Origin of the sequence: Bradyrhizobium sp. AUGA SZCCT0158, assembly GCF_018130065.1 — a bacterium.
In the GTDB taxonomy this organism is placed as follows: domain Bacteria; phylum Pseudomonadota; class Alphaproteobacteria; order Rhizobiales; family Xanthobacteraceae; genus Bradyrhizobium.
The window spans coordinates 225,698-283,368 of the sequence record NZ_JAFCME010000009.1 but is presented as its reverse complement, the minus strand read 5'-3'; the positions used below and the strand labels follow the sequence as shown (position 1 = coordinate 283,368).

The window sequence follows — 57,671 nt, the reverse complement described above, 5'->3', positions numbered from 1 at the left end:
TCGCGCTCGAATACGACATTCGAAAACACCTCCGCCTCAACACCGAACTGACGTCTGCGCGCTGGGATGAGAACAAGCGGCGCTGGATTTCGACGCTGAAGACGGCTGACGGAGAGGAGATCTTTGAATCGACGACCCTTGTCAGCGCGATCGGCCAGCTCAACGACCCATCGCCCGCGCATTTCAAGGGCGAGGAAGATTTCAAAGGGCAGACGCTGCATTCAGCGCTATGGTCGGACGAAATCAAGCTCGACGGCAAGCATGTCGCTGTCATCGGGACCGGCGCCACCGCGATGCAACTGGTGCCGTCGATCGCCGACCGGGTGGCATCGCTGACCGTCTATCAACGGACCGCGCAATGGGCGCGGCCGGTCGCAGGCTATTCCGACCCGATCAGCGACGGTGCGCAATGGCTGCTCGCCCACCTGCCGTTCTATGTGCAGTGGTACCGCTTCAACATGTTCTGGCGCTACGGCGACGGCCTGCTGCCGTTCCTGCGCAAGGATCCGAACTGGCCGCATCCCGAGCGCGCCGTAAACAAGGGCAACGACCGCCACCGCGAGGAGTTGACGGATTTTATCCTGTCCGAACTGAAGGACCGTCCCGACCTGATTGAAAAATGCGTGCCAACTTATCCGCCCTACGGCAAGCGCATCCTGCTCGACAACAACTGGTTCAAGACGCTGACAAAACCGAATGTCGAACTGGTCACCGACAGCATCGACCATTTCGCAGCCGACGGCATTGTCGCGTCGGACGGCAAATCGCGCCCCGCCGACATCATCGTAATCTCGACCGGCTTCAAGGTCACCGAGATGGCAGCGCGCCTCAACATCACCGGCCGTGACGGCAAGGACCTCAGGCGGGCCTGGGCCCACGATAATCCGACCGCCTATCTCGGGCTCACCGTGCCTGACTTTCCGAACTTCTTTGTCATGCTCGGCCCGAACTCCGGGCCCGCGCATGGCGGCAGCGTGATCTTCCAGTCGGAGTGCCAGAGCCGCTATATCAGTGCCTGCCTGGTCGAGATGATCGAACGCGACATCGCCGCGATCGATGTTCGCCGCGATGCGCACGATCAGTACATTGAAAAGGTCGACGCCGAACATGAGCAGTTGATCTGGTCTCATCCGGGCATGACGACTTACTATCGCAACAGTCAGGGCCGCGTGTTCTCGGCGATGCCGTGGCGGTTCGTCGATTACTGGGCGATGACTCATGATCCCGACTTCAACCAGTATCACCAGACCAAGGCGTGAGTTCATCGCTTTAATGGCGATCGAGAGCGGAACCATCTTCCATTCGGCGGGCGTATGCACGGGAACCCAAGTGCGATTTTTCGCAGCATAAACTTGACACCTGACGATATCTGCCGCAGCATTTGTCATGCTGCACCTGTCGGGGTGAACGGAGCGTTCGGCTCCCCGCTTCGCAGGAATTGGCGACCGATCATGTGATCGAACTGCAAGCAGCGGATGCGGACATAAGTCCGTCGGCCCACTCTTGGAGAGGAGCATGACGCCACCGGCTCAAGCCAGTGACCTTGCTCGACGGCAAGGTCTCGACGCAATTGGGTGAACAGCAGCTGCTAACCCTGTTGCGCCGCTCTAAAAATCCAAACATATCGGCAGGATCGGAGCGCAAAGGCCACGCGCTTCTCGATACTGAAAATGTACTGGTGTGTACCAGAAATCCTTCGCCTATAACGAAGATGTAGGGCCCCGCGATGCCTTAGATGCACCGGGGCCCATTCGTTTGTCTCCCCATTCGTTTGCCTCGATGACACCCTTCAGCAATCAATCACCCTTCAGCAATCAATAAGGTCCCGCAGATTGCTTCCGTCGTCCGGATCGGAAACAATTGCCCGATCGGGACAGGGAACGGCGATGGAGAAACCGCGCGTACGCATCTACACCGACTATAAGAGCCCCTACGCCTTCGTTGCCAACAAGCGGCTGTTCGAGCTCGAGGACGAACACGGCGTCGAGCTGGAATGGTTGCCCTATACGCTACGGGTCGCTGAATTCATGGGCACCGTGGAAGAGCGTACGCCGCATTTCTGGCGCAAGGTGCGTTACGCCTACATGGATGCGCGGCGCTATGCCAATGCGCAGGGCCTCATCATGAAGGGCCCGCGGCGCATCTATGATGCCTTCTATGCCAGCGCCGGCATGCTGTTCGCGCAGCGTCATGGCCTGTTTCGTTCCTACCACGACACGGTGTTCCGGCGCTTCTGGAGCCATGATCTCGAAATCGACGAACTGTCGGATATTGCCGGCGTGATTGCATCCGTTGGCGGTTCGGCCGAGGAATTCAAAGCCTACGTCCACGGTCCGGCTCGGGCCGAACATGACCGCATCATCGGCGAGGCGGAGGAACTCGGCGTGTTCGGCGTACCGACCATGGTGTTCAACGGCGAACTGTTCTGGGGCGGCGACCGCATCGACCTGTTGATCGAGCGCATCAAGAACCCTGACTCGATCGCAGCCGCACTGGGCAGCCGGCACCGGAAATGACCCACCGTCTGTGTTTTCAATCTGTTTACCAAGTTTGGCTAACCTGTCTGGTGGTTGAAACGCCGGAACCGGGGCATGTTCAGAGAAAGCCTCCCGATCGCTTATGATGCGCCTGCCGACCTGAAAAAATGGCCCTCGCTCAGGAATGAGCGGGTCACCAGCAAGACGCCGTATCTCGTTTACAACGGAACATTGGCGGACTGCATCCGGCAATTGATGGCTAAGCCGATCAAGCAGATTTCGCTCTACGACATCGTCACCGAACGCCAGCCGGCATTTGACGGCAATGTGCTTTCACCAGGCGACGCCGCGGAAATCGCGATGCGCAAGGATTTTCCGAAGGACTGAGCTTCTCAAGTGTGATGAGCTTAGGTGGGCACAGGCGGGTGCTAGTCGCTTACTGCAACGAACGGCGATACGAAGTGACACCGCAGCCGGGTCGGAAATGACCGAACCAGACAAATTGAAATAACGCGGGGCAGCAAGTTTAATCTATAGCCGCCAGACCGTAAGAACTTCCATGGTGGAGTTCGAAATGCGGTTAAGGGTCATTCACTTTCTCGGCGCCTTGGTGGTTTGTCCAGGCTTGGTTACCCCGGCCTGGGCCAGTTCCGAATGGATAGTCGCGCGGATGGCCGGCGCGTTGCGCGTGGACGCCACTTGGGACCAAGTCAGATCGCACATGCTGCCTTCGTTCTATGCGAGCAACCCCGGTGATCGCGGGGTCACCGCGGAGGGTATCGACAATCTGCGCAAAATCTCGGTTGCGCAGCGGCGAACGCAGGCCATCACCCAGATTCTGGTTTACGATCTCGACGGCAACGGAAATGTCACGAAAGAAGAAGTCATCACCGCGATGGAGCCCCGGGCGCGGCACATGATAAGCGCCAACGGCGTGCAGCTCGAGCCGAGCCCGCAACAGATTCGCCTTCAGCTCGAAAAACTCGTCAGCGACGCTCTCAAACCGGACGCTGACAGCAACGGCGTCATAACCGCCGCAGAGATTGAGCGCGAAGCGCAAAGACAGGCGGAGCAGGCCAACAATGGTTGGCAGCAAAGCGTCTCGCCCCAATTCGTTCCAATGACGCTGGACACGAACCGAGATGGAGCCGTCTCTCTTGCCGAATACGAGGCGGCGGTACGGGAGCAATTTGACGTCGTCGACCAGGATCGGGACGGTCGCATATCAGCGGGCGAGACCACAAGTTTCGGCAAGCTTCTCAGCGAGGCAAGGCAAGCGACGCAGCGCGCGCGTGAAGCCCAGGCCCGCACCCTGAAACTGGAGGCCGCCACGAAAGAATGCCAGATACCCGCTTCGCCACCCGGCATCAAAATGGTGTTTCTGGGAGCGCATCAAGGCAAGGCCCTATCCAACGCCTGGATAGGAACCCAGAATCGGGTGACGTACGTGACGACCGTTGAGATCGCGCAAGGAAGCGAGCCGATCTATTTGGTGTTGGCGAGCGAACGCGCAATGATTTGGGACATCGTTGGCGCGAATGAGCGCATTGCCGGCGTCGTGGCCCACGCCGAAGCCGTAGTCGGGACCGCCAATGCGAACGGTGATCGAAAGCCCCTCGTCGGGATCATGGGCGTTCCGCGTGAAAGGATACGCTTCACCGCACATCCGGGATGTCTGGTAACGCCGACGGACGCAACCATGAAGGACGGTAGCGCCCAGCAAAGCGCGGCATTGCTGCTGGGACGTGCTCCAGACGAGATCGGCGGCGAGCATAGTGCGGGGAGCTTCCGTATTCCGGCCGCGAGGCATTTCGGCGATCGGCCGGTTCGAAATTCCATCCAATTGCCAAAGGAAGGGTTCGGCGAATTGCTGTGGCGTGAAGTCCGGGAGGTCTACCCTGCCGGACTTGCACAGATCGACATGGACTCGGTGATCTCGGCTCATCCGGTAAAGCGCTACTCCGTTCTGCCCGATCGCGCCGGACTCGCTGAGCTGGTTGACGCTGGCGCGCTTGCGATTATCGGGACGAGCCGCGGCTTCAGGATCAATGGCGGCGACGTCAAGCCGTTCACCGTGCCTGACCGGTTTAGAATATCCGGAAAGCTCAGACTTCCCGCTGGCGCTGCCGGGACATTCATCTTGCCGCGCCGGACACCGCCGCCGGAAGGTGACTTGAACGAGGCCTGCGTTCTGTCAGAGGAGGACATGAAGCCCATCAGCGGATCGCGAACGGGGTGCAGCTAGGAACGACGATCTATCGGTAGGCGGCCTAGCCAACCGTCAAGTGGGGCCAACACCCGGTACGCTCCAGCACGGGCCTTAGCACGGCCCGGTCCCTCGCACTGAGCGCTGCGAATTTGTCGCGCAGCTGTTGCAAACACTTCACCTGATATTTGAATGGCGCCAGCGTATAAGGCAGGCCCCAGACGTTGATCTCCAGCCGATCGAGACCATTTTCAAAAGCCTTCGCGTTGGCGACGAGGAATGGCAGATAGAGTTCGCCGGCGATCCGCAGCAGCGCCTCGGCCATACCGCTGAGTGCCTGTTCGCGCGGATACCAATCACCCTCGACGCCCGAAGCGTCGTCCAGCCGCCGCACCCAATGATCGGTAAAGGGCGCCTTCTCGCGCATGATCCGCATCGGCGTCGGATCGGTCGCCATTTCGCTGAGCTGGCCGAACCAGGCGAAATCGGCAAGCGACGGCCGGCTGCCGAACAGATAGCTGGTCATGCCGACATGCGACTCGAACGCCGCAAGCATTCGCAAGTAGCTTTCCTCGAGCAGCGGCTTGTTCTCCGTAGTCGCACCGAGAATAACCATTCGCGAAATCTGCCGCTGGCGGAACTGCTCGATTTCCTCCGGGCTGCCGGTCGCAGCCTCCGACACCGACCACTCTTCGCCGGCCCAGCGCGAGACATACGCCTGATCCTCCGGATCCCACCATCGATACAGAAACAACGGCTTGACCGCCCATTCGTCGGCGAGATCTTCCAGCAGGTCGCACACGAATGCGACCGCCTTGTCGTCGGGGATGACGGACCGTACCTGATGACGGCGCTCCAGATCGTAGGCCAATGTCGTGGTTTCGCCACGAAACGTGCCGTCAGGATATTGCAGCACCGGGATCAGGTTCGGCCGCAGATGTTCGGTCGCCCTGCGCAGCGCCTTGGTCATGATGACCCAGTCAAAGGGAATCCGGCGATAACGCATCAGCGCGCGCAGCTTGATGGCGTAAGGCGACGCCGTCGATCCGATCAGCCGATAGCGGCCTTCAGTCATGGTACTCCCTCGACCGTCCCAAGCCTGAACGCCGGACAGGCGATACTGGCATCGAGGCGGATTTGCGCCAACCGGCGCATTCGGATTTCGCCCGTCAGACCTGCAATAAACCGGCATGGCTTGCCTTGCGGCGCAGCGAGTTCTGCAGCTATCGTGCGCCTGAATTATCGGGCGCTGCCCGACACCCAGTAAATTCCGCCCAGTGGAGAAACGCCATGAGTCCCCCCGTGAGTTCGCCTGCCATCAAGGTCGTGAGATCGGTTCGCGAGCAGGTCAGTGCGGAGGAATGGCAGGCACGAGTGGATCTGGCAGCCTGTTATCGCCTGACGGCGATGTACGGGATGACCGAGATGGTTGCCAACCACATCTCCTGCCGGGTGCCGGGAACTACGGACCAGTTCCTGATCAACGCATACGGCATGCTGTACGAAGAAATCGACGCTTCCAGCCTGATCAAGGTCGATGTCAACGGCAACACGATTCTTAATGCGTCGGACTACGACGTCAACGTAGCCGGCTTCGTCATTCACAGCGCCATCCATATGGCCAAGCACGACATGGATTGCGTGGCGCATACGCATACACCGGCCGGTATGGCCGTCTCGGCCATGGAATGCGGGCTGCTCCCGCTAACGCAAACTTCAATGCGGTTCCTCCACATCGCCTATCATGATTTTGAGGGCATTGCCGATAACGTCGACGAGCGCGCGCGGCTGGTGCGAGACCTTGGCGATCATGAAGCCATGATCCTGCGCAATCACGGCCTGCTCGTCGTAGGCCGCACCGTTCCGGCAGCCTTCAATGTGTTGTTCCGCCTTGAGCGAGCTTGTCAGGTTCAGGTCATGGCGCTGTCCTGCAATACCAAGCTGGTTTACCCGCCAAAGGACATCCTCGAAGATACATACGAGCGTATGCAGCCGAAGCCAGGCCGGGGTGCGCGCAACGGCGATCTCGCCTGGCCAGCGCTGTTGCGCAAGCTTGATCGTGCCGATCCATCCTATCGCAACTGAGACGTCGTTCCGGCCCATTGAACACCGCACGAACTTTGGGCGGGCGTTGCCTGTAATTTGATCGCACATACCGTCGCTAAATCGCGGATGCTGGTCGTCGATGAGGCGATAGGTGCGTCCCGATGAAGACGTTCATTCGAGTGGTTGAACTGTGGGTACCGGACCGGACCCGCACGCGACTGGAATTTGGCGGCAGTCTTTGCAGCGAGGAGTATTCGGAGTTCAAGGCCGTCAGCGAAAACGCGCTGTTCGCCTACGACGAAGGGTTGCCCGGCAAGGCCTGGGCCTCCGGTCATCCGGTCATTCTTACCAAATTTGCCAACTCCTACTTCAAACGGACCGACGAGGCGATCGAAGCCGGGCTGACCTGTGGCGTGGCGCTGCCGGTGTTCGCCGGTGAATTCCTGATGGCTGTCATGGTGCTGTTCTGCGGCGACGACGAGAAGCACGTCGGCGCCATCGAGCTCTGGCACAATGATGCCGACGTCAGCCACGAAATGGGGCTTGTCGACGGCTATTACGGCACGGCCGACATGTTCGAGTTCAATTCACGGCACACCAGGTTTCCGCGGGGCTTTGGCCTGCCCGGACGGACCTGGAAAGCCGGCATGCCGCTGATCATTAAGGACCTGCACAATTCCAAGCGCTTCCTGCGCTGGGAAGAAGCCTCCGAAATCGGCATCAATTGCGGTGTCGGCATTCCCTACACGACGTCACCTGAAAGAACCTGGGTGATGACGTTCCTGTCCGCGCAGGCGACCCCGATCGCCAAACGTTTTGAAATCTGGGTGCCCAATCCATCGCGATCGGCACTGGTCTTTCATTCCGGCGATTGCAGCAAGAATACCGAGCTTGAATCGATCTACGCGTCAAAGAGCATCGGCAAAGGCGAAGGCAGTATCGGTGGAGCCTGGGCGACGGGCATGCCGGCGATCAACGAGCATCTGAAGGTCGATGAGTCAGTTGCGGCGCAGGCGGCGCGTGCGGCCGGGATGAATCAGATCGTCGTGCTGCCGGTGATCGAGAACGCCCAGCTCAAGGCCGTCCTCGCCTGGTATCTCTGAACGATCGGATCAACGCGCCATAGGCTGGCGCAACGTCCCGAAGAAGTCCCGCACCTCGCGCACAAACAGCTCAGGCTGCTCGAAGGCAGCGAAGTGACCGCCTTTCGGCATTTCGCGCCAGTGCCGGATATCGGTATAGCTTCCTTCCATCCACCGCCGCACCGGTGTGACGATCTCCTTGGGAAACACGGCAACCCCGCTCGGGATCGTGACCTTGTGGAGCGTCCGGCGCTTCGGCCCAAAACTCTCCCAATAGAGGCGCGCCGATGAGGCCGCGGTCGCCGTCACCCAATACAGCATGACATTGTCGAGCAGTTCGTCGCGGCCGAGGATGTTCTCGGGATGCCCGTCGCAATCGGTCCAGGCCCAGAATTTCTCGAGGATCCACGCCGCCTGGCCGCTCGGCGAATCCGTCAGCCCATAGCCCAGGGTTTGCGGCCGGGTCGATTGCTGCTTGGAATAGCCGGAATCCCAGTCGGCATAGTATTTGATGCCCTGCAGCGCCCGCGCTTCCTCCGGCGTCGGCTGTCCGTCCACGTTGGGGCGCGCCGACATCGCCAGCGTGATGTGAATGCCGGCGCAATGTTCGCCATCCTGCGCGCCCAGCGCGGTGGTCACCGCCGAGCCCCAGTCACCGCCTTGCGCGCCATAACGCGCATAGCCAAGACGGTTCATCAGCACCGCCCAGGCGGAGGCAATGCGATCCACGCCCCAACCTGCCGTGGTGGGTTTGGCCGAAAAGCCGAAGCCGGGCAATGACGGGCAAACGACGTGAAACGCGTCGGCGGCATTGCCGCCGTATGCGGTCGGGTTGGTGAGCGGCTCGATCACCTTGTGGAACTCGACCACGGAGCCCGGCCAGCCATGGGTGATGATCAGCGGCATCGCCTGCGGATGCGGCGAGCGGACATGCAGGAAGTGAATGTCGAGCCCGTCGATTTCGGTCGTAAACTGCGTAAAGCGATTGAGGCGTGCCTCGCGGGCGCGCCAGTCGTATTCCTCGGCCCAGTACCGGCAGACGTCCTTGATCCATTTCAACGGCGCGCCCTGGCTCCAGTCGTCGACCAGTTCGGCCTCCGGCCAGCGCGTGTTCCGCAGCCGTGACTTCAGATCATCGAGCACATCGTCGCCGACCGAGATGCGATAGGGTTTGATTTCAGCGCTCATGAAGAATTCTCACAATGCCTGATGGCAAGCTGCAATCACATCCTGCCGACTTCATATGCGTGACATTACGCAGACGCGTCAGCTTGATGCAAATTGACGGGCCGGTCGAGACGTTCCGGAGCGCTGTCGATTGCTCCTCCCTTGACCTTGCGGCCGTTGTGCGGCGCTGGCGCGTCAGGGCGCCAGACGCTGCTTGAAAAACCCCAAAATCTCCTCGCGGGCTGCGATGGTCGGCTGGCCGGCCTCGTCGATCAGGTGAGCGGTCACGACACTGTGCGGCGTCGTGACGTAGCGCTCGAAGAACTCGGGAACATCGGTGTTCGCCGCATTGTCGGGAAGCACCCGGCCGATGAAGCGGTCGCCAAGCGCCTCCTGATAGGCCGCAAAGCGTTGCGCCATGCAAAACTTGTCGCCCTCGAAGCGATAGGCCAGCACGGTCAGATCTTCGCGATCGAGCCGTTCGCGCACCGCCTTGACTTCGTCCGGCGCGATTTCGATGCCGGCTGGATCGTTCAGCGGCAGCGACGGCTGGGACAGGACCGGCGCCAGCATCGACGGCTCCAGCATCATCGTCAGCGCGAAATTTCCGGTAAAACACATCCCGATGGCGCCGACGCCGGGACCGCCGCACTCCCCATGCGCAAATCTCGCCAGCGACCGCAGCCACTTCGTCACCGGGCTTGACTGGTTGGCAGCCAAGGCCCGAAACTCGGCGCTCACGCAGGCGCGTTGAAACACGGCGGTGCCCTCTTCCACGTTGGGAACAGCGCCATCGCGGCCGAACAGTGAAGGCATGTAGACCGTGAACCCGGCGTCGCGAACCCAGCGGGCGAAACGCGCGACGTAAGGGCTGATGCCCGGCATCTCCGTCATCACGATGACCGCAGGACCGCTGCCGGCCACATGTACAGCCTTGCTGACACCGTCGAGTGCAATCTCGCGGCGCTCGAAATCCTCGAGCGGGTCATCCTGCTTCATGGATCGCTTTGGCATTTGGCGTCACTCCCTGCGCGCGCAACGATCGGCGCCGCCGGATTTGACGACGCCGCGTCAGCCTTGATGCCGATCATTGCGATTCGGCGCCGGATTGCCTAGTGTCAAAAATGACATTAATCGGGGATTTTTGGACATGACCAGGGTGACGGTCGTTGAAATCGAGGGCTGCCTGGCTTCCGGCGCCGCCATCACCCATGACGTGATGGCGACGGCCAACCAGATCAGCAGGAAGGCCAGACGCACTTTGGCGTTCGATGTCACGACGGTGCGCTTGGGCCCGCGCCGGAAGCGAGAAAGGCTGCGTGGCGCCGACCTCGTCATTGTCCCGGGTCTTGGCCTCGGAGTTGCGTCAGCGGACGAACTCGACGCGAAACTGAAGAGCCCGGCCTGCCGGCATGCTTGCGACATGCTGATTCAATCGTTCGAAGCCGGCGCCGCGCTCGCCGCGGCGTGCGCAAGTACTTTCCTGCTCGCGGAAACCGGATTGCTGGACGGCCGGCGGGCGACCACGACATGGTGGCTCGGCCCGCTGTTCCGCGAGCGCTATCCGATGGTCGAACTGGCGAGCGACCGGATTGTCGTCGCCGATTGGCCGATTGCGACCGGCGGCGCGGCGATGGCGCAGATGGATTTGATGCTTGCCATCGTCGGCAAGTTTGCCGGACCGAAGCTGGCCAGCGCCTGCGCCAATTATCTGCTGCTGGATGAACGGCGCTCCCAAGTGCCGTTCATGGCGATCAATTATCTGGCGAGCCAGGACCCGAAAATCGCCAGAGCGGAAAAATGGGTGCGGGAAAATATCGCACGCGATTTTGCCATCGACGAACTCGCCGAGGCCGTCGCACTCGCGCCGCGCACCTTTGCCCGGCGCATCGCGGCGACCTGCGGCGTTTCGCCCATTCAGTTCATTCAACGCATCCGCCTTGAGACCGCAAGAACCCTGCTTGAGACCACGCGCCTGTCGGTCGAACAAATTTCCCGGCAGGTAGGCTATGCGGAGCCGTCCACCCTTCGCCGCCTGATCCGGCGCGACACCAAACGTTCACCCGGGCATTTCCGGCCTGCGGCCTGAATCATCGCCCGCGGGGATTCCTTGCGATCGTCCTGCCGATAAGTTCGGCGCCGGCATCGATTTCGGTTTCATTCCAGGCGGCGAATCCAAGGAACAGCCCGTGCTCGGCGGCCTTTCCAGTGAAGTGACGGGAAAGCGGCCGCGCCGTAATGCCAACCTTGGCCAGATCGGCCACGAGACGGCAGTCATCCGATCCCGGTTCCAGCCGGGCGAGAAGTTGCATGCCGCCGGCCGGCGGCGTGACCGTGAGCTTGCTTCCGGCCGCTGAAGCCAGCGCATGTGTCAGCCGGTCACGGCGGCCGCGATAGATGCGGGTCATCCGGCGAATATGGGCTGCGAAATCGCCGTCGCCGATAAACTCCGCCAGCGCGAGCTGCACCGCACCCATCACCATCTGGCCGGTATGCCGCTGCATCCTCTCGAATGTCTCAACGAGGCCGTCGGGCACGATCGCGTAGCCCACGCGGATATCCGGCAGCATCGGTTTCGAGAAGGTCCCGACATAGAAGACGTTGCTGGCCGTATCGATACCCTGCAACGCAACCACCGGCCGACCGTCGAAATGAAACTCGCTGTCATAGTCGTCCTCGATAACAGCCGCGCCCGCTTCCGCGGCGAATGCCAGCAGTTCCTGCCGCCTCTTGATCGGCATCAGCCTGCCCGTCGGGTATTGATGCGAGGGTGTGCAGAAAATCAGCCGCGGACGATCGTTGCGCCCTGCCAGGCGCAATCCGCTCCGATCCAGCGTCATTCCCTTGACCCGCGCACCGGTCGCCTCAAGCGCCACGCGCGCGCCGCCATATCCCGGGCTTTCGATCCACGCCAGATCGCCCTCATTGAGTATGACCCGCGAGATCAATTCGATGGCCGCCTGGGCCGACGATGTAATGATCAACCTTCGCGCGTCGGCCTTGACGCCGCGATGCTCCACGAGATGACTGAGCAACGCCGCGCGAAGAGCCGGATGGTTGGCCCTGATTCCCGCCGCATGCCTGCTGCGGGCCGCACGGCGCAGGCAGCGCGCCCACACCTCGTGTGGAAACTCGCGGGCATCGGCGAGCCCCGGAGCAAATGGCCGCGGGCTGCCTCCTTCGTTCGTGAAGTGCCAGTCCGACCGGCTGACCTGCCTGGCCCAACGGGAGACCCGCATGAAGCCGGAAGGCTCATGATCCGGAGACTGATCAGCGGAGACAAGCTGCATCTTCTCGACCGCCGCGACCACCGGCCGGCGTCCGCGTGCGACCACGATGTAGCCTTCCACCGCCAGCTGATCGATGACGGTGGAGATCGTGTTTCGCGAGACCCCGAAATCTTCCGCCAGCACCCGGCTGGACGGCAGCCGGTATCCTCGCGGCAAGGCGCCCGACAGGATTGCGGCGCGCAGGCGATCGTAGATCTGACGTGTCAGGCTGCCGCCATCCTGCGGGACGAACTTCAGATCGATCGTTCCGGAGAGCAGGCTGGACAAAACTGGCTCCATAATTTTCTTGAAAATGGACCTATCAATCGTGCCAGTCAAGGTTATGGTTTGTGCGGCCCAACCCGCCAACAGGGATCATCATGCAGACCCATCTGTCGCGCCGCGGCGCATTCCTGCTGTTCGCGGTGATCGTGATCGCCTGGGGCCTGAACTGGACGATTACCAAGACCCTCGTGCAGAGCGTCACGCCGCTGTGGATCACGGCAATTCGTTGCGCCATCGCCACCGTGGCCCTCGCGATGCTTCTGTTCGCGCGGGGCGAGATGATCGTGCCGCGTCGCGGCGATCTACCTGTGATCTTCGTCAATTCGATATTTCACATGGTGGCATTTTCAGCGCTGGTCGCATTCGGGCTGCAATACGCCGCGGTCGGCCGTTCAATCGTCCTTGGCTACACGACCCCGCTTTGGGTGATGCCTGCCGCCTGGCTGTTCCTCGGCGAGAGAATGACGCCATCGCGTTCACTGGGAATGGCCGTTGGCCTCGCCGGCCTCGCCCTCATGTTCAATCCACTCGCCTACAATTGGGTCGACGCCAACACCCTGGCCGGCAGCGGCTGCATCCTGCTGGCTGCCCTGTGCTGGGCAGTCAGCATCGTCTATGTGCGCGCGCACCGCTGGATTTCCACGCCCTTCCAGCTCGGGTTCTGGCAAACGCTGCTCGCCACGCTGGTGGTCTCCGTGCTGGCGTTTCTAAAGGACGGTGTTCCGCATCTGGAATGGAATGCGCAGCTGGTTGGGCTGTTTCTCTTCAGCGGGATCATCGGAACGGCATTGGCCTATTGGGCGATGGCGACGGTCAACCGCAGCTTGCCCGCCGTCGTCACATCGCTCGGGCTTCTCGCGACCCCCGTCGTCGGGGTCGCGAGCTCTGCGCTTATTCTCGGCGAGGCAATCCATATCGATCTGGTGGTCGCTATGCTGCTGATCTTGGGAGGGATCGCCATCGGAACGATTCCGCGCCGGGAAGCGCTGCCAGCGTAAACAGCTGGGCGCCACTCGTCGTAGTATCGAAGGCTGATGCGCTGCATCGTCGTTCTCTTGCGCTTGAGGGACATCAGCAACGCGTGGTTGACATTCACGTTGATCCTGCAACGATATCCGTCGTGGCCACAAGATCCTGCAAAAGCAGGACTCACGCAGGGCAAGAGGAAACGCATGAAGCCATTCTGTCGTCGCGCACTTCTTGTCGCCTTCAGCGCCTTCCTGTTTGGTGGCCCGGCCGCGGCACAGGATTATCCATCCCGGCCCGTCAAGATCGTCGTGCCCTTTCCTGCCGGCGGCTCCAACGACATCATCGCCCGCATCGTGGCACAAAAACTTGGTGAGCGGACCAGCCAGACATTCCTGATCGAAAATCGCGCCGGTGCCGGCGGAAATATCGGCGCGGATGCGGTCGCGACTTCGGAGCCGGACGGTCACACGCTGCTGCTGACGGCGCCGCCGCCGCTCACCATCAACGCGGCGCTCTACAAGAGCCTGCCTTACGATCCGGCAAAGGCGTTCGCTCCGGTGGCGCTGGTCGCCTCGGTGCCGATCGTGCTTATGGTGCATCCGTCGGTCGAAGCCAGGAACGTCGGGGAACTCATAGCGCTCGCCAAGGCAAAGCCGGGCACCATCAACTTCGGATCCTCGGGCAACGGCTCCACCAATCATCTTGCGGGCGAATTGCTGAAGAGCATGACCGGCATCAATATCGTTCACCTCCCCTATCGCGGTGCTGCACCCGCCATGAACGATCTGATCGCGGGGCACATCCCCATGATGTTCGACAACATCCCGGCAGTGCTGCCGCAGGTTCAGGCCAAGACCATCAGGGCGATTGCGGTGGCCGGCGCCACACGCGCGAGCGCCCTTCCCGACGTGCCGACGGTCGCAGAATCCGGCGTGCCCGGCTTCGAGGCCTCCGCCTGGTTCGGGCTGGTGGCACCGGCGAAAACGCCCGCGCCGGTGCTTGCGAAGCTGCAGAGCGAGGTCGACGCAATCCTGAAGATGCCCGACGTGCAGAAGCGCTTCACCGAACTCGGTGCCGAGACGGCTGATATTTCGGGCGCGGCGTTCGGACAATTCCTCACCGACGAAACGACGAAATGGACAAAAATCATCCAGTCATCGGGCGCGACGGTGAACTAAAGCGTTTTCCAGCGAAGTGGACATCGGTTCGCGTTAAGAAGACGCGTCAAATCAAAAATCTGGCGTGTAACACATGCTCATGGGACTACGCCGAGCGCCGTCAGTTCGGCGTTGGCGGCCTCCCACTCGTGGAAACTGCGCGGACAATCGCTGGCCGCCAGACGGAAAAGGCGGGTTGCTTCGTCTTTCATCCCCTTCGTCAGCGAGAGCTCGCCACTGTAAAAATTCGCCTCGCAGACCTGCCCCCTCTTCCTGCTGGCGTCACGATGGTCTGCGGCAGCAAGTGCGGCAGCGGGCGTTATCTGGCCCATGAACAATCTGATGATAGGCGCCGGCCAGACGTTCATGTCGATCCGGGAACTGGTTTGCGCCAGGCGGCTCGGGAGATTGTTTCGCTGACTGGCGATCTCGACCCACAGGGCCAGATAGGCATCGTCCGGTGCATGCGCACTTGCCTAGTCAAGATCGGCCAGCGCCTTTTCGGCCGAGCCAGTAAAAAGATACGAACGCCCGCGAGCAAAGTAGGGCAAGGAGGATTTCGGATCGAGCCGGATCGCCTCATTGTAGTCGGCGATGGCGCGCTCGAGGTCGCCCTTGGCGCGATAAGCGAAACCTCGACTGTTGAAGACGTCGGCATCCTCGGGATTGATCCGGATCGCCTCACTGTAGTCGGCGATGGCGCGGTCGAGGTCGCCCTTTTCGAGATACGCGCCACCTCTGTTTTCGAAGGCCATGGCGGATTTGGGATCGAGCCGGATCGCCGCGTCGAAGTCGGTGATAGCGCGGTCGTTGTCGCCCTTGGCGCTGAAGGCGATACCTCGACCGAGGAAGGCCTTGGCGTGCTTGGGTTCGAGCCGGATCGCCTCATTGTAATCGGCAACGGCGCGATCGTTATCGCCCTTGTCGTGGTAGGCGCTGCCTCTATTTTGGAAGGCCCTGGCGAATTTGGGATCAAGCCGGATCGTCTCATTGTAATCAGCGATAGCGCGGTCATTGTCGCCTTGGTCGCTGTAGGCGTTGCCTCGATTGTTGAAGGCCATGACAAATTTGGGATCGAGCCGGATCGCCTCGTTGAAGTCGGCGATGGCGCGGTCGTTGTCGCCCTGTTCGTTGTAAGCGGCACCTCGATTGTTGAAGGCCATGGCCAATTTAGGATCGAGCCGGATCGCCTCATTCAAGTCGGCGATGGCGCGGTGGTTGTCGCCCCTGGCGCGATAGGCGACAGCGCGATTGTTGTAGTAAGCCGCCAGATCGCGCCCTTTCGGTTTCCCCGACTTGATGCTCCGGCTACAGGCCGTGATCGTAGCCTCGGGATCTTGCACAGAATCGCACTGGTCAGCGGCGGCTGAATAACCGAGGAATATCGTAGCGGCAAAAAGCGCGCTCCAGAATCTTCAATCCGTGGGCCTCATGCCATTTCCCTGAGCGAACTTTGAAATCCTGAGATATGTGTCGGTACTTGGCGTTCCGGTTCACATTCAACTGGATTTGGCATCTCGGCAGTATGTCCGGTTATCGGTTAATCCCGGAAGTCAGTGTTCAAGCCCGCCGCAATCCAGATTTGGCCGCGCTGATGAGTCCACGGCCTATGGCCACCGAAACGGTCTCCTAAACCCCGAGATAGGCGCGCTGAACGTAATCGCTCTTGGCGAGTTCCGCGCCAGGACCGCTCAGCGCAATCCGCCCGTTCTCCAGCACATAGGCGTAGTGGCAGAGCCGGAGCGCAAGGTTGGCATTCTGCTCGACCAGCACGATCGACAGTCCCTGCTCCCTGTTGATCGTCTCGATCAGGCGTCCGATCTCCTGCACCATGATGGGCGCGAGCCCGAGCGACGGCTCGTCCAGCAACAGCACCTTCGGCGCCGCCATCAGCGCCCGGGCAATCGCCAGCATCTGCTGCTCGCCGCCGGACAGCAGGCCTGCCATCTGGTCGCGACGCTGCCTGAGTTTTGGGAAGAAGCCGAACATCCGTTCGACGGAGGCGTGCAGGCTGCCGCCTTGCGGCTGCAGGTAGCCGCCGACGAGCAGATTGTCGTGGACGGTCATCCGCGGGAACACCCGCCGTCCCTCCGGCGACAACGCGATGCCCTGCGAGACGATGTCGGGCGGCGACATCTTGTCGATTCGCACGTCGCCGAAGCTGATCTCGCCCTGGCTCGGTGACCGCAATCCCATAATCGCCCGTAGCGTGCTGGTCTTGCCGGCACCGTTGCTGCCCACGAGTGAAACGATTTGGGCCGGCGCGACATCCAGGCTGATGCCAGAGATGGCAACCCGATGGCCGTATTCGACGTGAATGTCACGTACCTGAAGTGCTTTGCTCACGCTGCTTCCTCGGCGCCGAGATAGGCCTGTATCACGCTGCGATTGGCCCGGATTTCCGCAGGAACTCCCTCGGCGATCTTTACGCCATGATCCAGCACGACAAGCCGGTCGCACAGCCCCATCACCAGCCGCATGTGGTGCTCGACCAGCAGCACCGAGATGTTCTCGGTCTTGTGCAGCTCCTTGATCAACCGGCCGAAATCGGCGGCTTCTTCCGGATTCAATCCCGCCACCGGCTCATCGAGCATCAGCAGCTTGGGACGCGCGGCCAGCGCGATGGCAACACCGAGCCGACGCTGACCACCATAGGACAGTTCTCCAGCGCGGCGCTGGCGGAACTGAAGCAGCGACAGGCGTTCAAGCAGAAGCTCGCACCGCCTTCGGGTCGCCGACAGCGCCGCACGTGCGGCGCGGGTGTTGAGAATCGAACCCAGCATCGAGACCGGCGTGGTCGCGAACGCACCACGCATGACATTCTCGATGACCGTGGCTTCGGGAAAGATCGTCGTGGCCTGAAATGTCCGCACCAATCCTTCGCTGACGATCGCGCTCGGCTTCTTGCCGACAATGCTGCGCTGCTCGAAGCGGATGGCACCCGCCGACGGCGACATCACCCCGCTGACCACATTAAAGCAGGTTGTTTTTCCGGCGCCGTTGGGGCCGATCAATCCGACAATCTCGCCAGCATTGATCGAGAACGAAACGTCCTTCAGCGCATTCAGGCCGCCGAACCGCCGGCTGATCGCATCCACTTCCAGTAATGCAGCGCTCATTTCGGCGTCTCCGTCTCCGAGCCCTTGCTGAAGAAGGATCGTCCGATCGAGACGAGACCGTTCGGGATGAACAGCAACACGCAGAGCAGTATCACGCCATAGATGATGTGCTGTGCGCCGACGAAGCCGCGGAGCAGCTCCGGCAGAGGCGTCAGGAACAGCGCGCCAAGGACGCCGCCGATCATCGTGTGACGCCCGCCGACGACGAGCATGGTGATGTACGCGATCGAGTCGTTGAACGTGAAACTGTCCGGCGACAGAAAGCGGATATAGTGGACCATCGCCGCACCGGCTGCCCCGGCGATGCCGCTGCCTAGCGCAAAGGCCACGATCTGGTAATGGCTCACATCGATGCCGCTCGATTCGGCGAGGCGCACGTTCTCCGCGATGGAACGGAACGCCCGGCCGTATTGCGAGCGCATCAGCGCCCAGACGAAGGTCACGACGATAATGAAGGCAGCGAGCGCGAAATAGTAGAAGCGCAGGCGCGTCGAGAGCGGAAGGCCGAAAATGGATATGGCGGGAATCCCAAGCAGCCCGTTGGCGCCGTGGGTGACGCTTTCCCAATTCAGCACGATCAGCGTGAAGACCTGCCCGGCCAGAAACGTGACCAGCACAAAATAGACGCCGCGCAGCCGAAGCAATATCTTGCCGAGCAGCACCGCCGCCAATCCCGTCACAAGCCCGGCCAGCACGATGCCGAGGATAGGCGGAAGCTTGAAGCTCAGCGCTGCCAGGGCCGAGACGTAGGCGCCGGCAGCCACGAACGCCGCGTGTCCGAGCGATATCTGCCCGACCGACGCAATCAGGCCCAGGCTGACCGCGAAGATCGAATTGAGCAGCATCAGGTTCGCCAGATGGATGTAGAACTGGTTTGTCGTGAGCTGCGGCAGGACGAGAGCCGCCGCGAGCACAACGACCAGCGCGATACCTGGCAGCAAACGACGGCGCGGCGCGAGGTGCGGCTCATCGCGGCCCATCGTGGCGGTGGATGATCCCTCCAAGTCAGGCCTCCCTTTGTCCCAAAAGGCCGGCGGGCCGAACCAGCAAGATCAGAATCACCAGCAGAAGCTGCAGGATGTCCGACACCAGCGACCCGAAGATCGTGGCGGTGAAGCTCTCGATCATGCCGAGCAGAAGGCCGCCGACCACCGCCCCCGGGACCGAGCCGAGACCGCCGAGAATGACGACCACGAAGGCCTTGAGCATCGGCGTGAGGCCGACAAAGGGCGAGACCGAGAAGACCGGCCCCATCAACGCCCCGGCCAGCGCCGCGAGCGCGACGCTCATGCCGAAGGCCAGCGGATAGATGTAGTTGACGCGGATGCCCTGGATCAGCGCGGTCTCGGTATCCTGGGCGACCGCCCGCATCGCCCGCCCGAGCCGGGTTCGCTGCATGAAAAGCCAGAACGCGGTAAAGATCAGCGCGGCCGCGGCGATGACGACAAGCCGCGACCATGGAAAGCTGAACGGACCGATCGCCAGCGTGCCCGTGACGATATCGGGCATCGCCCGCGGCTGAGGCCCCCACAGCGACACGGCGCCATTCTGAATGATCACCGAGATCGCAAGCGTCGCGATCATCCCCGACATCTCATCCGAACGAAACGGCTGGATCAGCGTCCGCTCGACCAGCATGCCGAGAATGCCGATCGTCAGCGCCGCGATCAAAAGGCAGACGACGAACGGGATCTCCCAATAGACGTAGGTGAAGAATCCCGTAAAGGCGCCGAGCATATAGAATTCGCCATGCGCGAAATTGACCACGCGCATGATCCCGAACACCAGCGTGAAACCGACCGCCATCAGCATGTACATCGCGCCGATGACGAGACCGTTCAGCACAGCCTGCGCAAGAAGTATCGAATAGTCCAAACCCGTTCTCCCGCGTCAAGCGGCGTCAATTTTCCAGGAGATGCCTGCAACGCTCATTCGCAGACCTTGGGCGTGCACTTGGCCACGACCTGCGCGGCACCACCCTTGAGGAGCGCCACGTAGAATGGCGCGTCGAGCTGCTGGTTCGACTTCCACTGCGCTTCGCCGATCCAGTTCACCTTGCCGAGCACGGTTTCGAACTCCTTCAGGCCACGCAACGCTTCGCGCACCTTGTCGCTATTCGTCACCGTTCCCGACTTCTGCATCGCGGCGAACACCATCTGCACATTGGCGTAGAAGAACGGGCTGAAGGCGTTCAACGGCGTCTTGTACTTTGTCTCGAAGCGCTTGGTGTATTCCTGGATCGCCGGGGATTCCGTATTGATCGGCTGATGGACGTAGACGTTCTCGGTGGCATCCTTGCCAGCAACCTTCAGGATATCAGCGGTGGCGTCGCCGCCGGTCCGGATGATCGGCCCCTTGAAGCCAAGTTCACGAAGCTGCTTGACCAGCAATCCCGCGGTCTGCGGCGCGTTGCCGTTGAGTTCAAAGGCATCGATGCCCTTCGCCAGCACGCGCGTCAGCAACGGCACGAAATCGACGCGCTCGCGCTCGAAGAACTCCTTGGCGACGAACTTGGCACCGACCGCCTCATAGGCAGCTTCGTTGGCGGCTCCAACCTGCTGACCGGATTCGTCGTTCGGGAACAAGCCGCCGATCTTCTTGGCGCCCAGCTTCTGCACCACCCACTTGATTTGCGGATCGGAGAACACGTCCGACGGGATCACCGGACGGAAGCTGTACTTGTATTCGGCCGACAGCGCCTTCGGGGTGAAGGCCATCGTCATCGTGATGACCTTGTTTTCGGTGCTGACGGGAAGAAGGGCGAGCGCCGGCGCCGATCCGAGCGGCCCGACCACGAACTTGATGCTGTCGTCGAACACCATGCGGTTGAACGCGGTCAGCGCGTCCGCCGCCTTGTAATGGTCGTCATAGGCGACGATCTCGACCTTGTACTTCTTGCCGGCGACTTCCAGTCCGCCCTTGCTGTTGACGTCTTCGGCGGCGAGTTCGGCCGCGCCCTGCATCGCCATCCCCCACGCGGTTCCGGCGCCGGAAAGCGTCGCCAGAACGCCGAGCTTCAACGTCTGCGCAGACGCCGAGTATGAGGAAACAGCGCAAGCCGTCGAAAGGAGCGCGACCTTCAGAAACCCACGCATGGCTACCTCCCTGATGTCGGGGAGCAGCTCGCTGCCAACCCCTCTCGATTTTCTGTTTCGTCCGCGGCCCTTGTCGGGCGACGGGATGGCGGAACCTATCTTAGGGAATTGACTAAAGTCAACTGTTGACAGTTTAAGGTTCATGCAGGAAACATTCCTGCCGCCCCGTTCGGGCCACGACGCAAGCGGGCATGACGGATATGATCAGGAACGAAACAGAACAGGCGGGAGCCAAATGACATATCTGGTCGCCAATGACCTGCCGACGCTGGCCGCCGGCGATCGCTTTCGGAAGCTATTGCAGCGTCCCGGCATCCTGCAGATTCCCGGAGCCCATTGCGGCCTCGCCGCGTTGCAGGCCAAGGCCGCGCAGTTTGAAGCGCTGTATCTGTCGGGAGCGGCGATGTCCGCGTCGATGGGGCTTCCGGACCTCGGCATCCTCACGATCGACGACGTCTGCTTCTTCGTCCGGCAGGTTTCCCGCGCGTCGCAACTTCCCGTGCTGGTGGATGGCGATACCGGCTTTGGCGAAGCGCTGAACGTGATGAACATGGTGCGTGCGTTCGAAGACGCCGGTGCTGCCGCCGTCCAGATCGAGGATCAGATCCTGCCGAAGAAGTGCGGCCATCTCAACGACAAGAAGCTGATCGCGCCCGAGGATATGGCGGCCAAAATCGCCGCCGCCGCCAGGGCGCGGCGGCATCTCTACATCGTGGCCCGCACCGATGCGGCCGCGGACGAAGGGCTCGACAGCGCCATCAACCGGGCCCGGCTGTATGTCGAAGCCGGCGCCGACGCGATCTTCCCCGAGGCGCTGCATGACCCGGAAGCGTTCCGCAAATTTGCCGAAACCATCAAGGTGCCGCTGTTGGCCAATATGACCGAGTTTGGACGAACGCCGTTCATGACGGCGTCCGAGTTCGAGGCGCTCGGCTACAAGATGGTGATCTGGCCGGTCAGCGCGCTTCGCGTGGCCGCCAAGGCGCAGGCCGAACTGTATGACGGCATCCGTAAAGACGGCGGCACCCACCGCCTGATCGATCGCATGCAAACGCGGGCCGAACTATACGCGACCATCGGCTATCACGAATACGAGGCCCTCGATTCATCGATCATCACATCGATCACACCCGAGGGAATGCCGCAAAAGCAAACCGGCCGATGAAAGCTGCGGCTGGCCCTTCACCGTGAGGCTATCTGCGCGACTGAACCGCGGCCTTGCTCTTGCCTGTCCACGCCGCACCCGCCTTGGGCTTCCGGACGGGCGGCGCGACTTCTTGCCGGGCGGCCGCTTCCCTCATCTGCTCCTCGACATACTGGCGGGCGTTGCTGATGTGCAGCCGCATCTTGCGTTCGGCCTCCACCGGATCCCGCCGCATCAGCGCCGCGACGATGTCCTTGTGCTCGCGCAGAGCCTGCTTGGCCCGCCCCGGTTTTGTACTTGATTTGTAGCGGTAGACCCGAAGCAGATAATAGAGGTCCTCGCACAGCATCTGGACCAGCCGCGCATTGCGGCTGCCCTTGACGATGCGGAAGTGGAAATCGAAGTCCTTCGACTCCTGATAATAGCCGGTGCCTTCCTGGACGCTCTTCTGCTGCTGGTGCTGATCCAGCAGCTCGGAAAGCGCCTCCAGCTCATCGTCCGTCATATGCTGGGCCGCGAGCCCGCATGCCATTCCTTCCAGCGCTTCGCGAACCTGCAGCACTTCATACAGATCGCTCGGCGACAGGCTTGCGACGCGGACGCCGATGTTGGGTGTCCGCTGCAGCAGCTTTCGACCTTCGAGCCGGCGGATGGCTTCGCGCAATGGACCGCGGCTGACGCCGAGCGACGCGGCCAGCGCCTGCTCGCTGATCTTGCTGCCCGGCTGCAGGTCCCCGCTCATGATCGCCGCCTCGATCCGCTCGGCGAGCGCATCCACCAGCGACTGGGCAGAGACCTTGTTGCTCAAGATGCCGTTCATGAAAGCCTTTCGATAGCGCTCCAGTGGGAGCCCGCACAGACACGAGCCGGCTCGCTCCTCGGCCAAGCCCTTCTTACTAGTATGTCCCTTCGTGAACGACAATCAATCGTGGAAACCTGCGTTCCCGCAACTGTATACAACTAAGCGATGGCCGTTCGATAAACCACATTGCCTTCGAACAGGCGACGGGCGCTGCGGTAGACCGCGCCATAGTCCGCCTTTACCGCGCCGGAGCCGGCAGGCGAAACGCCGGCGTCGACCAGCGTGACGCCCGATGGATGCGCGATACGAATGGGCCCGTTCGCCTTGCACAGTTCGGCCGGAATGCTTCCGGGAATGCGCGACGCCACCGCAAGGCAAATCGCTCCCGTAATCGGCGTGGCGCGATGCGGCAGCCCGACCGAGATCATCCGCACCCAGATGTCGGCATCTTCAGCCGCGAGCTCGCGCCCCGACAGCGTTCGTCCGGATCTCGGGCCCGTCACCATCGCGACTTTGGGAATACCGGTCATACGCCGCGCCTGATCGAGATCCGGCGCAATCCCCATTTTGACCGATGCCGCACAGCGGATCGCTTCCATGCGCTGCAGGAAGGCGGCATCATTGTCGAGCACGTCGGGCAGCTCGTCGCCGGATTTTCCGGCCGCGCTTGCCGCAACAAAGACGCAGGGGTTGGCGGCGTCGACGCAGGACGCCTTCACGCTTTCCCCGCCGTCGATGTCGAGATCATCAACCGCGTTTCCGGTCGGCAGCAATGCGCCGGTCCGCGCCCCGCCGGGCTCGAGGAACTCCAGCCGGATCGGCGCCGCCTTCCCGGCGATGCCATCGATCTCGATGTCGCCGGTGGCGGCCAGCGAACCATTCTCGACCGGAAAGCGCGCAACGATGATCTTCGAGGTATTGGTGTTGTGAATGCGGACCGTGGCTTCGCCATTGGCTGGTGCCGTCACCAGCCCTTCGTCGAGCGCGAACGGCCCAACGGCCGAGGACATGTTGCCGCAATTGGCGCCGTAGTCGACAAAAGTGTCGCGCACGCCGATCTGCGCAAAGGTGTAATCGACATCGGCGTCGGTGCGGCTCGGCGGGCCGATGATGCAGATCTTCGACAGCGACGAGATGCCGCCGCCCATGCCGTCGAGTTGCCGGCCATTGGGATCCGGCGAGCCCATCACTTCAAGGAAAATCGGGTCCCAAGCCTTCGGGTCATGAGGCAGATCGTCCCTTCGGAACATCACCGCCTTGGAAGTGCCGCCCCGCATGAACACCGCACGAAGTCGAGCATTTGCCATGGCCGATCCCTGTCCTTATTTCAGCGGCTCGGCATCCAGACGGATGATGTCTGCCGGACCGCCCGGCTGCGCCGGATAGCGTTGTAGCACGAGCGGGTCATGGCCGGGCACGATGTGCGTCAGCGACGACGCCAGCCGGCGCATCGCGTCATAACCTTCCAGCGTCTCGCTGACGTCGACCACCACCGGGAACGGCCGGTACTGTTCGAAATTCGCGTAATAATGTGAAGCGTCGGAGGCGAGCACTACCCATCCGCGGCGGGTTCGGACCCGCACGAACTGCAGCCCGCGCGAATGTCCGCCGACCAGATGCACCGTGACACCGTCGGCGATCTCGCTCGTGCCATTGTGGAACCTGACGCGGCCCTGGAACAGTTTGCGCACCATCGCGGTGACATCGTCAGCCTCAAACGGGTGACGCAGACTGGAATGGCACATGCACCGGCCGGTGCAGTATTCCATTTCGCGATCCTGGATGTGATAGCGCGCGTTCGGAAAGATCTCGTGATTTCCCGCGTGGTCGTAATGCATATGGGTCAGCACGACATCCTTGACACCCGCAAGATCGACGCCCGCAACCTTCAGGCCTTCCGCAACCGGGCGCGTTATCTGGCGCGCGCGCCGTTTGGCCATGTCGGCGTCAAATCCGGTATCGACGATGATGGTCTGGCCGTCGCCCTTCAGCACCCAGACGAAGAAATCCATCGGCATCGGTCCGTCATGCGCATCGCCGCCGAGGAAATTTTCGGATGTGCGCCGTTCGGCATTATGGGCGTAACGGACCGCGAGAATCTCGTATTCCGACATGCGTTCCCCTCAGCTCGCCGGCGTGTCCTGCGCCTTGCGCCATTCCAGCAGCCGGCGGATGCCCTCCTCGATGGAAACCTCGGGCTTCCAGCCCAGCATCTTCTCGGCCTTGGCGATGCTGAAATCGAGCTGCTTGGTCACACTTGATCGCACGCTCGAAGGTGCCGATTTGTAGACGGGCTTGAGATCGCTGCCGGTGAACTTCAGCAACAGCGCCACCACCCGGTTGAGATCGGTCGCAACACCCGACGCGACGGTAAAGCTCTCAGCCGTGATGTCGGACGCCATCGCCATCACATTGGCGCGGGCGACGTCGGCAACGTGAACGTAGTCATGCACCTCACTGCCGTCGTCCGGAATGACTGGCGGCTCGCCGCGCATGATGCGGTCGTAGTTCTCCATGATGTAGAGCGCGTTGACGCCGCGATAGTGCTGGCGCTCGCCGTAAACCGTCGCGTATCTCAGCGCGATCCCCTGGATGCCGTGCTTGGCGCTGTAGAGACGGCAGAGATTTTCGCCGATCAGCTTGGTGCACGCGTACAGCGCTGTCGCGGGCTGGAACGTGGCGAGCTGCGCCGGGGCTGACTCGTCGACCAAGCCTGGCGCCGGATCGCCGTACACGGCGATCGACGACGAGAACACCACCTTCTTGACGTTGCGATAGCGGCACGCCTCGAAGATGTTGACCTGCCCCTCGACATTGACCGCAAGCCCAAGGCTCGGATTCTGGCTGAGCGGCAGCGTCAGGAAGCCGGCGATTGCGAACACGCCATCGCAGCCCTCGAAGGCATCATACAGCTCGTTGATGCGCAGGATATCGCCGCGCACGAGCTTGACGCGAGCATCGCCCAGCAGCGACCTGACGGTGTCCGGACTGCCCAGCGCGTAGTTGTCGAGCAGCACGACTTCCCGCGCGCCCTGGCTCAGCAATTGTTCCGCGACATGCGATCCGATCAGGCTGGCGCCGCCGGTCACGACAAATTTTCCTTGGGCGATCTTCATGGACGCTCACACATCGCGGCAAACTGCACAGGCTGTCTCAAGTTTCGCTCCCGTTGATCATCTGTTGAACCGATGTAGGCCGGTGGCGCGCGCATCGCAGCGGTGGCCGGCCGAATTGCACGGACGCTACCGCCCTCGCCTCAAACTGTCTACAGTTTTCATCATGCGACATTGGTGCACGCCGTTGCACCGCCTGCGGGGCTACGCCGTCGCCTTGGCACCGGCGCCTCTGTATAGAGTCGAGCGATGAGTCTGCTTCAGCGATAGCTCGGCACGACCTCGCAACAAAAGAATCGGGAGAAACGACATGTCTGAGAAGGTCGCGGTCATCGGAATGGGGCAGATGGGATCGGGGATGGCGGGACGACTGAGGGAATCCAACCTCGACGTCGTCGGCTATGACGTCAACGCCGATCAGCGCGCGCGCCTCGCGAAGGACGGCTTTCGGATGGCATCGAGCATCGCGGAAGCGCTCGAGGGCCGCGACATCGTGCTAACCAGCTTGCCCGATCCGAAAGCGGTGACGGAAGCCTGGCTCGGCGCCGACGGCATTGTCGCCCATGCCGCCAAGGGCACCCTGTGCATCGAGCTGAGCACAATCGATCCGCAGACGATGCGGCAGGCCGCCGAGGCAGCCGCCGCCAAGGGAATCGCCGTGGTCGATTGTCCGGTCAGCGGCAGCCCCAACGAGGCTCGCGCCGGCAAGCTGATCTTGATCGCCGGCGGCGAGCGAGCCGATGTGACCCGCGCCGAGCCGATTCTCAAGCTGCTCGGCAACGACTGGAAGTACACCGGCCCGGCCGGAACCGCGAAGGTCGTCAAGATCGTCAACAACATGATGTCGATGGGCAACGTCCTGGTCGCGGCGGAAGCCTTTGCGCTCGGCGTCGCCGCAGGCGTCGAGCCGGACAAGCTTTATGACGTTCTGTCGGTCAGCGGCGGTCGCTCGCATCACTTCACCAAGCGCTTTCCGAACGCGATCAAGGGTGATTTCTCGCCGGGATTCAAGATGGAGCTGGGCGAGAAGGACCTTGCACTTGCGGTCGAACTCGGGCGCATGACGAAGATGCCGACGCCGTCGGCCTCCGCGACGCGCGAACTTTATGCGCTTGCCCTGGCCGAGGGCTTTCGTGGCCAGGATATCGTGGCGCTGCTGAAGATGTATCAGAACTGGGCGAAGCCGGCCTGATAGCGTTCGTTGGAAGCCTCGCTCAGGGCACCCAGGTCGTCTCCGGCGCTTCCTGCGCGCCACGCGGCGCGAAGACGACCTTCTTTGCCGACGCCTTGTGCAATTCGCTGACTTCGAGCAGCCGCGTGACCTGCGCGATCTCGGTGACTTTTTCGAGCGTTTCAAGCCGCTCGAACAGCGGCGCGATCTGCTCACGAGGAAGGCTTCGCGCCGCGCAATCGTTGAACTTGTCCCACAATTCGCTGCTGCTCATCGGATTGTCGCCGCCACGACCGACAAGATTGTCGACGCGCCGCGAGAGGCGGGTGCCGTCCTTGAGCGTCACGATGACCTCTGCGCCCCATTGGTCCTCGGCATCGTCGGCCATATCAGGGTGCGGGCTTGCGGTCGTGAGATCCAGAAGCCGCGTGATCTCCGGATCGAAATGCGCGTCGCCCTCGAAGTCCTTCAGCCGAAGCACGCCATAGCGAAGCGCCCGCGCGACAGCATACTGGACGCTGAATTTGGCTTGCAGCGATGTCTGCGGGTGCGGATTGTTGGTATGGCGCAGGCGCCGGCCATGCGGCCGCACTTCGATGCTGCTGATGTCCGCGGCTTTGACCTTGTCCTCGCGCCGCAGTTGGAGCGCCATCGCAATGGCGGGATGCGTGCTGCCGCAGCACGGGAATTGCTTCAGCGCGATCGATTTCGCCTCGATCTCCCACGGCGCGCCCCAGTTCTCAAAGAGCTTATCGGGGTCAAACGTGCCGGGCCCGTTGAAGACGTTGAGGAAGCCTTGTTGATGCTCGAACACGTCGGTGGCGGCGTCAAATCCTCCCTCCGCCAGCAGAGCCGCAAGCAGGCCATTGCGGCAGCACTGACCGATGTGGAGGGGCTTTGTCATGGTGCCGAAATTGGCCTTGAGGCCGCTTGCGAGCGAGGCCGCAATGCACAGCGCCATCGTCGTCCTGGCATGATCAAGCTTCATGAGATGGCATGCGGCCGCCACGGCACCGAAAATGCCGAGCGTCGCCGTCGGATGCCAGCCCTTGTCGTAGTGATGAAAATTGACGGCGCGCGCGAGCCGGATCTCGACCTCAACGCCGATCACGTAGGCGGCAATGAGGTCTTCACCGCTGCCGCCGCGCTCTTCGGCGAGCGTGAACAGCGTCGATACCAGCGGCACCGAATGATGGCCGCCCATGATGCCGCTGAAATCATCAAAGTCGAGCGCGTGGGACGCCGTGCCGTTGATCAGCGTGGCATCGAGTGCGCTGGTGCGCCGGGCCGAGCCGAATATCAGCGCGGGTCCGGGCGCCGTCGCGATGCCCGGGGTCTTGAGGAGGATCTGCGTGCAGGGTTCCGGATAGCCGGCCAGGGTCACGCCGATCGCATCGAGGATGCAGGCTCTTGCCGACGCGACCGCCCCCTTTGTGAGCTGACGCTTCTCGAAGGCCAACACCCGCTCGGCCAGATGCTGGAGCAGCGTGGTTCCGGACGAAGCATGCTCTGCCGAACTTGCCTTCGACGATGCAACAGACGCGTCACTCATGTCGGTTCTCCCGTGCAGACTTCAGTCCGCCGCCGCGCTGCGCCCTGCGATCCGCCCGAACGTCGCGCCTGACACCAGACCGGTGCCGGCCGGATAATTGTCGTAGAACAGGCCGCCGACCATTTCGCCGCAGCAGAACAGACCCTTGATCGGCCGCCAGTCGGTGCCGATCACCTGTGCCGTCTCATTCACCTTCAGTCCGCCGAACGTGAAGGTGATGCCGCCGGTGGCGCTGTAGGCGTAGAACGGCGGTTTTGCGATTCGAAGCGCCCAGTTGGTTTTCTCCAACGCGAGCCCCTTGCTGGAAAGGCCATCCTTCTTGGTCGGATCGAAGCCGTCGTCCATCTCGCGGGCGCAGGCATTATATTCATCGAGCGTCTTCAGCGCCTGATCCCTGTCGTCGAAGTCGAGTTTTTCGATGAGATCTTCCAGCGTGTTGGCGGTGATCGGCTTGCTGGTCTGGTAGCGCGGCTCCAGCAGGTGGACGACTCTGGAATCGAAGATCTGCCAGGCCTTGGCGCCGGGTTCGGCGAGGATCGCGCGGCCGAACTTGGCGTAGGTGAAGAGCGCACCGTCCTCGCCTTCATCGACGAAGCGCCGGCCCTTGCGGTTCAGCATGACGCCATAGACATAGCTCAGCCGGTTGCTGCGATCGGTGAGTTCGCGGGGTGCAAACTCACCCCAATCCGCGCTGATCGGCGTGGCGTGGCAGCCGCTCCATTGTCCCCACGGCATCGCGCCGATGTTCATCGCTATCCGCAAACCGTCGCCCTGATTGTGCGGCGTGCCCCGCACTTTCGCCGCACCGACCAGCGGACCGATATGCTGGGTGCGCATCTGCACGTTGGCTTCGAATCCACCGCAGCCGAGGATCACCGACCTGGCATTCAGGACCGAGACGCCGTCGTCATCACGCACCTTGACGCCGTTGATCCTGCCATCGTCGCCGACCAGCAATTCGGTCGCCGCAGTTCCATAGCGAATTTCGATGCCGAGCTGCTCGGCGGTCGAGAACCAGCTCCGCGACAGGCCGACGCCTTCGTGTTCGGCGCGCACGACCAGGCCGCGCGCCCACACCATGACGTTGTCCTTCTTGACCGCGGAAAGCGTGATCGCCGGCTCCATCTTGATGCCGCCGACCTTCTTCATCCATTTCACGGTGTCGAACGAGTTGTGGACGAGCAGCTTCGACAATACCGGATCGGTCCGTCCGCTGGTGACGCGCATCAGGTCGCCGTGAAAATCCTCCTTCGAGTACGGCGATACGCCGTCATAGAAGTTCTCATATTCATCCTCGACGTCGGGGAGCAGTTCGCCGATTTCCCGGGGATCGTCGAAGGCAAAGCGCAGCACGCCGCCGCTCCAATGCGTGTTGCCGCCACGCATTTCCCGCGGTGCCTTCTCGATCACAACGACGCGCTCGGCACCGTTCTCCTTGGCGGACACCGCGGCAGCCAGAGCGGCGTTGCCCGCGCCAACAACGATGACGTCATACTTGTTCATTACTCAACTCCTGTGGGATTGACCTGGTGTGGATCGCAGCAAGGCGGCGATTGCGGCGCGCACCTCGCGTCTTGTTCGGAATTATTTTTTGTCGGGTGTTTCTCTCCGGCTATCGATCCGATGTTGCGATCCGGCGCGGGCGGCTTCGGCCATCGCGCTGAGACGCAGCTCGTAGCCGCGGCGCACGTGACGGCGGGCCAGATCTTCGGCGGCAGCCTCGTCGCGCCGCGCGATGGCGGTAACGATCGCCTGGTGCTCTGCCAATGCTTCCGCGATACGGCCGGGTGCCGCGAAGGTGGTGCGGCCCAGCAGTACGACAGAGTCATGCAGGTCCTGCAGACTCTTGATCAGGAACCGATTGTGAGCGGCGCGGTAGATTTGCTCGTGAAAGAGAGTGTTTTCCCGGGCGTGTAGTTTCGGGTCATCAGGCAACTGACGATGCGAATCCAGCATCGCCTGCAGCATGTGGATTTCGGTCGCGTCGGCAAAGCGTGCAGCCAGTGCCGCGGCAGTACCTTCAAGCCGTTCACGCACGTCGTAGAGCTCGGCCACCGCGCGCAGGTCGTGTTGCGCGACCGACAGCCCGCCGCCCGGCGCATGGACCAGCATGCCGTCGGATTGCAGGCGGCGCATCGCCTCGCGAATGGGCGTACGGCTGACCTTGAGCCAGGCGCAGAGCTCCAGCTCGAGGACACGTTGGCCGGCCTCGAGTTGGCCTTCCTGAATCGCATTGCGGATGGCCCGATAGGCATGCTCGGCGAGCCCGCCCGCGGCCCGCGATGACGCGGGGCCGGGCCAGATCACAAGCGTGTCGTCCTCAGCAGGGTTGGAAATCGCGGCCTCCCAAAAGCCAGATCGGGACTTTCCGCTATGTATAACTATGTATACAAAGATATGCAAAGGAAATTTTAGGAGTGAAATGCCCACGGGGCAGCGGGGACTCGCCTGCGGAGCCCAGTATTTTGCCTTTGGCCGCACCGGGCCGCGAAGTCCGCACCCGCCGGGCGGACCGACATAACCGCCCGATGCAGTTCACGGTGTCGCTGACCCGCCGTTTCACGGACTTGCTGCCGGCATGGCCGGCGGATGAACCTGTCTCGCTGGATCGGTGCCGCTATTATTGCGGGCCCGGTGGCCTTGCCGTTGCGACGGCTGACGTCCCGCCCCGATGGCAGCGCCAGCCAAATCGAAGCTCCATGCGGCCCGGTGACAGTGACCGGTCAGGGTGCCAACGCTGCACGTGTCAACGGCATGGCACTGCACCTGCTGGGTTCGAGCTGATGTGGAATCCGCACAACCACGCCCGCTCCCGGCGGCCGCGGATTCTGCTCGCTGGCGGCAAAGCGCGGACTTCTCACGCGGCAGCAGCGCAGCGCCTTAAGCCGTGTCGGCGCTTTGTGACGTCCGTCACGGTGAAGCTAACGCGCAAACCTATTCTGGCAATCACAGAATAAAGGGGACACGCATGAACGCCGCTCGCTCACAGGCGTACCTGAATGGAATTGAGAAGATTGGTTGTCGTATCGATGAATTGCAGTGCCTGCTGCGTTTTGCTGAAGGCCAGCGGGAAGCGCGAACAGCGGTCCGACAATTGAACCAATCGTTTTCGTTCCTCGGCAAGGATCGTATTTGTCTTTTCGATCGCGAATTTGACGACGCCCTTCACCGGGCTGTTTTCGCCGAAGTCGGTGATCTCCTTTTCAATGGTGATGAGATATTCGTAACTCGAAAGCTCCTCGGAGATCTGAAGCAGTTCCCGGATTGTCGACGTGATGCAATCGGCGTCACCAGTGGAAATATCGGGTCGCTTGGCGGTCTGAACGAGATCACCCATCAAGTTCTGGAATAACGGCTTTATGGCTTCGACCTTTTTGAAATCGCTTTCGCTGAGGACGCCGCTGCTGGATACGTTCGGCGCCAGCAGGAGCATCGCGACGCCGAGGGCGAGCGGCCGCACCCATTCGCGACGCAGGCGGGTCATGGATTGCCCATTGGGAACGCAAGCGGGCTTCTTGCCGCCCCGCACCACTCTGCCAATCATTTTCCAGACGGCGGTTACGCCCATTGGATCAGCCTCGGACCTGGTCGCCAAGCATAGTTCGCGATTGCATGCGCTGCTAGGGCGGACCGAACCTGGCCTGCGTCATTTTTGCACGACGAACGCGCGTTCCGGCGCGGGTAGGCAGGCCCGTTTGGTTGTTCCGCATCGGCTTTTGTGTATTATCCGCCCCGAGAGGAACAGAGCTGTGCGTGATGAGAAAAATCAGCGACTGCTCGCGGCTGGGGAGGCCGTCCCCGGTTTGGTTACGGACCCGGGAAAATGACCGATCTCTCGCAGCGGACATTTCGCGCCGTCGCGCTGCAGCGCGCCGCATCGCCCGAACAGCTTGATCATCTCGTCCGCATTACCAGACCGTTCGACTGGATGCTGGTATTTGCCATTTGCATCGCCCTTATCGCAGCCGTCACATGGGGCATTGTCGGCCGCGTCCCTACCCGTGCTGAAGGCCAGGGCATTCTGATCAGCGGTGGCGGCCGCGTCGTCGAGGCGTCTTCTGCCGCCTCCGGCCGGTTGGCAACCATCAGCGTCATGGTCGGTGACCGCGTCACCCAGGGGCAACCGATCGCGGAGATCGTTCAGACCGACATCCAGCAACGCCACCAGGCTGCCGTCGAGGTGTTCCGCGAGAAGGAACGCCAGCACGCTGACCTGATCGACAAAACCAAGCGCGAGCTTGCGTCGAAGGCACAGAATTTTGCGAAGCTGGAAGCCGCGTTCAACCAGGTCATCAAGGCGACCACGCAGCGCATCGACTATCTGACGAACGATGTAAAAACCCTCGAGGATTTGATGGCGAAGGGATTGACGACGCGGCGCACGCTTGAGGAGCGGCGCCGGGACCTCACCGACGCCCAGCAACGAAAAGAAGATACGTTCAATGAAATCCTGAAGCTCCGGACGACACAGACCGATCTGGAAACCCAGCGCGAACGCGAGACCCAGACATCCGAGTTTGCCCTCAATGACGCTCGCCGGCAGATGGACTCCGCCGCGGGGCTGCTGACCCAGAATACCAGGATCGTCAGCCCGGTGGATGGCCGCGTGCTCGAAATCAAGGTCTCCGCGGGCGCCGTGCTTGCGGTCGGCGCACCTGTCGTCGCGATCGAAAGCGAAGGCCAGAAGCTGGAAGCCCTGATCTATATTCCCGCCGAGCGCGGCAAGAACGTCAAGCTAGGAATGCCGGTCCGCATCGAGCCAAGCACGGTCAAGCGCGAGGAATTCGGGACCATGGTCGGCACTGTCGTGACGATCTCGGATTTCCCGATGACGCCGCAGGGCATGGCAGCCGTCCTCCACAACGACAATCTGGTTACCCGGTTTTCAAAGGAAGGAGCCGCCTACGCCGCAACCGTCAGCCTGGAGCAGGACCCCGAAACCGTGAGCGGATACCGCTGGGCGGTTGGACAAGGGCCGCCGATCCGCCTAACCAGCGGAACGCTGACGCGCGCGGAAATCACCACTCGGCGGCAACGCCCGCTCGATCTGGTGGTGCCCCTCTTGAGGCGGTTGACCGGAATTGATGGATAGCGCCCCGCCGCAGCAACCGCTTCCGCCGCAGTTCCGGCCGCCTTCCCTCTGGCACCGGTTTCGAAGGCTGTTTTGGCGCAGGAACGTCAAGAAGACGCCGACCATTCTTCAGATGGAAGCCGTTGAGTGCGGCGCGGCGGCGCTGGCGATGGTGCTCGCGCACCACGGCGCGTGGATTCCACTGGAGCAGCTTCGCGTTTCGTGCGGCGTCTCGCGCGACGGCAGCAAGGCGAGCAACATCGTCCGGGCAGCGCGCACCTTTGGTTTCGACGCCAAGGGTTTTCGCAAGGAGCCCACGACGCTGCACGAACTGCCGATGCCCTGCATCATCCATTGGAATTTCAATCATTTCGTGGTGCTCGAGGGGATCGACGGCAACGACGTTTACATCAATGATCCCGCCACCGGACGCCGGCGCACCGACATGGCCGAGCTCGATCTCGCCTTCACCGGCGTTGCGCTCACCATGGAGCCGACGGCCGAATTCCAGCGATCGGGCAGCAAGCCGCAAGGCTTGCGATTGCTGCTGCGCGAGTTGCGCTCCTCGAAGACCCCCGTCGGCCTGCTGGTGCTCGTCAGCCTCGCGCTGGTGGTTCCCGCCATCGTCGCTGCCGGCTTTTCGAAGATTTTCATCGACAACATCCTGATCCAGCGCACCAGCAGCTGGTTCATTCCGCTCTTGATCGGCATGGCCTTGACCGCGATCATCCGCGCGCTGCTGACGCTGGTGCGCCAATCGCTGCTGCTGCGGCTGCAGACCAAGCTTTCGGTCGTCATGGTGAGCCGCTTTCTCTGGCATGTCATGGCGCTGCCGGTCGAGTTCTTCACCCAGCGTCACGCCGGCGATATCTCCAACCGCGTGGGCGCCAACGAGCAGATCGGCCGCCTGCTCTCGAGCGGTGTCGCGTCGAATGCGCTCAATCTGACGTCGATCGTCTTCTTCGCCGCGGCGATGGCCATCTACGATCTCCCGCTGGCCATCATTGGCGTGAGCATGACGCTGGCGAATGTGCTGGCGTTGAAGTTCATCGGAGGACGTCGCGAAGACCTCAGCCGCAGCCTCGCGCTGGAGCAAGGCAAGCTCGTCGGCTCCACCGTCAGCGCGGTGCGCAGCATCGAAACCCTCAAGGCCAGCGGTCTGGAGGACGAGGCGTTCGGCCAATGGGCCGGCATCCAGGCCAAGGCATTGAACGCCGAGCAGGAACTCGGTGCCTCTTCGATCTATCTTGATATGCTGCCGACGTTGTTCACGGGACTGACCGTGGCGGCGATTCTCGGCGTTGGCGGCCTGCGCGTCATCGAGGGATCGCTGACCCTTGGGGGCCTCGTGGCCTTCCAGTCCCTGATGGCAAGCTTCTCCGAACCGGTGACCGAACTCGTCAATTATTTCAGCAACGTGCAGACCATCAAGGGCGGGCTGGAGCGCCTGGAAGACGTCTACAATTATCCGCTCGGAAAGTCGGACAAGCCAGCGATCGCGCCCGAGCGCTTTCCGCCAAAACTGACCGGCCGGGTCGAGCTCAGCAATATCAAATTCGGCTACTCGATCCTGGAGCCGCCGCTGCTGGATGACATCTCGATCGACATCCATCCGGGTTCGCGGGTGGCCCTTGTCGGCGCCTCGGGAAGCGGAAAATCGACCCTCGGAAAGCTGATTTGCGGTCTCTACAGACCCTGGGCGGGCGAGGTTCGTGTCGACGGATGGAGTTTGCCGGAGATCCCGCCGCAGGTATTCGCTAATTCGATCACCTATGTCGACCAAGACATCTTCCTGTTCGAGGGTACGGCACGCGAAAACCTTACGCTGTGGGACTCGACCATCACCGAGGCCGATCTCTCGCAGGCATTGAAGGATGCCGTGATCCACGAAGACATCGCGACGCGGACGGGAAACTACGACTGCTATATCAACGAGGGCGGCACCAATTTCAGCGGCGGCCAGCGTCAGCGGATCGAGATCGCGCGGGCGCTGGTTTCCAATCCGTCGATTCTTGTCCTGGATGAGGCCACCGGCGCGCTCGATCCGATCACCGAAAAGATCATCGATGACAATCTGCGGCGGCGCGGCTGCACCTGCATCATCATTGCGCACCGCCTCAGCACCATCCGTGACTGCGACGAGATCATTGTGCTGCAGCAGGGCAAGATCGTCGAGCGGGGCACCCACGAACAACTGATGGGCGTTCAGGGCACGTACGCAAAACTAGTGGCGCAGGAATGAGTGAATCTCTCCTCCAGCAGGCCCACGCGATGGCCAATCAGGAAGCGACCGCCCATACGGCGGGCCATATCGCATTCGATGGACGGCATCCAAAGCTGCTCGATCACCGCGGCTACGCGCTCAAGATCACCGCAGGGCATGTCGATGTCTTCGCGGTGCGGCTTGTCGAAGGCAGTACCGACGGCGCCCGACACCATCTGTTTCGGGCCGAGACCGGCGAGATCATTCTCGATCTGCAGGAAGGCTTCAACCGGTCGGATCCGCAAATTCAAGTGCTCGCGGTCGGAAGCCCCGGCACCGAAGCGCAGCTCGTGCCGCGCATGGACGTTCAGTCCCTCGATCCGATCACCACCTGGATCAGGCGGCTTGCGCGGCTGATCGCCGGACCCAACCCGAGCTGGGACATGCTCGAAGTCGCGAGCGATGGCGCGGCCGAGATCCCGCCGGATGAACGGCGCCGCGGTCCTGCACGCAGCATGGTCTGGGTCTCCCTGCAAGCCGGGACGGCGAAGCCGATGGGGCTTGAACCGTCCATTGCCGCTGATGGAGCGCCGCTGCCGCTGACATCAGGCATGTGGATCGAGGCGGGTCAATCGGGCTGCAGCGCGCTCGGCAGCGAGGCGACGCCGGAAGCTGATCAATTGTGGCGCGCCGTCGACCAGTTCCATCTCAGCGTGGCCAGCTGCATCAGGGAATATCTGGCCCGCGACGTCGAGCGGGAGGCACGGCGCCTCGTGCTTCGTACCGAATTGATCACAACGCAGACCGCGGAATCCTTTGAACGCCTTTCCGACGTCGTCGTGCAGCGCTCCACCCACACCGAGATGGCGACCGACTCGGCGGATCCTTTGTTCAACGCCTGCCGGATCGTCGTGGAGGCGATCAAGATGCCGTTCTCCGTCCCGCCCCGCTCCGTCCTGGCCCAACCCGGGTTCAATGGCGCCGTCGAGATCGCACGCGCGGCACGCTTACGCGTGCGCCGGACGCTGTTGCGGGGCGAGTGGTGGACCGAGGACGCGGGGCCGCTGGTCGCATGGCACGGCGAGGCGCGAAATCCGGTCGCACTCATTCGCCGCGGAAACCGCCGCTATGTGATGCTCGACACAACAACGGGAACGCGGCGGCCCGTCGATCGGTCGGTTGCAATGGAACTGGCGCCGGAGGCCGTCTCGTTCTACCCGGCGCTTCCGGCTCGCCCGCTTCGGTTCCGCGACTTGTTGACTTTCGCATTCCGGCACTCCACCGGAAGCTTCCTTCGTATCGCAATTGCGATCGTCGCGATCGGCTTGTTGTCGCTGGTGACGCCGCTCATCACCAACGTCCTGATCAATTCGGTGATCCCCCGCAGCGAGCTTGATCAGCTCACGTTCTGCGCCCTCGCCCTCGCCGTCACGGCCATCGCCATCGCCAGCATCCAGACGATGGAGGGGCTGGCGATGCTGAAAGTCGAAGGCTTGATGGATTGGCGGCTGCAGGCCGCGGTGATCGACCGGGTACTCAGGCTGCCGACGTCGCTGTTTCGTGAGTACACGGTCGGCGATTTCGTCGACCGATCGATGGGCATCGACGCGGCGCGCCGGGTCTTCACCGGGCGCGCGCTACGCAGCATGCTGATGGGCGTGTTCGCCTGGTTCAGCATCGGCCTGATGCTTTACTATGATGTCAAATTGGGATTGATCGCACTGTTGCTGACGCTGATCCGCGCGCTGCTGATCATCGCCACCAGCGCGCTGCGTCTTTATTACGAGAACAAGTATTTTACCCAGCAGGGCAAGATCGACGGCTTCGTGCTGCAACTGATCACCGGCATCGGAAAGCTGCGCGTCGCCGACGCGACTGCGCGCGCGCTCGCCGTGTGGTCGAAGCAATTCGCCGCGCAGAAGCGCAATTTCATCTCGTCGCAGAAGGTCTCCAATGCCCTCGGCGTTTTCGAGACGGCGTATCCGCTGATCGCCACCCTCATCATCTTCGCGGCGGCGACATATCTGCAGAGCAAGCTGCTGCTGGATGTCGGCGGCTTCCTGGCGTTTTTCTCCGCGTTCGGGCAGTCGATGGCGTCGATCGGCGCCTGGGCATCCGGCATCAGCGAATCCCTGATCGCCATCCCCAGCATCACCCGCCTTCGGCCCTTGATTTCGGGGGCGGCCGAACTGTCGGACGAACGGAAATCCCCCGGCGAACTGTCCGGAACGATCGAGCTGTCACGCGTGACCTTCCGCTACACGCAAGGAGGTCCGCCCGTGCTCGAGAATGTCTCGCTCCGAATCGCGCAAGGCGAATACGTCGCCATCGTCGGTCCGTCAGGCAGCGGCAAGTCTTCGCTGTTCCGGCTGCTGCTGGGGTTCGAGAAGCCGGAGTCCGGTACGGTATTTCTGGACGGCAAGGCCATCGACACGCTCGACATCAGCGCGGTGCGCCGCCAGCTCGGCGTCGTGCTGCAAAACGGCAAGCTGGCAACCGGCAGCCTCTACGACAATATTTGCGGCGGCGTCCAGCTGCCGCTCGACCAGGCCTGGGAAGCGGCGCGGCTCGCCGGCCTGGAGGACGACATCAAGGCGATGCCGATGGGCATGAACACCGTGGTCGCCGAAGGCGTCAATACGCTGTCCGGCGGCCAGCGGCAGCGGATCATGATCGCCCGCGCGGTCGCGCGCCGGCCGCGTGTTCTGCTGTTTGACGAGGCGACGAGCGCGCTCGACAATCAGTCGCAGGCGATCGTCAGCAACTCGCTCGGCAACCTCAATGTGACCCGGATCGTCATTGCGCACCGGCTCTCTACTGTCCGCCAGGCGGATCGCATCATCGTGCTGGTCGACGGCAAGGTGGTGCAGACCGGAAGCTATGATGAGCTCAGCAATACACCTGGAATGTTTGCGTCCTTCGCCAAGCGCCAACTGCTTTAGTGATATGAATCACCCGGCGCGAACGTCGTTTCGCAGCGTGATGCCAATCACGGCGCCAGGCCGGCGCGGGTCTTAATCTCCTGACCATAGACGAAGCGGATTCTCCCTTCGCTAGAAACAGGAGGCGACCATGAACCACGAACTTCTCAATGACAAAGAGCTTTCCATCGTTAGCGGCGGCAAACCTGCCGGGCACGGCAGCGGCACCGGTGGCGGCACCGGCGGCGGCGGCGGCAACGGCACCGGTGGCGGCGACGGCCTCGGCTGGCTCCGTAACCTCATCCGCAACATCTTCCCCTTCTAAACGCTGAAGGTCTGACACCACGGAAGAGACCGCCTCAGCAGGCGGTCTCTTTTGTCTTATACGGTCGTTGCAGTGCCGCATTCCCCTTTTGCTGCGCAGCAGCGCGCGGCCATGACCGCCTGTCCGGACCCGCGCTCGGCCATCGACAGTTGCCGCAGCAAGCGACGGACCCTGATATTGCTCGCAGTCTCGCCCCTTCGGCGATAGCATCGCAGCATCGCAGTGGAAGTCGCCGATGAGTAAGCCAGGACCGGTATTTGCGTGGGGGAGGCTGTCGGAGGATCTCGCGTTGTTCAAGGCGCTCACGCCGGAGCAGCGATTCAAGACCTTTGATGCCATGGTCCGGCAAGATCTCGTCCGCGGCGAAATGCTGGTGGCGCAGGGGGACCCTGCCGACTCACTCTATATCGTTTTGCACGGTGCCCTCGCGGTACGCCGAACCGGCGACTCTCTCCCCATCGCCGAACTCCGCGCCGGCGAATTGGTCGGTGAAATCGGGTTCTTCGCCAACCTTGCCCGTACCGCCAATGTGATCGCCATCCGCGATACCAGCGTGCTCGTGCTGACGCGGGCCGCCTACCACAGCCTCGCGGAGAGCACGCCGGCGATTGCCGAGGCGCTGCTTGCAGCGCTCGCGCTTCGGTTTGCAAAGCGAACGGAACAGATTCCAACGACCCGCACCTCGCCGATGGCGCGCACGGTGGCGCTGATCGATGGTGGTTTTGAGCCGATTCCAGCCGACTTTTATCGGCGCATGCGCGAGACCCTCGCTAGGACCAACGCCCAGGTCGTCGATCCGGCCCGCGTCAGCTCGATGTTTCCCGGCCGCGAGCTGGATGCCCCCGAAGTCACCGACTGGCTCAACAAGCTCGAGCAGGTTTCGCCGCTCGTGATTTATCTCGGCAGCGGTGAGGTGCCGGCCTGGACGCGGAAGGCGATCCGGCAGGCGGACATGGTGGTGCTGGCATGTCGCGGAGATGCGCCTGCGGAAAGCCTGACAGATATCGAAACCTTCGCCTGCCAGGTGCATCCGGTGTCGGCCCGCCGGATCGTGCGTATCCATGACCGGCGCAGCGGCGAAGTCAGCGGCACCACGGCGTGGCTCGCGCGCCTGCCCTGCTTCATGCACCACCACGTCGCGCTCGAGGATCAGCTCGACATCGACAGCCTGATCCGCTTTCTGTCCGGGCGTGCGATTGGATTCGTGGCCGCGGGAGGCGGAAGCTTCGGATTCGCCCATGCCGGCATCTACAAGGCGTTTCGCGAGCGCGGCGTGATGTTCGATATCTTTGTCGGCACCAGCGTCGGCTCCGCCATGGCCGCCGGCTTCGCCAAGAACTTCGAGGCTGACCGTCTCGAACGCGGCGCCCACGAGATCTTCGTGAAGAGCCGCAGCTTCCGCCGCCCGACCTGGCCGCGATACGCTCTGCTGGATCACAAGGCGTTCGATCGCGCGCTCGCCGAACAGTACGGGGCGGAGTGCAGGATCGAGGACTGCTGGCGGCCGTTCGCGGCGGTCGCAACCAACCTTTCGACGCACTGCCTCGAGCTGATCCAGTCGGGGTTGCTCTGGCAGGCGGTGCGCGCATCGAGCGCCATACCCGGGCTGTTGCCGCCCTTCTACACCAGGGACGGCGCGATGCTGGTCGACGGATGCCTGATCGATAACGTCCCGCTGGATCCGATGCATCAACTCAAGAGCGGCCCCAATCTGGTCGTGCATTTCGGCGAACCCGAGGTCGAGACGTTTGACGTCGACTACGCGGCGTTGCCCGGCCGGCTGGAACTGGCTGCCGCGATGCTGGTGCCGTTCCGCAAGAAGCTGCTTCCGGCGGCGCCCAACGCGGTCAACGTGCTGTGGCGCAGTCTCGTCGCCCATCAGCGCTATGATACGATCCCGGCCGCACCGACCGATCACGTCATGCGGCCACCAATTCCGGCCGGAGTCGGCGTAACCGAATTCGAACGCCACACCGAGATTTTCGACTCAGCCTATCTCTGGGCGCGGGAGCGCATCACAGTGCTCGAAGCGGAGGGCAATTCCGCTATTGCCGCCATTCTAGGAAGCGGTGCGCTGACCAGGCTGTGAGCGCTACATCTGTCTTAAGTCGACAGCACGGCCCGCAACTCCGCGGCCAGCAGGCGCGGAACGGGGTCGCCGGGACACTCCGCAGCCAAGCCTTCAAACAACTGCGCCGCGCCGGTCTTATCGCCTTCGATCAATCGATACGCCGCAATATATCGTTCGCGCCAATCCGCCGAGGCCTCCGGCGGCCAGGGTTCAAAAACCTCGACGGGCACGTCAAGGCCGCGCAGTGACGCGACACCGAGCGGCCTGAACAGGGTTGTCGTGCAGCGCGCGGCCGCGAATGGCCCGACACAGATGGTCGATCCATAACGCTTGTTGAGCGCCTCCAGGCGCGCCGCCGAATTGATGGAATCGCCGTGGGCAGTGTAGTCGAGCTTTGACCTGATCCCGATATCGCCGACAATGGCTTCACCGGTTTCGATTCCGATACGCGTGCGGCCAAAGCCGATGTGAGACGGTTCGATCCGGGACTGGAATCCCTTCGCCCATATCCGGATCTCCTCGGCGCAGTCGAGCGCGCGTTGCGGATGATCTTTGAGATCGAGCGGCGCGTTGAAGAACGCGTGGACGGAGTCGCCGACGATCTTATCGACCATCCCGCCATGCTTCATCACAATGGCCGCCATCCCTTCAATATATTCGTCGAGCACCGCGACAAGCTGTTCGGGTCCTGCGCGATGCGTCATCGCGGTAAAGTCCTCGATGTCGGTCCACAGCGCGGTGATCTCGCGCTTCTCACCGCTCAACTTCAGGAGGCCCGGATTCTCAGCGATCCGCTTCACAACCGCCGGCGCCAGATGTTGCTCGAATCGGCTCCGGATGCGTGCTTCGCGACGGGCCACCAGCGCGTAAGAGCTGACGGAGGATGTCATGAAGACGAACAGCCCTCCGATGGACGGCATCACAGGATCGATCAACCGATCCCCGAGCAGAGACGCGAGGATCGCCCCCGACCAGAGAACCGCCAAAGCGGTCAGGCCGACAAAGGCACCCAACACCGGCGACAAAGCGGACGCCGCGACCACGGCGATCAATCCCATGATCAGGGTCAGAGCAAAGCCTAACGGAACCGCTTGTGGCGCCCGGCGCGCGTACATCTGCTGGATGGCATCGGCCTGAATCTCGACCGACGGGACAAGCGGATCAGTTGCCGTTTCGCGCAATCCGCCAAGCTCCGGCGCCGACCCGCCGATCAATACAATAGCGCCGGCAAGCCGCGCGCGATGCATGGCGTTGTTGCTCACGACGTCAGCAGCGGAGATCGTGCGCGCCTCCCGTTTGCGGATGTCGGCGCCGGCCAGTCGCAGCAGGCCGTCGCCGGGCAACGGCACGTCGAGATCGCCGACGATGATCCGCTGCGGGTTGGCATCGACGGAATAGGCCGGCGAGCGCTCAAACAGCCGGATCGCTTCCAGCGCCAGGCCCGGTCGCGTCGCTTCGCCGGCGCCGACGAGGAGCGGCACGCGCCTGATCCTGCCATCCGCGTCTCCGGGCAACGAAAGCGCGCCAAGCCCTTTCGCCGCGTCGACCAGCGGCGATACCGGGCCGAGGCCGCCGGTCATGCGCCAGAGACCGTCCAGCACGACCGGACGGCGTGCGAGAACCGGCACCCCTGGGACGCCGTCGACCTTGTCGGCATCGAGAACAAATCCGAGCGCCACCGGAACGCCCTTCATCGCCGCGGCGAGATGCTTGTCACCGTCGAGAAGACCGCCGGCGAGCGCGCTGATATCCTGATTGCCGGTGAGAGAGCCGAGCTGTCGCGCCAACGCGGCTGGAGAGCGGGTGTCCGCCTGTGTAAAGAGGACATCGATTCCAACGACGGCCGGCTTGCCACTGGCCACCGCTTCGACGAGGCGCGCCATCGTCTCGCGCGGCCACGGCCACGGCCCCAAAATGTCAAGCGTGCGCCGATCGATATCGACAACGACGACCGGAACAGCGCTTGCTGTCTCCTGCGGCTTCGATCGGCGGATCTGCCGGTCGGCCGCAAGCACCACATCGAATGCCCTTTCACGAGATACGTTCCGCCATTCCCTCGGCATCAACAATATGGCGGCGAGGAACAGCGCGAGCGCTAGAATGCCGGCAATCAGACCCGAATGAGTCTTGCCAAGCTGGCTAAGCATGAGACCCGTCAACTTCGGCGAGCTTGAGCGGATCGCAGAAGATTCGGTCCAGCGTGCGGCCAATGGCGCCGACTTCCTCCAGCTTGCCCAGTGCCTCGTTGATCTTGGGACGACTGGCGCCGAGTAGCAAGGCGAGTTCGCCCTGTGACATGCCGAGATCAAGCGGCAGCCGCTTTCCCGGCACGGGCTTGCGGTCGCCGATCGCGACCAGGAAGAAGCGCGCCAGCCGGACATGCATCGGATGGAGCGCGATCGACTCAAGTTGTCCGCTGGTGTCCCGCAGTCGGCTGCAGAGAAACGATATCAGCCGCTCGGACAGCACCGGCCGCGCGGTCCAAAGCTTGCGAAAATCCTCCTTGTCGAGCCGGTAGGTCGTCACCGCCGTGAGGGCGGTAGCGTCGGCGCTCCTTGTGCCGCCATCAAGCGCCGCAATTTCACCGAGCAGTTCGCCCACTGTCGCATGACGAAAGCTCAATTCGCGACCATCCTCGGTGGCGATCGCCAGTCGCACACGTCCTTCCGCGACGAGGTAAAGGCCCGTCGCGCGCTCGCCGCGCGTAAACAGCGCCTGTCCCTTTTTGAATTTGGCTTCGCGAAACGACGGAATGCAGGCCTCGAGATCCTCGAGAGCCAGGCCCTTGAAGAGTTCGGTTTTCGACAGAAGAGAAACGAGAGTATCTTTGCTGGACATTTGTCGCCTGAATGAAAGGCCTCGGTTTGCAATGATTTGACGTCAGACCGGAAAATCTCTTCGCGTCTTCAGGATCTCCATCGTGAAGTTTTCCTGCATGCCGTGCGAAATTGATCAGACAAGCTAACTGACGCTGTCCAAAGCGCCGCGAATCCGCTCCGTGCCCCACTTGGTGGCCGCGGAGGGTTTCGAACCCGGAGTGGCCAGGTTTGTCCCCTCTCCCGCCTGTAGCACGACCTCGCTCCCGCCTCCGGAAACAGTGACTGTGCCGTGATCGACAAACACGCCAAAAACGCCGTTGCTCGGTCCGGCAAAGAATTTTGTGCCACGGACGGCAATGAGGCCGTAGGAACTCCTGATCTTCATTGCGACGGGCCGGCTTCCACTCGGCCGGTCAAAAAGCAACGGACCGGACTGCAGCGAGATTTCGCCTCCGGTGGTCGAAAGAAACTGGTCAATGACCAGTTGCGCCTTTTCGCCGAGCTTGATCGTCGTGTCCTCGCCCATCAACATCGTCAGGCGGGAGGATGGCCCCGTCCCGACGCGATCTCCGACAAAAAGCGAGGATGCTTTCTGCAAAGGCCGCTGCTGGTTGCTCGCATCGACAAACGCTTCGCCCTTGATCTCTTCAACGCGGCCGGCAGGATCGGCGGCGCGCACTGGCGAACTGAGGGCTGCTGACGCAAGCAGCGTGCCGACGAAGCCCAAGAGCTCTCGTCGATCGAACGGATGCCCGAAATATCGCCGCGATCCCTGAAGCATGAAACGCATCGTACAATCCGCTCTATTGCGGGATTGATGCTAGCGGAGCAGCCAAGTGCAGGCAACCGGAAGCCAACAATGGCAGGCCTCCAGTGTGATCTCACTACCGAACCGCCGATCAGCTCAAGTGCAAATCGTAAACCAAATGGATGACACGCGGCCGCCACCGATGTTCTCGAGCCCGCATCGAGCGCGTTTGGATGCTGTCACGACAAATCGCTGCGACAAATTGCAGCGCTGGCTTCCTCAAGTCTGAACTCTCTCTGCCGCATGCGGGAGAGAGACGCCGAACCACCTCAAGGCTCTCGGGTCTTCACAATTGCCAGGTCCGCAGCTCACTTCACTCCCATATAGTTCCTTATTTTCCAACGTGTTATCAGGCATGCAACCACTCGAATGCTTGCTGTCTTGAGCTGTTCCCCAGGGAACAGCGGGGTAAAGCGCCGTCCCCTATGCTCTGCCGCCGACGTGAGGCTAGCGATAACCGCTGCCGGTCGGACGAGATGGAGAAAGTCATGATCACCCGGCCCAGCAACACCCACAGCCAACTCGGCGACAACGAACCCAATGCCGTCGTCGGCGGTCACCGCAAGTTTCGCTATAAAACGATGTACGGCCGCACCTATGCCATCGGCTACGTCAACGGCCGCACCCTGATGGTAAGGGTCGACTGATTAGCCAGAGGATACGGCCATCATCACCGTATCCTTGCAGGTTGATGATTTGCTTGATGCGGACGAAAGAGAATGGGACAGCAATTCGCTGTCCCATCCTTTGCGCGGTTTGATGGACACTCTCAGTGACGTCTTCCGCGAGGCCTCAGCGATCTCGACGATGCCGCCTCGGCAGCTTATGCGTCGAGCCCTTCCGGGGGGCGATGTCGCGAACCGTCATGCGCGTTCGAGCAAGGCGGCAAGGCGCGGATCGCTGTACTTGCTGGCGGCTCCAGCGCGGCGCAGGTCCTCTGCATACATCTCCAGCATGGCACGGATGACGGCAGGGTGCTTTGGCGCCACGTTGGTCGTTTGCTTTGGATCGGAGCGCAGATCATAGAGTTCGACCGGCTCGCTCGGCGTAGCGTAGAGCAGCGACCAGCCTTTCGTGGTGATGGTGACAGGTTGCCATTCGACCACCGTCCGCATCAGATCGTCGACCACTTCGACCGTCTCGCCGGGATTGGCGAGCGGCAGGGCCGTCAGCACGTGATCGCGCCCTTCGAAGGGCTGACCGCGGACCGCAGGAAGCAGCGAGAGTCCCTGCATCTCCGCCTGGCGCGGCAGGCCGGCCATGTCGCAGATCGTGGGAGCGAGGTCGAGCGCGCAGGTCAGCTTGCTGGTTCGTCCGGGCTTTGCGCCCGGCACATGGATCAGCAGCGGCACCCTGGCGATTTCCTCGTAGAGCGGCGAACGCATCCACGTCGCTTCGCCGGGCGCCCTGCGGACCATCTTGCCCATCAACCCATGCTCTCCCAGCAGAAAGCCGTGGTCCGAGACGAAGATGATGGCGGTGGAGTCCTCGATGCCGAGATAGACGAGTTGGTCGAGCAGATGCCCGATCCAGCGATCGACCAGTTCGAGTTCGCCGCTGTAGAGCGCGCGCGCCACCGCGATGTCGCGATCGGTCATGCCGTGCTTCTTGCAGTCGCCATAGGGCGGGTGCACGCGTTCGCCGGCATAGTCGGGAAGATAGTGTCTGACGTAATAGGCGGGCGGGTCCCACGGTTCATGCGGATCCCAGGTGTCGACCAGCGCAAAGAACTTATCCTGGTAGATTTCCTCCAGGCACTTAGCTGCCTGCACCATGGTGATCGGTGCCGGGCAATCCATCTCGCCGGTGCGCGGATCGGGCTTCACCTTGCCGGTGATCGGCCATTGCGGAAGCTTGCCTTCGCCCTGGCGCTTGGTCTTGTTGGGTGCGGTGTAGGAGCTGTAATGCGGCGTTCCCAGAAGCTGGGATTTCATGTCGTAGAAGAAGTTGAAGCCGCGATCATATGAATAGCCGTTGACCTGGTAGAACGGCGTGTCCACCACGCCGAGCGTCGTGTAACCCGCTTCGGTCAATGAGGTCGCAATCGAGCGATCGGCGCGTGGCAGCGCGCCCCAGCCGACGCCGGCAAAGGCAGGCTTGCCGGTGAGATAGTCGTAGCGCGCAGGCACTGTCGGAAAGCTCGACGCATAATAGCGATCGAAGACCATCGAGCGCGCGGCGAGCCGATCAAGATTGGGAGTTCGGACGTGGCCCCCGTTGTAGCCGAGCATGTCCCAGCGGACAGTGTCGGATACGATCATCAAAATGCGTTGCACCACGCAAACCTCCCATTTTCTGCATTCTTTTTTAGTAATATATCACATATCACATAACGGCGGTCAGCTGTAATATGTCACACGTTACATTTACTCACCCGCGAGTTTCGGGTAGTGACAGCCATGGATCTTCGACAAATCGGCGCATCGAGCCTGGTGTCCGGGCCCAGCCTGCGGGAGCAAGCCAGGCAGGTGATCCGTGGACTGATCATCACAGGACAGATGCAACCCGATCAGCTCTATTCCGTCCCGCGTCTCGCGATCGATCTCGGCGTCTCGGCGACACCCGTCCGCGAAGCTCTGCTCGATCTCGCGCGCGAAGGCCTGCTTGAGCCCGTGCGAAATCGCGGCTTTCGCGTGGTCTCGCTGTCGCCTGGCGAACTCAACGATATCTTCGCGATCCGCGTGCTGCTGGAAGTGCCTGTTGTCGCCGAGATCGCGCGGGCCCGCCTCACACCCGCGCAGACAGAGCATCTGCGCGAACTTGCCGAAGCCACGAAGCGCGCCGCTGATGACGGCAATCTCATTGAGTTCCTGGAGACCGATCGCCAATTCCACATTGGCCTCATCGCCACACTCGGCAACAAGCCCCTCGCCGACCTGGTCGAGACGCTACGCGATCGCGTTCGGCTTCACGGCTTCAAGAATGGATCGACCCGCGAGCATATCGCGCAGTCGGCCAGCGAGCATTTCCAGTTGCTCGACGCGCTGTCGAAGCAGGATGAGGCCGGCGCTGTTGCGGTGATGCGCCGCCACCTCGAACGTTCGCGGCATGTCTGGGGCGAAGGCGATCGCAAGCCGCACACCTGAAGGTCAGACCTGGATCGAGGTCAGCTTCTTCAGGCACCGCAGCGCGAACGACGATCGGCTGTGGCGGATGCCCGGAATGCGATAGAGCTTTTCTCGCAAGAAGCGTTCGTAGCCGGCCGTACTCTCGACGGCGACCTTGACCAGATAGTCATAATCTCCTGTCGTGAGATAGGCCTCGATCACTTCGGGCAAACCAGCGAGCAATTCTCCGAACCGCTCCAGCACCTCCTCATCGTGACGGTCGAGCGTGATTTCGATGATCACTGTTTCCGGCAGACCGAGCTTCTCCTGATTGAGGAGCGCAACATAGCCGTCGATGTAACCCTGCTTCTCCAGTCGTTTGAGTCTGTTCCAGCATGGCGTCGTGGATAGCCCGACCTTGTCGGCCAACTCCGCCGTCGTGAGCCGTGCATCGGCTTGCATCGCCCGCAAGATGCGCCGGTCGGTCTCGTCAAGGCGCAGTGAGTCTTTCCGCCGCGTCGCTTTCATGACCGAGAACTCTATTCTGGGTATTGGTTCATTTCCGAGGATAATTATATCGGTATATTGCCAAATTTCCAGACGAAAGGAAGCCTCTTCTCAGGAAACACGGATACAACTTCTCCAAATTTGAAGGGGATGCCGTGTTCATTCTGGAGCTGCACGCAAGCGATCTACATGCCGCGCTCGGTCGCCTTCTCGACCAGGTGCGCGTCGCCGACCTTCGGCTGGCGGCCGTCGATGCCCGCCAGGAAGCCGGCGAATACAAGATCCAGGCTTCCATCGACGTCCGTGACCGCCAGGCCGTCGAAAGGCTCGCCCGCCGCGTCGGCGCGATCATCGGCGTTGCCGCGATCGAGGTGAGAGGCGGACGTCAGCACGCGATACTGGCGGCCGCCCCATGATCTCACCCGATCAGGCGCGCAATGGTCGCCGCAACAGCTTCCGACAGGTCCGCTAACCGTCCCTCGCGAGGCGGCTATTCCCAAGACCAGGCGGAGAAGTCATTTTCGAATTGCGGGACTTCCTTCCACACACCCTTCAGCTTCTTGCTCGCAATGGTGATCCATTGCGGCTGGAACAGGAAGCCGGCAACCGCATCGGTAGCCAGCATGCGCTGCGCGTCGCCGAGCAATTTGGCGCGTTCGGCCTCGGCCGGTGTCGCCTTGATCTGCTGGTAGAGCGCGTTGAAGGCCTCGTTGTTATAGCCGAGATAATAGTCAGGCTCGGTTATCTTCACGAGATCGAACGGCTCGACATGCGAGACGATGGTGAGATCGAAATTGTGCGGGCCGTTGCCGGCAAACACCTGTGACAGCCACTGCGCCCATTCGACGTTCTCGATCTTGGCTGTTATGCCGACTTTGGCGAGCTGGGCCGCGAGGATTTCCCCGCCGTTGCGCGCATATGATGGCGGTGGCAGCTTGAGGCTGAGCTCCAGCGGCGTTTTGACTCCCGCTTCTGCCAGCAGCTTCTTGGCCTTTTCCGGGTCGTATGGATTGATGCCGGTCGTGTCGACATAGCCGAGCGATCCCGGCGTATAAAAGCTGCCGATCGGCGTGCCAAAGCCATCGACGGCGCCGTCGATCATCGCCTTGCGATCGATGGCCGCGAGAATGGCGCGGCGGACCCGCACATCGTCGAGCGGCTTCCTCTTCTGGTTGATGCCGACGATGGTCTTGGCCCTAGAGCCGCCAATCAGGACATTGAAGCGCGGATCGGCCTTGAATTGCGCCACGCTGCGCGCCACCGCGCCGCGCGGAAACACGTCGATGTCGCCCGACAGCAGCGCCGCGACCTGCGCGGCGGGATCGCCGATGAAGCGGATGGTCACCTTGGAAAGCTTGATCGCGGCGGCGTTGCGATAATCTGGCCATTTGTTCAGGGTGATCGACGATCCCTTGGCCCAGGCACCGAGCGTATAGGGTCCGGTGCCGACTGGCTGCGTTGCATTGGTCGGCGCGCTCTTCGGCTCGACGATCGAGCCGCCGGCCTGACCGATCAGGAACGGCAGGTTCGGTTCGGAATATTTGAGCACGACCACGATCGTCTCCGCGTCGGGCGCGGTGACCGACTCAAACCCCTGATACAGGCTCTTGTCCTTGTTGGTGCTGGTCGGCGCCGCGTTGCGATCGTAGGAGAACTTTACCGCAGCGGAATCGAACGGCTCGCCGTTGTGGAATTTGATGCCCTTGCGGAGCTTGAACGTATAGGTCTTCAGGTCTTCCGACGCCTTCCAACTCTCGGCGAGCAAGGGCGATACCGAACCGTCCTCGTTGATCTTGGTCAACGTCTCATAGAGGTTATAGAGCGTGACCTCGGCAATGGCGGCCGCGGCTGCGTTGGTGGGATCGAGCCCCGGCGGCTCCAGCGTCATGCCCATGACGACGCTGTCCTTCTTGCCCTGCGCCAGGCTCGGCAGCGGCGCGACGGCGAACGCGGCCACAACTGCAAAAATGGCTAACTTTCTGAACATCGCTTGCTCCCCTGACATATCGCGCGACCAGATTAAGCCAGTCCCGCATAAAAGGCTAACTCTCCTCCGACGCTACCGGAGGCAATGCCATGACAGTCTCGGCGCGATGGCACGCGGCTGATTGCAACGGACCCACCTTGCGCAGCGCAGGCGCGACCTCGCGACAGTACTGGTCGGCGAGCGCACAGCGTGACGCGTAGGGACATCCCGTTGCGCCCACCGAATGCGAGGCGATCACCTGCGCACCGCGACGCCGGCGCACACCGCCGGCCCGGGCGCGCGGCACCGCCTCGAGCAGCGCCCGCGTGTAGGGATGGGCGCAATGCGCGAACAGATCCTCAGGGCTCCCCTGCTCGACGATCCGACCGAGATACATCACTGCGATCTCGTCGCAGAGATAATCCACCACCGCCAGATCGTGGCTGATCAGGACGTAGCTCAACCCGAACTGATCCTGCAGGTCTTGCAGGAGATTGAGCACCTGCGCCTGCACGGAGACGTCGAGCGCGCTGACCGGCTCGTCGGCGACGATCAGTTTTGGCTGGGTGATCAGCGCGCGCGCGATCGCGATCCGCTGGCGCTGGCCGCCGGAGAATTCATGCGGGAACTTGTCCATATCGGCCTCGCGCAGTCCGACCTGCCGCAGCACGTCGGCAACGCGCTGACGCAGCGTGGCGCGATCCATGCGTCCGAGCGCGGTCAAGGGCTCCGCGACGATGCGCGCAATGGTCTGTCGCGGGTCCAGCGAGCCGTAGGGATCCTGAAACACCATCTGAAAATCACGCCGGGCGCGGCGTAACTCGTCAGCCGGCAGCCGGTTCAGGTCGCGGCCCATGAGCGAAACCGAACCCGACGATGGCCGCTCCAGCGCCATCACCAGCCTCGCGAAGGTCGACTTGCCCGATCCGGACTCGCCGACCACACCGAGGCTTCGGCCCGCCGTTACCTGTGCGGTGACACCGTTGAGCGCATGCACCTGTCCGGCCGGCTTGAACACGCTTTCGCGCGGCAAGATGTAGCGCTGCGCCAGATCTTTCACATCGAGCAGCGGCAGTTCGGCGGACGATGACACCTGGTCCAGCATGGTCATGCGCCCAAAACTCCAACCGCTTCGGCCATGGAAACATCCGTCCTGAGACAGCGCACGCCGTGGCCGGCGCCGACGTCCACCGCGGCCGGCGGCGCCACGCGGCAACGATCCTCGACGATCGCGCAGCGGTCGGCGAAAGTGCAACCGGAGGGCAGATCGGCCAGCTCGGGCACGGTGCCGGCGATAGTCTTCAGCCGGGTGCCCTTGCGCGCACCAAGGCGCGGGCGAGCGCGAAACAGACCCTGCGTATAGGGATGTCCCATGCGCGTGAACACCGCTTCCGTCGCGCCGCTTTCGACGACGGTGCCGCCATACATTACCATCATCCGCTGCACATTCTCGGCGATGACGCCGAGATCGTGCGAGATCAGAATCATCGACATGCCGCGCTCGGCAACGATATCCGCGATCAGGTCGAGGATCTGTCCCTGGATGGTGACATCGAGCGCCGTGGTCGGTTCATCGGCGATCAGCACGTCGGGCTGGCAGGCCAGCGCCATGGCAATGGTAACGCGCTGCCGCTGCCCTCCGGAGAACTGGTGCGGATAGGCATCGACGCGTTTCGCCGCATCGGGCAGCCCGACACGATCGAGCAAGGCGATGGCCTGCTTGCGCGCCTCTCCCGCCGAACAATTGGTGTGGCGCCGCAATGGTTCGGCCACCTGGCGGCCGATCGTGTGCATCGGATTGAGCGCGGTCATCGGCTCCTGGAAGATCATGCTGATGCGATTACCACGCAGCTTGCAGTAATGCGCATCCGGCAGACCCACCAATTCGCTACCGTCGAGGCGGATGCTGCCGCTGATGACGGCGCTGTCGGGCAGCAGGCCCATCAGCGCCAGCGCGGTGACGGATTTGCCGCATCCGGATTCGCCGACGAGGCCCAGGGTCTCGCCGCGCCTCAGCGAGAAACTGACGCCGCGAACGGCCTGCGCGGGGCCGCGGCTGGTGTTGAGCCGCACGCCGAGGTCGCTGACTTCGATCAAAGGCGCGTTGGCGGACACGGTCATGCTCAACGCTCCCGCGCCAGCCGGGGATCGAGCAGATCGCGCAATCCGTCTCCGAACAAATTGAGTCCAAGCACAGCGATGGCGATCGCCGCGCCCGGATAGACCGCGAGCATCGGCGACTGGAACAGCAGCGTCTGGGCATCGTTCAGCATGCGACCCCAGGACGGTTGCGGCGGCTGCGTGCCAAGCCCGAGATAGGACAACGCCGCTTCGGCCAGGATTGCGAGTGCGAACTGGATCGTCGCCTGAACGATCAGGATCGGCAGGACGTTGGGCAGCACGTGCTCGATCGTGATGCGGAAGCCGCCTTTGCCGCAGGCGCGCGCGGCCAGCACGAACTCCCGCGCCCAGATCGCATTGGCCGATCCACGGGTCAACCGGACGAGAGTCGGAATCTGAAAGATGCCGATGGCGACGATCGAGGTCACCATGCCCGGGCCGAAGACCGCCGCCAGCATGATGGCCGAGAGCACCGCGGGAAACGCAAAGGTGAAGTCGCTCATCCGCATGATGATCTCTTCGGTCCAGCCCTTGCGCGCGGCGGCGATCAGTCCAAGACACACCCCGAAAGTGAGGCCGATCCCGACGGCGATGATGCCGACCATGATGGTGGAACGGGCGCCCACCAGCAGCAGCGAGACGATATCGCGGCCGAGCACGTCGGTGCCGAGCCAATGCGCGGCCGACGGTGGTCGCAGCTTGGAGGCCACGTCGATTTCATAGGCGGACCACGGCGTCCAGACCAGCGACAGTAAAGCGGCACAGAGCACCATCAGGCTGAGCGTGCCCCCCGTGACAAAGCTGCGGTGGCGCAGCGCGCGGCGCCAGAAGCCGCTCGCAAGCCGCGGACGCGCGGTGGTGGCCCCAACCTCGACTGAGGCGCTCAGCGGGGTGCTCATAGGCTGTGTACCTTGATGCGCGGATCGATGAAGGCATAGAGCACATCGACCACAAAGTTGACGATGACGACCACAGCCGCCAGCAGCATCACGCAGTTGCGCACCACGATCAGGTCGCGATTGGCGATCGACTGGAAGATCAGCCGGCCGAGACCCGGCAGATAGAACACGTTCTCGATCACGATCGTCCCGGCCAGCAGGTTGGCGAACTGAAGGCCCATGATCGTCATCACCGGGATCATCGCATTGCGCAGCACGTGCTGCCACAAGACGTCGCGCTTGCTCAAACCCTTGGCGCGTGCGGTGCGCACGAAATCCTCACGCAGCACCTCGAGCACCGCCGAACGCGTGACCCGTGCGAGGATCGCCGCCTGCACCACCGATAGCGAGATCGCAGGCAGCAGCAGCGACTTGATCCCGGCAATGATGCTTTCGTCCCAGCCGGCAAATCCGCCGGCCGAAAGCCATTGCAGCTTCACCGAGAACAGCAGGATCAGCAGGATGGCGAACCAGAAATTGGGAAGCGCGATGCCGAACTGGGTCAGCGACATCACGCCCACATCGCCGAGTTTGTTGTGATTTGCCGCCGTATAGATTCCAGCAGCCAGGGCCAGCACGACCGTCATCGACATGGACATGACGGCCAACGGAATGGTCAGCGTGAGGCGCTCCGCAATCAGGCCGGCGACAGGGGTGCCATAGGCATAGCTGTTGCCCAGATCGCCGGTCAGCATCCCCTTGATCCAATGGACGTACCGATAGTACAGCGGCTGATCCAGTCCGAGCTTGACCGTCAGCGCCCGGACGGCGTCAGGCGAGGCATCCGCGCCCATCAGCATCTGCGCCGCGTTACCGGGCAAGGCATCCAGAACGAAGAAGATAATGAGCGACGCGCCGACCAGCGTCGCCATCAGCGTCAGAAAGCGGCGGAAAAGGAAGACGCTCAAGTCTCGATCCCCTCGTTGGCGGCCGGTCCCTTGTCAGCGATCAGGGTGATGGCGGCTGCATTTTCGCTTAGCCGTCCAGGCCCGGCCACCGGCCAAGAAGATCTTGCGAGCCCTCAAACAACGCGCTGACGCGCAGCAGTTCGATGTCTCCCCGGAATTTGCCGACGAGTTGAATGCCGATCGGCAGGCCGTCCGCATCAAAGCCACAGGGCAGACTGACCGCCGGATGACCGGTCATGTTGAACGGCATCGTCCAAGGAAACCAGCTTGGCCGAACGTCGCTCAACACTCGCCCGTCGATTTCGATCGTGCCGAACAGGTCCTGATCGATCGGAAGCGCGGTGCGGGTGATGGTTGGCATCGCGAGAATATCGACCCTCTGCAACAAACTCTGAATCCGCCGGAACAGAGCCGTACGGTCAAACATCGCCTGCTGATAGTCAACACCGCTTACCTTCGTGGCCAGCGCCAGTTGCTTTTTGAAGGTTTCGCTCAGCACGTCGCCATGATCGGCCGCGAGCTTCTCGAATCGCGTGCGCCAGGCGGTGTGATTGATGGCCCGCCAGATCGGCTCTACCTCAAATCCGTCCGCGGACATTTCTTCGACCTCGGCCCCAAGGGCTTCCAGCCTGACAAGCGCGTACTTGAATGCTTTAGCGACGTCGGCCGCAACCGGCCGGCCTGAAGGCGCAAGGCAGAATGCAATCTTGCGCCCGCGCAGATCTCCGTTTGGAGCCGATCCCTCGACGAAATTCCATTGCGGGAATCCTATCGACCACGGATCGGAAGCATCTTCTCCCGACATTGCCTGCATCATCAGGGCTGTGTCCGCGACGGTGCGTGTCATCGGGGTCACGTAGGTCTGGTTGCCAAAGGCGTCCTGCACCTGGCTGTGGGGAATGACACCGTTGCTTTGCTTCAGCCCGACAACGCCATTGCAGGCCGCCGGAATCCGCGTCGAGCCGCCGCCATCCGTCGCGATCGCCAGAGGCGCGATGCCGCTGGCCACGGCAACCGACGCTCCCCCGCTTGAGCCACCGCTCGAGCGCGCGGCACTCCAGGCATTGCGCGTACGGCCGAACAACGGCGAATCCGTCAGGCACTTGGTGCCGAACTCCGGCGTCGTGGTTTTGCCTATGAGGATGGCACCCGCTGCCCGCATGCGCGCCACGGCGACCGCATCATGATCAGGAACGTTATCCTTGTAGGGGACCGCTCCGAACGTCGTTCGCACCCCCCTGGTGTTAACCAGATCCTTCACGGTGAACGGAACGCCGTGAAGAACGCCCGGCGGCTCCCCGGCCATGACCGCACGCTCCGCCTTGCTTGCCTCGGCCATCGCCTCGTCGCCGCAGAGCGTGATGAAACAGTTCAACTCGGGCTGCATTCGCTCGGCGCGGGCAAGAACGGCACGTGTAATTTCAACCGGTGAAACGTCCTTGCGGACGATCCGTGCGCGGAGTTCAGTCGCAGGCAGGAAGCACAGTTCATCACTCATCGCGCCAAGGCCCCGGGATCGAGTTGACGCGAAGATGACATTCGCATTGACTTCAGGTCCAATACCATCGGACAACGGAGCCATACGATTTCGGTATGGCACAAGATTTCGGTATGCCAATAACGGACCTCCGCCGTCTCCGCTACTTCGTTGCCGTTGCAGAAGAACGCAGCGTGGGTCGGGCAGCCGTCCGCCTTCGCATGGCGCAGCCGCCATTGTCGGTTCAGATCCGCAAACTGGAATCGGAAGTAGGAACTTCGCTGTTTCGTCGGGACACCCGCGGAATGGAGCTGACGGCGTCCGGTCGGGCCTTGCTGTCGCGCGCGCGTGAAGCGCTGGCCCTGACGGCTGAAGGTTTCGAGGCAGCCAGGGCGGTGGCGGCGGGACGCCGGGGGAGATTGTCAGTCGGGTACATGTTCGCGCTCGCCCACGCCGTGTTGCCCAAGCTCGTTCCGGAACTCCGAAGGTCGCTTCCGAAGGTCGACCTCGAATTCATAGAACTGAGCGCGTCGACGCGGGAGGCGCGGTTGCTGGACCACAGCGTGACTGTCGCACTGTGCATGCCTGCAATTCGTCACAGCGAAATTGAGGCCTCCACGATCGGAACGCAGCGATTGATGCTGGCCATGCCGGCCGGTTCGCCGCTGGCACGCTCCGCGGCCGTACCGGTGAAAAGACTTGAGGGCCGCCCGCTGATCAGCCTGCCCGGGGCCGCTGAAGATCCCGCGACCTCTGTTGTGACGTCGCTGCTGAGGCGGCATCAGGTCGGCATGCCGGTTGCGAACCGGGTCGAAACGGTCCACTCGGCTCTCAGCATGGTCCTCGCCGGGGAAGGCCTGGCGATCCTTCCAGCCTGCGCCGAACTCGGATGTCCAACGGGTGTCGTGTTCAGGCCTTTCCTGGATGCCGACGACGCTATTGATGTCGCGGTTTGCTGGCGCCGGGATTCTCTCAATCCGTTAGTCCGGAATTTCCTGAAGTGCGCCGAAAAGGTGATCCGCCAAGTTTGAGCCGATCGATATTATCGCGCGTTCGCGCTCTTGCCAGCCGGCTGGCGACGAGGATTTTTGTCGGAAGATTCTCCGGGACAATCCGGCCGCTCTGCAGTTTCAGGCAGGCCTAGGCCGATGCCTGGACAGCGACGTTCCTGCCAGATACCGAAGCGCCTGCTATGGCGCCGTGCCCAAGGCGATCCAAATCGCAACAGCGATGCACCAGACAATAGCCGCGTATGGCAGAGCAATACGCATTTTGCCTCCGCTCGAAAACGCACGAAACCAACGGGTGAACAATATTGGAATAACGTTCGTTCGTACCGCCCTGATTGAGGTCGATAGCCGCGCGGCGGCCGGCACACAGCCCGCGCTGATCATGAACTGCACGAATCGCACCTAAGACTGTCGCCAGACGACGCGCCAAGTCTACCATCCAATGGGGGTACCCCTTAAAAAACGCTTCTGCGCCAAGGAAGTGTTCTGGTTGCGCCGCATCCAGCCGAATATCGTCGTGTGTCAGAATAGCTCTGCACTGATTCGATGCAGCCTGGACTGTCCCATGAAGTCCAACCTATCGATTGGCGTTCGTGTTCGAATGAGCGCTCTTGGTGCATCACGCTGCGCGCGCCTTGCCAACAAGACGGGCACGATTGTTGGAGGGAGCGTCTACGTGAATAGCGTCAGCGTCTTGTTCGATGGAAATAAATCGCCGACCACCATTCATCGCGAATACGTTGAAGTAGTGCCACCAGCCCTGGACACAACACGAGACAGCCTGGCAAAGCCGCACTGAAAGCGAGAATTTCGTCTCACCCGATT

General features: G+C 62.3%; 50 protein-coding genes (1 of these 50 cut by a window edge). 20 read left to right on the top strand and 30 right to left on the bottom strand.

Annotated elements, in window-relative coordinates:
- The 4 genes from JQ574_RS15895 to JQ574_RS15880 form a co-directional block, all read left to right on the top strand.
- Positions 1 to 1,259 carry the 3' portion of an NAD(P)/FAD-dependent oxidoreductase gene (locus JQ574_RS15895; protein ID WP_212211178.1) on the top strand. 652 nt of this gene lie to the left of the window's left edge, so only the last 1,259 of its 1,911 coding nucleotides appear in the window; its start codon lies off the left edge, out of view; its stop codon occupies positions 1,257 to 1,259.
- A gap of 627 nt (positions 1,260 to 1,886) precedes the next feature.
- Entirely contained in the window at positions 1,887 to 2,516 is a 630-nt protein-coding gene (locus JQ574_RS15890) for a 2-hydroxychromene-2-carboxylate isomerase (RefSeq protein ID WP_212211176.1), read from the top strand.
- Positions 2,517 to 2,591: 75 nt separating this feature from the next.
- The gene (locus JQ574_RS15885; protein ID WP_192738695.1) at positions 2,592 to 2,864 is read left to right on the top strand and encodes a hypothetical protein; all 273 of its coding nucleotides are present in this window, start codon (positions 2,592 to 2,594) and stop codon (positions 2,862 to 2,864) included.
- Between the two features lie 172 nt (positions 2,865 to 3,036).
- On the top strand, positions 3,037 to 4,722 hold the full coding sequence (locus JQ574_RS15880) for an EF-hand domain-containing protein (RefSeq protein ID WP_212211174.1): 1,686 nt from the start codon (positions 3,037 to 3,039) through the stop codon (positions 4,720 to 4,722).
- A gap of 25 nt (positions 4,723 to 4,747) precedes the next feature.
- On the opposite strand, the gene JQ574_RS15875 is transcribed toward JQ574_RS15880, so the two are convergent.
- The gene (locus JQ574_RS15875) at positions 4,748 to 5,758 is read right to left on the bottom strand and encodes a glutathione S-transferase N-terminal domain-containing protein (protein ID WP_212211172.1); all 1,011 of its coding nucleotides are present in this window, start codon (positions 5,756 to 5,758) and stop codon (positions 4,748 to 4,750) included.
- Between the two features lie 215 nt (positions 5,759 to 5,973).
- Here JQ574_RS15875 and JQ574_RS15870 point away from each other — a divergent pair, with 215 nt between their 5' ends.
- Both JQ574_RS15870 and JQ574_RS15865 read left to right on the top strand, forming a co-directional pair.
- Entirely contained in the window at positions 5,974 to 6,768 is a 795-nt protein-coding gene (locus JQ574_RS15870; protein WP_212211170.1) for a class II aldolase/adducin family protein, read from the top strand.
- A 122-nt stretch (positions 6,769 to 6,890) separates the two neighbouring features.
- Positions 6,891 to 7,832, top strand: a complete 942-nt coding sequence (locus JQ574_RS15865) for a GAF domain-containing protein (RefSeq protein ID WP_212211168.1) — start codon at positions 6,891 to 6,893, stop codon at positions 7,830 to 7,832.
- 9 nt (positions 7,833 to 7,841) lie between these two features.
- Here the strand turns inward: JQ574_RS15865 and JQ574_RS15860 are convergent, their stop codons facing one another.
- On the bottom strand, positions 7,842 to 8,999 hold the full coding sequence (locus tag JQ574_RS15860) for an epoxide hydrolase family protein (RefSeq protein WP_212211166.1): 1,158 nt from the start codon (positions 8,997 to 8,999) through the stop codon (positions 7,842 to 7,844).
- Positions 9,000 to 9,173: 174 nt separating this feature from the next.
- Complete coding sequence (locus tag JQ574_RS15855) at positions 9,174 to 9,992, bottom strand: dienelactone hydrolase family protein (RefSeq protein WP_212211165.1); 819 nt, start codon at positions 9,990 to 9,992, stop codon at positions 9,174 to 9,176.
- Positions 9,993 to 10,128: 136 nt separating this feature from the next.
- On the opposite strand from JQ574_RS15855, the gene JQ574_RS15850 reads away from it, so the two are divergent.
- Positions 10,129 to 11,067, top strand: a complete 939-nt coding sequence (locus tag JQ574_RS15850; protein WP_212383680.1) for a GlxA family transcriptional regulator — start codon at positions 10,129 to 10,131, stop codon at positions 11,065 to 11,067.
- A gap of 1 nt (position 11,068) precedes the next feature.
- Here the strand turns inward: JQ574_RS15850 and JQ574_RS15845 are convergent, their stop codons facing one another.
- Complete coding sequence (locus JQ574_RS15845) at positions 11,069 to 12,547, bottom strand: PLP-dependent aminotransferase family protein (protein WP_212211163.1); 1,479 nt, start codon at positions 12,545 to 12,547, stop codon at positions 11,069 to 11,071.
- Positions 12,548 to 12,627: 80 nt separating this feature from the next.
- Here JQ574_RS15845 and JQ574_RS15840 point away from each other — a divergent pair, with 80 nt between their 5' ends.
- Both JQ574_RS15840 and JQ574_RS15835 read left to right on the top strand, forming a co-directional pair.
- Positions 12,628 to 13,530 (top strand): DMT family transporter, encoded by a 903-nt coding sequence (locus JQ574_RS15840; protein ID WP_212211162.1) that lies wholly within the window; start codon positions 12,628 to 12,630, stop codon positions 13,528 to 13,530.
- Positions 13,531 to 13,704: 174 nt separating this feature from the next.
- Positions 13,705 to 14,679 (top strand): tripartite tricarboxylate transporter substrate binding protein, encoded by a 975-nt coding sequence (locus tag JQ574_RS15835; RefSeq protein WP_212211161.1) that lies wholly within the window; start codon positions 13,705 to 13,707, stop codon positions 14,677 to 14,679.
- A 77-nt stretch (positions 14,680 to 14,756) separates the two neighbouring features.
- Here the strand turns inward: JQ574_RS15835 and JQ574_RS15830 are convergent, their stop codons facing one another.
- The 7 genes from JQ574_RS15830 to JQ574_RS15800 form a co-directional block, all read right to left on the bottom strand.
- Positions 14,757 to 15,026 (bottom strand): hypothetical protein, encoded by a 270-nt coding sequence (locus JQ574_RS15830; RefSeq protein WP_212211160.1) that lies wholly within the window; start codon positions 15,024 to 15,026, stop codon positions 14,757 to 14,759.
- A gap of 108 nt (positions 15,027 to 15,134) precedes the next feature.
- Positions 15,135 to 16,001 carry a tetratricopeptide repeat protein gene (locus JQ574_RS15825; protein WP_212211159.1) on the bottom strand — a complete coding sequence of 289 codons (867 nt, stop codon included), beginning with the start codon at positions 15,999 to 16,001 and terminating at the stop codon, positions 15,135 to 15,137.
- Positions 16,002 to 16,287: 286 nt separating this feature from the next.
- A complete protein-coding gene (locus tag JQ574_RS15820) occupies positions 16,288 to 17,004 on the bottom strand; it encodes an ABC transporter ATP-binding protein (protein WP_212211157.1) in 717 nt (238 codons plus the stop codon).
- A complete protein-coding gene (locus JQ574_RS15815; protein ID WP_212211155.1) occupies positions 17,001 to 17,777 on the bottom strand; it encodes an ABC transporter ATP-binding protein in 777 nt (258 codons plus the stop codon). Before JQ574_RS15815 ends, JQ574_RS15820 begins: the two co-directional genes overlap by 4 nt.
- Positions 17,774 to 18,781 carry a branched-chain amino acid ABC transporter permease gene (locus JQ574_RS15810; protein WP_212211154.1) on the bottom strand — a complete coding sequence of 336 codons (1,008 nt, stop codon included), beginning with the start codon at positions 18,779 to 18,781 and terminating at the stop codon, positions 17,774 to 17,776. The genes JQ574_RS15815 and JQ574_RS15810 overlap by 4 nt, the downstream gene beginning before the upstream one ends.
- A 1-nt stretch (position 18,782) precedes the next feature.
- Positions 18,783 to 19,652, bottom strand: a complete 870-nt coding sequence (locus tag JQ574_RS15805; RefSeq protein WP_212211146.1) for a branched-chain amino acid ABC transporter permease — start codon at positions 19,650 to 19,652, stop codon at positions 18,783 to 18,785.
- Positions 19,653 to 19,705: 53 nt separating this feature from the next.
- Positions 19,706 to 20,872 (bottom strand): ABC transporter substrate-binding protein, encoded by a 1,167-nt coding sequence (locus JQ574_RS15800; RefSeq protein WP_212383678.1) that lies wholly within the window; start codon positions 20,870 to 20,872, stop codon positions 19,706 to 19,708.
- Positions 20,873 to 21,107: 235 nt separating this feature from the next.
- Here JQ574_RS15800 and prpB point away from each other — a divergent pair, with 235 nt between their 5' ends.
- Complete coding sequence (gene prpB, locus JQ574_RS15795) at positions 21,108 to 22,037, top strand: methylisocitrate lyase (protein ID WP_212211141.1); 930 nt, start codon at positions 21,108 to 21,110, stop codon at positions 22,035 to 22,037.
- A gap of 28 nt (positions 22,038 to 22,065) precedes the next feature.
- On the opposite strand, the gene JQ574_RS15790 is transcribed toward prpB, so the two are convergent.
- From JQ574_RS15790 to JQ574_RS15775, 4 genes are all read right to left on the bottom strand, one after another.
- Complete coding sequence (locus JQ574_RS15790; protein WP_212211139.1) at positions 22,066 to 22,836, bottom strand: GntR family transcriptional regulator; 771 nt, start codon at positions 22,834 to 22,836, stop codon at positions 22,066 to 22,068.
- A 140-nt stretch (positions 22,837 to 22,976) separates the two neighbouring features.
- On the bottom strand, positions 22,977 to 24,125 hold the full coding sequence (locus tag JQ574_RS15785; protein WP_212211137.1) for a 2-methylaconitate cis-trans isomerase PrpF family protein: 1,149 nt from the start codon (positions 24,123 to 24,125) through the stop codon (positions 22,977 to 22,979).
- Between the two features lie 15 nt (positions 24,126 to 24,140).
- Positions 24,141 to 24,932, bottom strand: a complete 792-nt coding sequence (locus JQ574_RS15780; protein ID WP_212211136.1) for an N-acyl homoserine lactonase family protein — start codon at positions 24,930 to 24,932, stop codon at positions 24,141 to 24,143.
- 9 nt (positions 24,933 to 24,941) lie between these two features.
- On the bottom strand, positions 24,942 to 25,934 hold the full coding sequence (locus JQ574_RS15775) for an NAD-dependent epimerase/dehydratase family protein (protein WP_212211135.1): 993 nt from the start codon (positions 25,932 to 25,934) through the stop codon (positions 24,942 to 24,944).
- 292 nt (positions 25,935 to 26,226) lie between these two features.
- On the opposite strand from JQ574_RS15775, the gene JQ574_RS35705 reads away from it, so the two are divergent.
- Positions 26,227 to 27,123, top strand: a complete 897-nt coding sequence (locus tag JQ574_RS35705) for an NAD(P)-dependent oxidoreductase (RefSeq protein WP_312014668.1) — start codon at positions 26,227 to 26,229, stop codon at positions 27,121 to 27,123.
- Between the two features lie 22 nt (positions 27,124 to 27,145).
- On the opposite strand, the gene JQ574_RS15765 is transcribed toward JQ574_RS35705, so the two are convergent.
- From JQ574_RS15765 to JQ574_RS15750, 4 genes are all read right to left on the bottom strand, one after another.
- Positions 27,146 to 28,654 (bottom strand): MmgE/PrpD family protein, encoded by a 1,509-nt coding sequence (locus tag JQ574_RS15765; RefSeq protein ID WP_212211133.1) that lies wholly within the window; start codon positions 28,652 to 28,654, stop codon positions 27,146 to 27,148.
- 21 nt (positions 28,655 to 28,675) lie between these two features.
- On the bottom strand, positions 28,676 to 30,157 hold the full coding sequence (gene tcuA / locus JQ574_RS15760) for an FAD-dependent tricarballylate dehydrogenase TcuA (protein ID WP_212211132.1): 1,482 nt from the start codon (positions 30,155 to 30,157) through the stop codon (positions 28,676 to 28,678).
- 81 nt (positions 30,158 to 30,238) lie between these two features.
- Entirely contained in the window at positions 30,239 to 30,961 is a 723-nt protein-coding gene (locus JQ574_RS15755; RefSeq protein WP_312014659.1) for a GntR family transcriptional regulator, read from the bottom strand.
- A 676-nt stretch (positions 30,962 to 31,637) separates the two neighbouring features.
- The gene (locus tag JQ574_RS15750) at positions 31,638 to 32,222 is read right to left on the bottom strand and encodes a hypothetical protein (protein WP_249119368.1); all 585 of its coding nucleotides are present in this window, start codon (positions 32,220 to 32,222) and stop codon (positions 31,638 to 31,640) included.
- Between the two features lie 255 nt (positions 32,223 to 32,477).
- On the opposite strand from JQ574_RS15750, the gene JQ574_RS15745 reads away from it, so the two are divergent.
- From JQ574_RS15745 to JQ574_RS15725, 5 genes are all read left to right on the top strand, one after another.
- The gene (locus JQ574_RS15745; protein WP_212211131.1) at positions 32,478 to 33,746 is read left to right on the top strand and encodes an NHLP bacteriocin system secretion protein; all 1,269 of its coding nucleotides are present in this window, start codon (positions 32,478 to 32,480) and stop codon (positions 33,744 to 33,746) included.
- Positions 33,747 to 33,813: 67 nt separating this feature from the next.
- Entirely contained in the window at positions 33,814 to 35,967 is a 2,154-nt protein-coding gene (locus tag JQ574_RS15740) for an NHLP family bacteriocin export ABC transporter peptidase/permease/ATPase subunit (RefSeq protein WP_409411227.1), read from the top strand.
- Entirely contained in the window at positions 35,964 to 38,870 is a 2,907-nt protein-coding gene (locus JQ574_RS15735; RefSeq protein WP_249119366.1) for an NHLP bacteriocin export ABC transporter permease/ATPase subunit, read from the top strand. Before JQ574_RS15740 ends, JQ574_RS15735 begins: the two co-directional genes overlap by 4 nt.
- A gap of 130 nt (positions 38,871 to 39,000) precedes the next feature.
- On the top strand, positions 39,001 to 39,174 hold the full coding sequence (locus tag JQ574_RS15730; RefSeq protein WP_212211128.1) for a hypothetical protein: 174 nt from the start codon (positions 39,001 to 39,003) through the stop codon (positions 39,172 to 39,174).
- Positions 39,175 to 39,409: 235 nt separating this feature from the next.
- Positions 39,410 to 41,263, top strand: coding sequence for a patatin-like phospholipase family protein (locus tag JQ574_RS15725; RefSeq protein WP_212211127.1), 1,854 nt, complete (start codon positions 39,410 to 39,412; stop codon positions 41,261 to 41,263).
- Between the two features lie 14 nt (positions 41,264 to 41,277).
- Here the strand turns inward: JQ574_RS15725 and JQ574_RS15720 are convergent, their stop codons facing one another.
- The 3 genes from JQ574_RS15720 to JQ574_RS15710 all read right to left on the bottom strand — a co-directional run bounded on the left by JQ574_RS15720 (position 41,278) and on the right by JQ574_RS15710 (position 44,854).
- Positions 41,278 to 43,392, bottom strand: coding sequence for a CHASE2 domain-containing protein (locus tag JQ574_RS15720; RefSeq protein ID WP_212211125.1), 2,115 nt, complete (start codon positions 43,390 to 43,392; stop codon positions 41,278 to 41,280).
- Positions 43,385 to 44,083, bottom strand: coding sequence for a Crp/Fnr family transcriptional regulator (locus JQ574_RS15715; RefSeq protein WP_212383676.1), 699 nt, complete (start codon positions 44,081 to 44,083; stop codon positions 43,385 to 43,387). The genes JQ574_RS15720 and JQ574_RS15715 overlap by 8 nt, the downstream gene beginning before the upstream one ends.
- Positions 44,084 to 44,206: 123 nt before the next feature.
- Entirely contained in the window at positions 44,207 to 44,854 is a 648-nt protein-coding gene (locus tag JQ574_RS15710) for a FecR domain-containing protein (protein ID WP_212211123.1), read from the bottom strand.
- Positions 44,855 to 45,360: 506 nt separating this feature from the next.
- Between JQ574_RS15710 and JQ574_RS15705 the strand changes: the two genes are divergently transcribed.
- Positions 45,361 to 45,519 carry a hypothetical protein gene (locus tag JQ574_RS15705; protein ID WP_212211121.1) on the top strand — a complete coding sequence of 53 codons (159 nt, stop codon included), beginning with the start codon at positions 45,361 to 45,363 and terminating at the stop codon, positions 45,517 to 45,519.
- A 216-nt stretch (positions 45,520 to 45,735) separates the two neighbouring features.
- On the opposite strand, the gene JQ574_RS15700 is transcribed toward JQ574_RS15705, so the two are convergent.
- Positions 45,736 to 47,151: a sulfatase gene (locus JQ574_RS15700; protein WP_212211119.1), complete on the bottom strand. Its 1,416-nt coding sequence runs from the start codon at positions 47,149 to 47,151 to the stop codon at positions 45,736 to 45,738.
- A gap of 120 nt (positions 47,152 to 47,271) precedes the next feature.
- Here JQ574_RS15700 and JQ574_RS15695 point away from each other — a divergent pair, with 120 nt between their 5' ends.
- Positions 47,272 to 47,958 (top strand): GntR family transcriptional regulator, encoded by a 687-nt coding sequence (locus JQ574_RS15695; protein ID WP_212211114.1) that lies wholly within the window; start codon positions 47,272 to 47,274, stop codon positions 47,956 to 47,958.
- A 3-nt stretch (positions 47,959 to 47,961) separates the two neighbouring features.
- Here the strand turns inward: JQ574_RS15695 and JQ574_RS15690 are convergent, their stop codons facing one another.
- Complete coding sequence (locus JQ574_RS15690) at positions 47,962 to 48,447, bottom strand: Lrp/AsnC family transcriptional regulator (RefSeq protein ID WP_212034820.1); 486 nt, start codon at positions 48,445 to 48,447, stop codon at positions 47,962 to 47,964.
- A gap of 134 nt (positions 48,448 to 48,581) precedes the next feature.
- On the opposite strand from JQ574_RS15690, the gene JQ574_RS15685 reads away from it, so the two are divergent.
- Positions 48,582 to 48,842, top strand: coding sequence for a hypothetical protein (locus JQ574_RS15685; protein ID WP_212211113.1), 261 nt, complete (start codon positions 48,582 to 48,584; stop codon positions 48,840 to 48,842).
- Between the two features lie 74 nt (positions 48,843 to 48,916).
- On the opposite strand, the gene JQ574_RS15680 is transcribed toward JQ574_RS15685, so the two are convergent.
- The 6 genes from JQ574_RS15680 to JQ574_RS15655 all read right to left on the bottom strand — a co-directional run bounded on the left by JQ574_RS15680 (position 48,917) and on the right by JQ574_RS15655 (position 55,857).
- Positions 48,917 to 50,413, bottom strand: a complete 1,497-nt coding sequence (locus JQ574_RS15680) for an ABC transporter substrate-binding protein (RefSeq protein WP_212211112.1) — start codon at positions 50,411 to 50,413, stop codon at positions 48,917 to 48,919.
- A gap of 55 nt (positions 50,414 to 50,468) precedes the next feature.
- Positions 50,469 to 51,503, bottom strand: a complete 1,035-nt coding sequence (locus JQ574_RS15675) for an ABC transporter ATP-binding protein (protein ID WP_249119365.1) — start codon at positions 51,501 to 51,503, stop codon at positions 50,469 to 50,471.
- Positions 51,500 to 52,513 carry an ABC transporter ATP-binding protein gene (locus JQ574_RS15670; protein ID WP_212211111.1) on the bottom strand — a complete coding sequence of 338 codons (1,014 nt, stop codon included), beginning with the start codon at positions 52,511 to 52,513 and terminating at the stop codon, positions 51,500 to 51,502. The genes JQ574_RS15675 and JQ574_RS15670 overlap by 4 nt, the downstream gene beginning before the upstream one ends.
- Before the next feature lie 2 nt (positions 52,514 to 52,515).
- Positions 52,516 to 53,412, bottom strand: coding sequence for an ABC transporter permease (locus JQ574_RS15665; RefSeq protein ID WP_212211109.1), 897 nt, complete (start codon positions 53,410 to 53,412; stop codon positions 52,516 to 52,518).
- A complete protein-coding gene (locus JQ574_RS15660; protein WP_212211107.1) occupies positions 53,409 to 54,359 on the bottom strand; it encodes an ABC transporter permease in 951 nt (316 codons plus the stop codon). The genes JQ574_RS15665 and JQ574_RS15660 overlap by 4 nt, the downstream gene beginning before the upstream one ends.
- Before the next feature lie 67 nt (positions 54,360 to 54,426).
- On the bottom strand, positions 54,427 to 55,857 hold the full coding sequence (locus JQ574_RS15655; RefSeq protein ID WP_212211105.1) for an amidase: 1,431 nt from the start codon (positions 55,855 to 55,857) through the stop codon (positions 54,427 to 54,429).
- Between the two features lie 95 nt (positions 55,858 to 55,952).
- On the opposite strand from JQ574_RS15655, the gene JQ574_RS15650 reads away from it, so the two are divergent.
- Positions 55,953 to 56,867, top strand: coding sequence for a LysR family transcriptional regulator (locus tag JQ574_RS15650; protein WP_249119364.1), 915 nt, complete (start codon positions 55,953 to 55,955; stop codon positions 56,865 to 56,867).
- The last annotated feature ends 804 nt before the right edge of the window (positions 56,868 to 57,671 follow it).

Excerpts from the sequence above, each read along its gene's own strand:
- JQ574_RS15890 (WP_212211176.1), top strand. The coding sequence starts at position 1,887 with ATGGAGAAACCGCGCGTACGCATCTACACCGACTATAAGAGCCCCTAC.
- JQ574_RS15885 (WP_192738695.1), top strand. The coding sequence starts at position 2,592 with ATGTTCAGAGAAAGCCTCCCGATCGCTTATGATGCGCCTGCCGACCTG.
- JQ574_RS15880 (WP_212211174.1), top strand. The coding sequence starts at position 3,037 with ATGGTGGAGTTCGAAATGCGGTTAAGGGTCATTCACTTTCTCGGCGCC.
- JQ574_RS15875 (WP_212211172.1), bottom strand. The coding sequence starts at position 5,758 with ATGACTGAAGGCCGCTATCGGCTGATCGGATCGACGGCGTCGCCTTAC.
- JQ574_RS15870 (WP_212211170.1), top strand. The coding sequence starts at position 5,974 with ATGAGTCCCCCCGTGAGTTCGCCTGCCATCAAGGTCGTGAGATCGGTT.
- JQ574_RS15865 (WP_212211168.1), top strand. The coding sequence starts at position 6,891 with ATGAAGACGTTCATTCGAGTGGTTGAACTGTGGGTACCGGACCGGACC.
- JQ574_RS15860 (WP_212211166.1), bottom strand. The coding sequence starts at position 8,999 with ATGAGCGCTGAAATCAAACCCTATCGCATCTCGGTCGGCGACGATGTG.
- JQ574_RS15855 (WP_212211165.1), bottom strand. The coding sequence starts at position 9,992 with ATGCCAAAGCGATCCATGAAGCAGGATGACCCGCTCGAGGATTTCGAG.
- JQ574_RS15850 (WP_212383680.1), top strand. The coding sequence starts at position 10,129 with ATGACCAGGGTGACGGTCGTTGAAATCGAGGGCTGCCTGGCTTCCGGC.
- JQ574_RS15845 (WP_212211163.1), bottom strand. The coding sequence starts at position 12,547 with ATGGAGCCAGTTTTGTCCAGCCTGCTCTCCGGAACGATCGATCTGAAG.
- JQ574_RS15840 (WP_212211162.1), top strand. The coding sequence starts at position 12,628 with ATGCAGACCCATCTGTCGCGCCGCGGCGCATTCCTGCTGTTCGCGGTG.
- JQ574_RS15835 (WP_212211161.1), top strand. The coding sequence starts at position 13,705 with ATGAAGCCATTCTGTCGTCGCGCACTTCTTGTCGCCTTCAGCGCCTTC.
- JQ574_RS15830 (WP_212211160.1), bottom strand. The coding sequence starts at position 15,026 with ATGAACGTCTGGCCGGCGCCTATCATCAGATTGTTCATGGGCCAGATA.
- JQ574_RS15815 (WP_212211155.1), bottom strand. The coding sequence starts at position 17,777 with ATGAGCGCTGCATTACTGGAAGTGGATGCGATCAGCCGGCGGTTCGGC.
- JQ574_RS15800 (WP_212383678.1), bottom strand. The coding sequence starts at position 20,872 with ATGCGTGGGTTTCTGAAGGTCGCGCTCCTTTCGACGGCTTGCGCTGTT.
- prpB (WP_212211141.1), top strand. The coding sequence starts at position 21,108 with ATGACATATCTGGTCGCCAATGACCTGCCGACGCTGGCCGCCGGCGAT.
- JQ574_RS15790 (WP_212211139.1), bottom strand. The coding sequence starts at position 22,836 with ATGAACGGCATCTTGAGCAACAAGGTCTCTGCCCAGTCGCTGGTGGAT.
- JQ574_RS15785 (WP_212211137.1), bottom strand. The coding sequence starts at position 24,125 with ATGGCAAATGCTCGACTTCGTGCGGTGTTCATGCGGGGCGGCACTTCC.
- JQ574_RS15780 (WP_212211136.1), bottom strand. The coding sequence starts at position 24,932 with ATGTCGGAATACGAGATTCTCGCGGTCCGTTACGCCCATAATGCCGAA.
- JQ574_RS15775 (WP_212211135.1), bottom strand. The coding sequence starts at position 25,934 with ATGAAGATCGCCCAAGGAAAATTTGTCGTGACCGGCGGCGCCAGCCTG.
- JQ574_RS15765 (WP_212211133.1), bottom strand. The coding sequence starts at position 28,654 with ATGAGTGACGCGTCTGTTGCATCGTCGAAGGCAAGTTCGGCAGAGCAT.
- tcuA (WP_212211132.1), bottom strand. The coding sequence starts at position 30,157 with ATGAACAAGTATGACGTCATCGTTGTTGGCGCGGGCAACGCCGCTCTG.
- JQ574_RS15750 (WP_249119368.1), bottom strand. The coding sequence starts at position 32,222 with ATGGGCGTAACCGCCGTCTGGAAAATGATTGGCAGAGTGGTGCGGGGC.
- JQ574_RS15745 (WP_212211131.1), top strand. The coding sequence starts at position 32,478 with ATGACCGATCTCTCGCAGCGGACATTTCGCGCCGTCGCGCTGCAGCGC.
- JQ574_RS15735 (WP_249119366.1), top strand. The coding sequence starts at position 35,964 with ATGAGTGAATCTCTCCTCCAGCAGGCCCACGCGATGGCCAATCAGGAA.
- JQ574_RS15730 (WP_212211128.1), top strand. The coding sequence starts at position 39,001 with ATGAACCACGAACTTCTCAATGACAAAGAGCTTTCCATCGTTAGCGGC.
- JQ574_RS15725 (WP_212211127.1), top strand. The coding sequence starts at position 39,410 with ATGAGTAAGCCAGGACCGGTATTTGCGTGGGGGAGGCTGTCGGAGGAT.
- JQ574_RS15720 (WP_212211125.1), bottom strand. The coding sequence starts at position 43,392 with ATGCTTAGCCAGCTTGGCAAGACTCATTCGGGTCTGATTGCCGGCATT.
- JQ574_RS15715 (WP_212383676.1), bottom strand. The coding sequence starts at position 44,083 with ATGTCCAGCAAAGATACTCTCGTTTCTCTTCTGTCGAAAACCGAACTC.
- JQ574_RS15710 (WP_212211123.1), bottom strand. The coding sequence starts at position 44,854 with ATGCGTTTCATGCTTCAGGGATCGCGGCGATATTTCGGGCATCCGTTC.
- JQ574_RS15705 (WP_212211121.1), top strand. The coding sequence starts at position 45,361 with ATGATCACCCGGCCCAGCAACACCCACAGCCAACTCGGCGACAACGAA.
- JQ574_RS15695 (WP_212211114.1), top strand. The coding sequence starts at position 47,272 with ATGGATCTTCGACAAATCGGCGCATCGAGCCTGGTGTCCGGGCCCAGC.
- JQ574_RS15690 (WP_212034820.1), bottom strand. The coding sequence starts at position 48,447 with ATGAAAGCGACGCGGCGGAAAGACTCACTGCGCCTTGACGAGACCGAC.
- JQ574_RS15680 (WP_212211112.1), bottom strand. The coding sequence starts at position 50,413 with ATGTTCAGAAAGTTAGCCATTTTTGCAGTTGTGGCCGCGTTCGCCGTC.
- JQ574_RS15675 (WP_249119365.1), bottom strand. The coding sequence starts at position 51,503 with ATGACCATGCTGGACCAGGTGTCATCGTCCGCCGAACTGCCGCTGCTC.
- JQ574_RS15670 (WP_212211111.1), bottom strand. The coding sequence starts at position 52,513 with ATGACCGTGTCCGCCAACGCGCCTTTGATCGAAGTCAGCGACCTCGGC.
- JQ574_RS15665 (WP_212211109.1), bottom strand. The coding sequence starts at position 53,412 with ATGAGCACCCCGCTGAGCGCCTCAGTCGAGGTTGGGGCCACCACCGCG.
- JQ574_RS15655 (WP_212211105.1), bottom strand. The coding sequence starts at position 55,857 with ATGAGTGATGAACTGTGCTTCCTGCCTGCGACTGAACTCCGCGCACGG.
- JQ574_RS15650 (WP_249119364.1), top strand. The coding sequence starts at position 55,953 with ATGGCACAAGATTTCGGTATGCCAATAACGGACCTCCGCCGTCTCCGC.